Annotated in this window: 73 protein-coding genes and 2 tRNA genes (2 of these 75 cut by a window edge); 6 read left to right on the plus strand and 69 right to left on the minus strand. The window is 67.1% G+C overall.

What is annotated here, in order from left to right; genetic code table 11:
* The 7 genes in view from OXG79_12410 to OXG79_12440 are tightly spaced (at most 11 nt apart) and all read right to left on the minus strand, a layout consistent with a single transcriptional unit that may run on beyond the window.
* Positions 1-144, minus strand: partial view of a phage tail tape measure protein gene (locus OXG79_12410; protein ID MCY3784568.1) — the start only. Its footprint begins 2,085 nt before the window's first position; only the first 144 of its 2,229 coding nucleotides appear in the window; the start codon lies at positions 142-144; the stop codon falls past the left edge of the window.
* A complete protein-coding gene (locus tag OXG79_12415) occupies positions 144-305 on the minus strand; it encodes a hypothetical protein (protein ID MCY3784569.1) in 162 nt (53 codons plus the stop codon). The genes OXG79_12410 and OXG79_12415 overlap by 1 nt, the downstream gene beginning before the upstream one ends.
* Positions 306-316: 11 nt before the next feature.
* Positions 317-808 carry a hypothetical protein gene (locus tag OXG79_12420; protein MCY3784570.1) on the minus strand — a complete coding sequence of 164 codons (492 nt, stop codon included), beginning with the start codon at positions 806-808 and terminating at the stop codon, positions 317-319.
* Positions 805-1,269, minus strand: a complete 465-nt coding sequence (locus OXG79_12425; GenBank protein ID MCY3784571.1) for a hypothetical protein — start codon at positions 1,267-1,269, stop codon at positions 805-807. The genes OXG79_12420 and OXG79_12425 overlap by 4 nt, the downstream gene beginning before the upstream one ends.
* 9 nt (positions 1,270-1,278) lie before the next feature.
* Entirely contained in the window at positions 1,279-2,796 is a 1,518-nt protein-coding gene (locus OXG79_12430; GenBank protein MCY3784572.1) for a DUF3383 family protein, read from the minus strand.
* A complete protein-coding gene (locus OXG79_12435; protein MCY3784573.1) occupies positions 2,793-3,347 on the minus strand; it encodes a hypothetical protein in 555 nt (184 codons plus the stop codon). The genes OXG79_12430 and OXG79_12435 overlap by 4 nt, the downstream gene beginning before the upstream one ends.
* The gene (locus OXG79_12440) at positions 3,344-3,691 is read right to left on the minus strand and encodes a hypothetical protein (GenBank protein ID MCY3784574.1); all 348 of its coding nucleotides are present in this window, start codon (positions 3,689-3,691) and stop codon (positions 3,344-3,346) included. The genes OXG79_12435 and OXG79_12440 overlap by 4 nt, the downstream gene beginning before the upstream one ends.
* A 62-nt stretch (positions 3,692-3,753) precedes the next feature.
* Here OXG79_12440 and OXG79_12445 point away from each other — a divergent pair, with 62 nt between their 5' ends.
* Positions 3,754-4,296, plus strand: coding sequence for an HNH endonuclease (locus OXG79_12445; GenBank protein MCY3784575.1), 543 nt, complete (start codon positions 3,754-3,756; stop codon positions 4,294-4,296).
* On the opposite strand, the gene OXG79_12450 is transcribed toward OXG79_12445, so the two are convergent.
* From OXG79_12450 to OXG79_12565, 24 genes are all read right to left on the minus strand, one after another.
* Complete coding sequence (locus OXG79_12450) at positions 4,277-4,753, minus strand: hypothetical protein (protein MCY3784576.1); 477 nt, start codon at positions 4,751-4,753, stop codon at positions 4,277-4,279. The two genes, OXG79_12445 and OXG79_12450, sit on opposite strands and share 20 nt — an antisense overlap.
* 4 nt (positions 4,754-4,757) lie before the next feature.
* Positions 4,758-4,880, minus strand: coding sequence for a hypothetical protein (locus OXG79_12455; protein ID MCY3784577.1), 123 nt, complete (start codon positions 4,878-4,880; stop codon positions 4,758-4,760).
* On the minus strand, positions 4,880-5,638 hold the full coding sequence (locus OXG79_12460) for a hypothetical protein (GenBank protein MCY3784578.1): 759 nt from the start codon (positions 5,636-5,638) through the stop codon (positions 4,880-4,882). The genes OXG79_12455 and OXG79_12460 overlap by 1 nt, the downstream gene beginning before the upstream one ends.
* A 38-nt stretch (positions 5,639-5,676) precedes the next feature.
* The gene (locus OXG79_12465; GenBank protein ID MCY3784579.1) at positions 5,677-6,099 is read right to left on the minus strand and encodes a hypothetical protein; all 423 of its coding nucleotides are present in this window, start codon (positions 6,097-6,099) and stop codon (positions 5,677-5,679) included.
* A 109-nt stretch (positions 6,100-6,208) separates the two neighbouring features.
* Positions 6,209-6,505 (minus strand): hypothetical protein, encoded by a 297-nt coding sequence (locus OXG79_12470; protein MCY3784580.1) that lies wholly within the window; start codon positions 6,503-6,505, stop codon positions 6,209-6,211.
* A 16-nt stretch (positions 6,506-6,521) separates the two neighbouring features.
* Positions 6,522-7,349, minus strand: a complete 828-nt coding sequence (locus OXG79_12475) for a hypothetical protein (GenBank protein MCY3784581.1) — start codon at positions 7,347-7,349, stop codon at positions 6,522-6,524.
* 14 nt (positions 7,350-7,363) lie between these two features.
* Positions 7,364-8,206, minus strand: a complete 843-nt coding sequence (locus tag OXG79_12480; GenBank protein MCY3784582.1) for a hypothetical protein — start codon at positions 8,204-8,206, stop codon at positions 7,364-7,366.
* Positions 8,207-8,298: 92 nt separating this feature from the next.
* Positions 8,299-11,877: a hypothetical protein gene (locus OXG79_12485; GenBank protein ID MCY3784583.1), complete on the minus strand. Its 3,579-nt coding sequence runs from the start codon at positions 11,875-11,877 to the stop codon at positions 8,299-8,301.
* Positions 11,878-11,938: 61 nt separating this feature from the next.
* Positions 11,939-15,268, minus strand: coding sequence for a hypothetical protein (locus OXG79_12490; GenBank protein MCY3784584.1), 3,330 nt, complete (start codon positions 15,266-15,268; stop codon positions 11,939-11,941).
* Entirely contained in the window at positions 15,268-15,582 is a 315-nt protein-coding gene (locus OXG79_12495; protein ID MCY3784585.1) for a hypothetical protein, read from the minus strand. The genes OXG79_12490 and OXG79_12495 overlap by 1 nt, the downstream gene beginning before the upstream one ends.
* Entirely contained in the window at positions 15,582-15,965 is a 384-nt protein-coding gene (locus OXG79_12500) for a hypothetical protein (protein MCY3784586.1), read from the minus strand. The genes OXG79_12495 and OXG79_12500 overlap by 1 nt, the downstream gene beginning before the upstream one ends.
* A gap of 50 nt (positions 15,966-16,015) precedes the next feature.
* The gene (locus OXG79_12505; protein MCY3784587.1) at positions 16,016-17,044 is read right to left on the minus strand and encodes a hypothetical protein; all 1,029 of its coding nucleotides are present in this window, start codon (positions 17,042-17,044) and stop codon (positions 16,016-16,018) included.
* A 12-nt stretch (positions 17,045-17,056) separates the two neighbouring features.
* Complete coding sequence (locus OXG79_12510; GenBank protein ID MCY3784588.1) at positions 17,057-17,521, minus strand: hypothetical protein; 465 nt, start codon at positions 17,519-17,521, stop codon at positions 17,057-17,059.
* Positions 17,522-18,625, minus strand: coding sequence for a hypothetical protein (locus OXG79_12515; GenBank protein ID MCY3784589.1), 1,104 nt, complete (start codon positions 18,623-18,625; stop codon positions 17,522-17,524).
* Positions 18,618-19,040: an XkdF-like putative serine protease domain-containing protein gene (locus OXG79_12520; GenBank protein ID MCY3784590.1), complete on the minus strand. Its 423-nt coding sequence runs from the start codon at positions 19,038-19,040 to the stop codon at positions 18,618-18,620. The genes OXG79_12515 and OXG79_12520 overlap by 8 nt, the downstream gene beginning before the upstream one ends.
* Positions 19,041-19,265: 225 nt before the next feature.
* Positions 19,266-20,219, minus strand: coding sequence for a minor capsid protein (locus tag OXG79_12525; protein MCY3784591.1), 954 nt, complete (start codon positions 20,217-20,219; stop codon positions 19,266-19,268).
* Entirely contained in the window at positions 20,216-20,578 is a 363-nt protein-coding gene (locus OXG79_12530) for a DUF6527 family protein (GenBank protein MCY3784592.1), read from the minus strand. The genes OXG79_12525 and OXG79_12530 overlap by 4 nt, the downstream gene beginning before the upstream one ends.
* A 3-nt stretch (positions 20,579-20,581) precedes the next feature.
* Positions 20,582-20,920 carry a hypothetical protein gene (locus tag OXG79_12535; GenBank protein MCY3784593.1) on the minus strand — a complete coding sequence of 113 codons (339 nt, stop codon included), beginning with the start codon at positions 20,918-20,920 and terminating at the stop codon, positions 20,582-20,584.
* The gene (locus OXG79_12540; GenBank protein ID MCY3784594.1) at positions 20,917-21,204 is read right to left on the minus strand and encodes a DUF5662 family protein; all 288 of its coding nucleotides are present in this window, start codon (positions 21,202-21,204) and stop codon (positions 20,917-20,919) included. Before OXG79_12540 ends, OXG79_12535 begins: the two co-directional genes overlap by 4 nt.
* Complete coding sequence (locus OXG79_12545; protein ID MCY3784595.1) at positions 21,201-21,776, minus strand: hypothetical protein; 576 nt, start codon at positions 21,774-21,776, stop codon at positions 21,201-21,203. The genes OXG79_12540 and OXG79_12545 overlap by 4 nt, the downstream gene beginning before the upstream one ends.
* The gene (locus OXG79_12550) at positions 21,773-23,143 is read right to left on the minus strand and encodes a hypothetical protein (GenBank protein MCY3784596.1); all 1,371 of its coding nucleotides are present in this window, start codon (positions 23,141-23,143) and stop codon (positions 21,773-21,775) included. Before OXG79_12550 ends, OXG79_12545 begins: the two co-directional genes overlap by 4 nt.
* Positions 23,144-23,321: 178 nt before the next feature.
* On the minus strand, positions 23,322-24,866 hold the full coding sequence (gene terL / locus OXG79_12555) for a phage terminase large subunit (GenBank protein MCY3784597.1): 1,545 nt from the start codon (positions 24,864-24,866) through the stop codon (positions 23,322-23,324).
* Positions 24,867-25,915: 1,049 nt separating this feature from the next.
* A complete protein-coding gene (locus OXG79_12560; protein ID MCY3784598.1) occupies positions 25,916-26,467 on the minus strand; it encodes an HNH endonuclease in 552 nt (183 codons plus the stop codon).
* A gap of 65 nt (positions 26,468-26,532) precedes the next feature.
* A complete protein-coding gene (locus OXG79_12565; protein MCY3784599.1) occupies positions 26,533-27,078 on the minus strand; it encodes a terminase small subunit in 546 nt (181 codons plus the stop codon).
* Between the two features lie 234 nt (positions 27,079-27,312).
* Here OXG79_12565 and OXG79_12570 point away from each other — a divergent pair, with 234 nt between their 5' ends.
* Positions 27,313-27,567 (plus strand): hypothetical protein, encoded by a 255-nt coding sequence (locus OXG79_12570; GenBank protein ID MCY3784600.1) that lies wholly within the window; start codon positions 27,313-27,315, stop codon positions 27,565-27,567.
* Here the strand turns inward: OXG79_12570 and OXG79_12575 are convergent.
* The 13 genes from OXG79_12575 to OXG79_12635 all read right to left on the minus strand — a co-directional run bounded on the left by OXG79_12575 (position 27,553) and on the right by OXG79_12635 (position 33,191).
* Positions 27,553-28,155 (minus strand): hypothetical protein, encoded by a 603-nt coding sequence (locus tag OXG79_12575; protein MCY3784601.1) that lies wholly within the window; start codon positions 28,153-28,155, stop codon positions 27,553-27,555. The two genes, OXG79_12570 and OXG79_12575, sit on opposite strands and share 15 nt — an antisense overlap.
* Positions 28,155-28,376 (minus strand): hypothetical protein, encoded by a 222-nt coding sequence (locus OXG79_12580; GenBank protein MCY3784602.1) that lies wholly within the window; start codon positions 28,374-28,376, stop codon positions 28,155-28,157. The genes OXG79_12575 and OXG79_12580 overlap by 1 nt, the downstream gene beginning before the upstream one ends.
* Positions 28,377-28,390: 14 nt before the next feature.
* Positions 28,391-29,137 (minus strand): N-6 DNA methylase, encoded by a 747-nt coding sequence (locus tag OXG79_12585; protein MCY3784603.1) that lies wholly within the window; start codon positions 29,135-29,137, stop codon positions 28,391-28,393.
* Entirely contained in the window at positions 29,134-29,427 is a 294-nt protein-coding gene (locus OXG79_12590; protein MCY3784604.1) for a hypothetical protein, read from the minus strand. The genes OXG79_12585 and OXG79_12590 overlap by 4 nt, the downstream gene beginning before the upstream one ends.
* A 193-nt stretch (positions 29,428-29,620) precedes the next feature.
* A complete protein-coding gene (locus tag OXG79_12595; protein ID MCY3784605.1) occupies positions 29,621-29,872 on the minus strand; it encodes a hypothetical protein in 252 nt (83 codons plus the stop codon).
* Between the two features lie 220 nt (positions 29,873-30,092).
* Complete coding sequence (locus OXG79_12600; protein ID MCY3784606.1) at positions 30,093-30,869, minus strand: hypothetical protein; 777 nt, start codon at positions 30,867-30,869, stop codon at positions 30,093-30,095.
* 76 nt (positions 30,870-30,945) lie between these two features.
* Positions 30,946-31,251 (minus strand): hypothetical protein, encoded by a 306-nt coding sequence (locus OXG79_12605; GenBank protein MCY3784607.1) that lies wholly within the window; start codon positions 31,249-31,251, stop codon positions 30,946-30,948.
* The gene (locus OXG79_12610; GenBank protein ID MCY3784608.1) at positions 31,251-31,502 is read right to left on the minus strand and encodes a hypothetical protein; all 252 of its coding nucleotides are present in this window, start codon (positions 31,500-31,502) and stop codon (positions 31,251-31,253) included. Before OXG79_12610 ends, OXG79_12605 begins: the two co-directional genes overlap by 1 nt.
* Complete coding sequence (locus tag OXG79_12615; GenBank protein MCY3784609.1) at positions 31,502-31,714, minus strand: hypothetical protein; 213 nt, start codon at positions 31,712-31,714, stop codon at positions 31,502-31,504. The genes OXG79_12610 and OXG79_12615 overlap by 1 nt, the downstream gene beginning before the upstream one ends.
* Positions 31,714-32,073 carry a hypothetical protein gene (locus tag OXG79_12620; GenBank protein MCY3784610.1) on the minus strand — a complete coding sequence of 120 codons (360 nt, stop codon included), beginning with the start codon at positions 32,071-32,073 and terminating at the stop codon, positions 31,714-31,716. Before OXG79_12620 ends, OXG79_12615 begins: the two co-directional genes overlap by 1 nt.
* The gene (locus OXG79_12625; GenBank protein ID MCY3784611.1) at positions 32,046-32,453 is read right to left on the minus strand and encodes a hypothetical protein; all 408 of its coding nucleotides are present in this window, start codon (positions 32,451-32,453) and stop codon (positions 32,046-32,048) included. Before OXG79_12625 ends, OXG79_12620 begins: the two co-directional genes overlap by 28 nt.
* On the minus strand, positions 32,453-32,614 hold the full coding sequence (locus tag OXG79_12630; GenBank protein ID MCY3784612.1) for a hypothetical protein: 162 nt from the start codon (positions 32,612-32,614) through the stop codon (positions 32,453-32,455). Before OXG79_12630 ends, OXG79_12625 begins: the two co-directional genes overlap by 1 nt.
* 106 nt (positions 32,615-32,720) lie before the next feature.
* Positions 32,721-33,191, minus strand: coding sequence for a hypothetical protein (locus OXG79_12635; GenBank protein ID MCY3784613.1), 471 nt, complete (start codon positions 33,189-33,191; stop codon positions 32,721-32,723).
* A gap of 110 nt (positions 33,192-33,301) precedes the next feature.
* Between OXG79_12635 and OXG79_12640 the strand changes: the two genes are divergently transcribed.
* Positions 33,302-33,619: a helix-turn-helix domain-containing protein gene (locus OXG79_12640; protein MCY3784614.1), complete on the plus strand. Its 318-nt coding sequence runs from the start codon at positions 33,302-33,304 to the stop codon at positions 33,617-33,619.
* A 4-nt stretch (positions 33,620-33,623) separates the two neighbouring features.
* On the opposite strand, the gene OXG79_12645 is transcribed toward OXG79_12640, so the two are convergent.
* Positions 33,624-34,019 (minus strand): hypothetical protein, encoded by a 396-nt coding sequence (locus OXG79_12645; GenBank protein ID MCY3784615.1) that lies wholly within the window; start codon positions 34,017-34,019, stop codon positions 33,624-33,626.
* A gap of 53 nt (positions 34,020-34,072) precedes the next feature.
* Positions 34,073-34,708, minus strand: coding sequence for a site-specific DNA-methyltransferase (locus tag OXG79_12650; protein MCY3784616.1), 636 nt, complete (start codon positions 34,706-34,708; stop codon positions 34,073-34,075).
* A gap of 578 nt (positions 34,709-35,286) precedes the next feature.
* On the opposite strand from OXG79_12650, the gene OXG79_12655 reads away from it, so the two are divergent.
* A complete protein-coding gene (locus tag OXG79_12655; protein ID MCY3784617.1) occupies positions 35,287-35,736 on the plus strand; it encodes a hypothetical protein in 450 nt (149 codons plus the stop codon).
* 31 nt (positions 35,737-35,767) lie between these two features.
* Here OXG79_12655 and OXG79_12660 read toward each other — a convergent pair whose 3' ends face one another.
* The 4 genes from OXG79_12660 to OXG79_12675 all read right to left on the minus strand — a co-directional run bounded on the left by OXG79_12660 (position 35,768) and on the right by OXG79_12675 (position 36,998).
* Entirely contained in the window at positions 35,768-35,992 is a 225-nt protein-coding gene (locus OXG79_12660; protein MCY3784618.1) for a hypothetical protein, read from the minus strand.
* Between the two features lie 223 nt (positions 35,993-36,215).
* Positions 36,216-36,289 (minus strand) — tRNA-Gln (locus OXG79_12665).
* The gene (locus OXG79_12670) at positions 36,280-36,870 is read right to left on the minus strand and encodes a hypothetical protein (protein MCY3784619.1); all 591 of its coding nucleotides are present in this window, start codon (positions 36,868-36,870) and stop codon (positions 36,280-36,282) included. The genes OXG79_12665 and OXG79_12670 overlap by 10 nt, the downstream gene beginning before the upstream one ends.
* Positions 36,870-36,998, minus strand: a complete 129-nt coding sequence (locus OXG79_12675) for an HNH endonuclease (protein MCY3784620.1) — start codon at positions 36,996-36,998, stop codon at positions 36,870-36,872. The genes OXG79_12670 and OXG79_12675 overlap by 1 nt, the downstream gene beginning before the upstream one ends.
* Here OXG79_12675 and OXG79_12680 point away from each other — a divergent pair.
* Positions 36,945-37,388 (plus strand): hypothetical protein, encoded by a 444-nt coding sequence (locus OXG79_12680; GenBank protein ID MCY3784621.1) that lies wholly within the window; start codon positions 36,945-36,947, stop codon positions 37,386-37,388. The genes OXG79_12675 and OXG79_12680 overlap by 54 nt on opposite strands.
* 8 nt (positions 37,389-37,396) lie before the next feature.
* Here the strand turns inward: OXG79_12680 and dnaB are convergent, their stop codons facing one another.
* The 14 genes from dnaB to OXG79_12750 form a co-directional block, all read right to left on the minus strand.
* Complete coding sequence (dnaB, locus tag OXG79_12685; protein ID MCY3784622.1) at positions 37,397-38,740, minus strand: replicative DNA helicase; 1,344 nt, start codon at positions 38,738-38,740, stop codon at positions 37,397-37,399.
* The gene (locus tag OXG79_12690; protein ID MCY3784623.1) at positions 38,737-38,991 is read right to left on the minus strand and encodes a hypothetical protein; all 255 of its coding nucleotides are present in this window, start codon (positions 38,989-38,991) and stop codon (positions 38,737-38,739) included. The genes dnaB and OXG79_12690 overlap by 4 nt, the downstream gene beginning before the upstream one ends.
* Positions 38,991-39,644 carry a hypothetical protein gene (locus tag OXG79_12695; protein ID MCY3784624.1) on the minus strand — a complete coding sequence of 218 codons (654 nt, stop codon included), beginning with the start codon at positions 39,642-39,644 and terminating at the stop codon, positions 38,991-38,993. The genes OXG79_12690 and OXG79_12695 overlap by 1 nt, the downstream gene beginning before the upstream one ends.
* On the minus strand, positions 39,607-40,041 hold the full coding sequence (locus OXG79_12700) for a RusA family crossover junction endodeoxyribonuclease (protein MCY3784625.1): 435 nt from the start codon (positions 40,039-40,041) through the stop codon (positions 39,607-39,609). Before OXG79_12700 ends, OXG79_12695 begins: the two co-directional genes overlap by 38 nt.
* The gene (locus OXG79_12705; GenBank protein ID MCY3784626.1) at positions 40,034-41,830 is read right to left on the minus strand and encodes a DUF87 domain-containing protein; all 1,797 of its coding nucleotides are present in this window, start codon (positions 41,828-41,830) and stop codon (positions 40,034-40,036) included. The genes OXG79_12700 and OXG79_12705 overlap by 8 nt, the downstream gene beginning before the upstream one ends.
* Entirely contained in the window at positions 41,827-42,060 is a 234-nt protein-coding gene (locus OXG79_12710; protein MCY3784627.1) for a hypothetical protein, read from the minus strand. Before OXG79_12710 ends, OXG79_12705 begins: the two co-directional genes overlap by 4 nt.
* Positions 42,057-42,935, minus strand: a complete 879-nt coding sequence (locus OXG79_12715; protein MCY3784628.1) for a phage Gp37/Gp68 family protein — start codon at positions 42,933-42,935, stop codon at positions 42,057-42,059. Before OXG79_12715 ends, OXG79_12710 begins: the two co-directional genes overlap by 4 nt.
* Complete coding sequence (locus OXG79_12720; protein MCY3784629.1) at positions 42,935-43,225, minus strand: hypothetical protein; 291 nt, start codon at positions 43,223-43,225, stop codon at positions 42,935-42,937. The genes OXG79_12715 and OXG79_12720 overlap by 1 nt, the downstream gene beginning before the upstream one ends.
* A gap of 1 nt (position 43,226) precedes the next feature.
* A complete protein-coding gene (locus tag OXG79_12725) occupies positions 43,227-43,688 on the minus strand; it encodes a hypothetical protein (GenBank protein ID MCY3784630.1) in 462 nt (153 codons plus the stop codon).
* Positions 43,689-43,797: 109 nt separating this feature from the next.
* A complete protein-coding gene (locus tag OXG79_12730; protein MCY3784631.1) occupies positions 43,798-44,124 on the minus strand; it encodes a hypothetical protein in 327 nt (108 codons plus the stop codon).
* Positions 44,125-44,153: 29 nt separating this feature from the next.
* Positions 44,154-44,807, minus strand: a complete 654-nt coding sequence (locus OXG79_12735; protein MCY3784632.1) for a hypothetical protein — start codon at positions 44,805-44,807, stop codon at positions 44,154-44,156.
* Entirely contained in the window at positions 44,804-45,058 is a 255-nt protein-coding gene (locus tag OXG79_12740; GenBank protein ID MCY3784633.1) for a hypothetical protein, read from the minus strand. Before OXG79_12740 ends, OXG79_12735 begins: the two co-directional genes overlap by 4 nt.
* A complete protein-coding gene (locus tag OXG79_12745; protein ID MCY3784634.1) occupies positions 45,055-45,345 on the minus strand; it encodes a hypothetical protein in 291 nt (96 codons plus the stop codon). The genes OXG79_12740 and OXG79_12745 overlap by 4 nt, the downstream gene beginning before the upstream one ends.
* A 114-nt stretch (positions 45,346-45,459) precedes the next feature.
* Positions 45,460-45,533, minus strand: a tRNA-Glu gene (locus tag OXG79_12750).
* Positions 45,534-45,712: 179 nt separating this feature from the next.
* Here OXG79_12750 and ffh point away from each other — a divergent pair.
* Positions 45,713-47,050: a signal recognition particle protein gene (ffh, locus tag OXG79_12755; protein MCY3784635.1), complete on the plus strand. Its 1,338-nt coding sequence runs from the start codon at positions 45,713-45,715 to the stop codon at positions 47,048-47,050.
* Positions 47,051-47,135: 85 nt separating this feature from the next.
* On the opposite strand, the gene OXG79_12760 is transcribed toward ffh, so the two are convergent.
* The 5 genes from OXG79_12760 to OXG79_12780 all read right to left on the minus strand — a co-directional run.
* Positions 47,136-47,948, minus strand: coding sequence for a putative hydro-lyase (locus tag OXG79_12760; protein ID MCY3784636.1), 813 nt, complete (start codon positions 47,946-47,948; stop codon positions 47,136-47,138).
* Between the two features lie 265 nt (positions 47,949-48,213).
* Positions 48,214-49,101 (minus strand): DUF4392 domain-containing protein, encoded by an 888-nt coding sequence (locus OXG79_12765; GenBank protein ID MCY3784637.1) that lies wholly within the window; start codon positions 49,099-49,101, stop codon positions 48,214-48,216.
* A gap of 70 nt (positions 49,102-49,171) precedes the next feature.
* Entirely contained in the window at positions 49,172-49,873 is a 702-nt protein-coding gene (locus OXG79_12770; GenBank protein ID MCY3784638.1) for a hypothetical protein, read from the minus strand.
* Positions 49,874-49,930: 57 nt separating this feature from the next.
* Positions 49,931-50,965: a Gfo/Idh/MocA family oxidoreductase gene (locus OXG79_12775; protein ID MCY3784639.1), complete on the minus strand. Its 1,035-nt coding sequence runs from the start codon at positions 50,963-50,965 to the stop codon at positions 49,931-49,933.
* Positions 50,966-51,185: 220 nt separating this feature from the next.
* Positions 51,186-52,463, minus strand: partial view of an SLC13 family permease gene (locus tag OXG79_12780; protein ID MCY3784640.1) — the 3' portion only. Its footprint extends 540 nt past the window's final position; the window shows 1,278 of its 1,818 coding nt (coding positions 541-1,818); its start codon lies off the right edge, out of view — the gene reads right to left on this strand; its stop codon occupies positions 51,186-51,188.

Consider the following 52,463-nt stretch of genomic DNA (forward strand, 5'->3'; position numbering starts at 1 on the left):
GACTCCGAATCCCCGAGCGACGCCTGCGACGGCGGTATTCACGCGGCGGCTAAATCGGTCGACCCTGCTTTCGGCGTGACGCAGCCCCCGCGTGTCGATCTTGAAGCCGAACTGATAGACGAGCGTGTCGATGACGGTGGCCATCAGCGACGCCCCGCATTCTTCGACGCCGCCTCGTACGCCTGCCGCTGGTTCTCCCGCATCACGGCAAGCGATTCCAGGGCGTCATAGACATCATCGAGCGTCCACGTTGACCGCAGGTCGACCGGTGTCGCCAGCCCTTCGGCCAGCAGCGGGGCGAACAACGCCTCGATGCCTAGGGGGTCGGCCCCACGCCCAGCCTGTCGAGCCACTGGAGCACGGTAACGACGCGTTGCAATGATTTCGAAAAATTTACGGCGAACGCTCGCATCGTGAGTTCGTCGATGTCGACGGCCTCGAGGTCCTGGAATGCCGTGTCCTCCGCACCGGCGACCTGCTGCGGCGACCGAGCGTTTTGGTTGGTGAACTTGACGCCACCAAACAGCTCGGCCTGAATGGCCTCCAGGTGTTCGTCGTCCATGGCGACGACCGCGCGCAGGACCTCGGGCCCGACGCCGGTTTCGATGTCGAGCCCGATCGCGCGAATCGTCTTGCGCCAGACGCGATACGCCTTCCGAGCCGGCAGCTTGGAGATGTTGAACGTCGTCTCGCCGAACGTGATCGTCGTACGCGACCCGAGATCCCGCAGGATGTCCTCGGGCGACAGATCCTCGCTCGGCGCGCCGTCCTGCAGGCCAGCGTCCGCGCCATCGGTGGCGTCGCTCATGACGTCGCCGCTCCGACAAGCTCAAACGCGCCCGGCGTCGGTGTGCTGAAGTCCGGGATGATGTGCGCGAAATAGAACGGGTACTCCATGTTCGACACGTTTTCGAATCCGTAATCGGGAAATGGCTTGTAGAAGCGGAGCGCGCCAGCCCGCAACTGTGCGCTGATGCCCCGTTGCGTGTCCCGAATGCTCCCGTTCCAGACCACGGACCCGCCACGGTGGACGATGCCCGCCTGCTGCTGAAAGAAGGGGATCGACGGGGCGTTTGGCAAGAACTTGAGCGTGAACGGCCCACCGCGGTTCGACTTGCGAAAGTAGGCCGCCTGACCGCTCGCGCCAATGCGCGGTTCAGCCACCAGCTCGATCGGCTCGAACATGATGGCGTCGGCGTCATCGGAGTAGCCGCCCTCAACGGTGTGACCGTTCAGGACGAGAAGGACGTTGTCAATGCCGAAGATCATGAACCCCTCCTACTGATTAAATCTGATAGCGATATCCGTCTCGTGAACAGCGCCTGCGTCCTTGAGCCAGACGGTAAAGGGCGGTGCCTTGCGGGCCTGGCGGTCGGCCAGCGGCTGCTCGCTCAGCTGGTCGAACCACACGAGATAGCCGCGGCTGAGCGTGCCATCGAAATCGGTGCCAGTGACACGTCGAATCTCTCCCGCGACCTCCTCGTCGACCGTGCCCGGCGCGATCCCACCGTTGTCCACGCCGTCCTCACACACGGCCTCGGCCTCGGCCTGCAGCTCTCCAATGCCATGGTCGGTGAGAGGGACGCGGGGTTTGGATCGGATGATCCGCCAGAGGCGGGTCTGCATGGTGACGATGAACCAGTCGAGAAACAGCCGCGTGTCGATGAACCACGGTTTCCTGGTCGTGACGCCCGGTCGCACGACGTTGTCGCCAGCGATGGTCTGGTACCAGTTGATCCGCTTGCGGTTCAGCTCGTTGCGTTGGCCGGCGGTGAGGACCTGCCCGACGCGACGACCCGCCAACGTCTTGCCGAACAGCGTCGGCAACGAATTGCGCCGGTTGAAGTTCGTCCCGGCAAACACCCCAGCCGACGAAATGCCCTTGTAGTCGGCGATTGCGTCCCAGATGATGGAGTTCCGCTCGGAGTCCAGCGCGACGATCTGGGCCGCGCGGCTCGCCGACTCGTTGGGCGTCAACACGCCGAGATCGGTGAACTCGTAGATCGCTTGCTTGCGCTCGGTACGTATCCAGGTTGCGATGGCCACCGAACTGGCGACCAAATCGGGCGTGATTTCGAGCCAATACCAATCATCGTCCATGTTTTGGATGATCTCCATGGTCTCGGCCACGGTGGACGCTGGGCGGCCCGGGTAGTACGTCCCGGTCGATCCAAGGCCCACGACCTCGGCCCCGGCACCGCTCAGGAGGCCTCCCAGGCTCTCGCCAATCGTCGGCACGGCCAGCGTGAAGGCGTCCGCAGCCGCGTCGTAGGCCACGGTGGCGGTGCCCAGGTTCGGGTCGCTGCTGATCGTGCGGAGAGCCGTCTGGATTGCTGTGGCGGTGGCTTCGAGTCCAGTGTCTCCGGATCCCGACACGCTGGCGAGGTCCACGTTGACCGACTTCCCGTTCGGCAGCCGAAACTCGGCGGATGCGCCAGCGCCCTTGATGACTGTGAGGGAGTCGTCACCCGTGAATCCCGTCGCCCCCAGGATGTAGTCACCAGCGCCCGCCGCGACGAAGCTGGCGGTGAGCAGGTCGCGCGGATACGGCTTCTGCTGAAAGTAGGCCGCCGCCGCCTCGTACACGCGGTGGGTGGTCGGGTAGTCTTCGCCGACTTCGGCCAAGCTGGTGTAGCGATTCACCCGCAAGTCGCGGGCCCGGTCGCCGGCGACGTCGGCGCGGGTCGTGCGAGAGAAGTCGCCGGCGTAGAGCAGCAGCGTCCGGCCAAACGTGTCGCTAGACGCGGCGCTCGGCTCGATGGTGGCGTCGATTCGAATGATGCTGTCAAGGGTCACGCGGCAATCTCCTCTGTGGTTACGCCGTCAAGGACGATGTCGATCTCAGCCGATGCGACGGAATCAGCGGTCTGCTCAAGGGTCACGAGGTAGCCGAGATCCAGGTCCACGCCCGCCCGTTCCTCCCACTCCACCGCGTCCTGGGGGGAGATGACCTCCGATAGCAGGGGGATGTCCAACCGCCGGATGTCGGAGACGCGATTGAGCGTCACTCGGTGATCGCGCAGCCACTGCGCCCCCGTGGGGGAGCGCACCCAAATGGCGAAGCGGCGGGCAGCGTCCTGTGCGCCCGCGCGATACCACTGGAGCGAGTATCGCCCGCGCGCGGTGCGTGTGGTGGTCACGGTGAGACTGTCGTCGTCGTTGCGGGTCCGACGGCTGTAGGGCACGCCCGACTCGCCCTCGGTAATCAGAAGCACGGTCCCATACAGCCCTGGCGGGTCCCGCCAGCCACTCGGGTCATTGCCAGGCAGCACCTCGACGCCTCCGCCCTCGCGCGCGCACGCGATCACCACGTCCTCGATCGCCACGGCGGTCGCGCTCAGGGTCATGGGCCGCTCACCGCATTCGCCAGCACCTCAATCGGCCCGTGAGGCCGATAGTCCCGCACGGTGCGTACGCGATAGCGCCGCCCGCCGTACTCGATCTCGTCGGCTCCGGCAGTGAGATGCAGCAGGGCGACCCCCACATAGGCGTAGAACACACGCCAGTCCTGGAGCCTCGCGCCCTCCGGAGCCACGTCGCGGACCATGCCGGTCGGCGCCGGCGCCGTCTCAATCGTGATCGATGTGCGGCTCTCCGGCCCGGGGGCCGCGCGACCGCCGACGCGTTCGCCGGGCGCTTGACGGATCAGAACGGCGGGCTCCTGATAGCGGCTGCTCGGGCGCGTGAGCATCAGTGAGCCACGCGTGATATACTTGACAAGCCGCCCAACGACAGGCGGCCAGGAGCCGAGCGATGACTAACGCCTTGTGCACACTGGACGGCTGCGATAGCCCACGCCTGGCGAAGGGCCTGTGCGGGATGCACTACGCGCGTGCGAGGCGCGGGCGGCCACTGGACGCGCCGAAGCGCATGGGCGGCCGCCCATGCAAGATTGCGTCGTGTGATAAGCGTCACTTTGGAAAAGGATTTTGCAAAACGCACTACCATCGATGGTATCAAGGGCGTGATCTCGACCGGCCTGTCCAAGCCTACGATTTGCCCCTCGGAACTCGGAGAAATACTAGCGACGGTTATATCGCGATTAAGACCAATCCTGGTCGCAAGGGATGGATCAAAGAGCATCGTTACGTGATGGAAAAAAAGCTGGGACGCAGTCTGGAGTCTGACGAAACCGTGCATCACATCAATGGCGACCGAACGGATAACCGGATTGAGAATCTCGAATTGTGGAATCGCAGTCATCAGCCGGGGCAAAGAGTTGAAGATAAGATTGCTTATGCCCTCAAGATATTGGGACGGTACGCGCCAGAACATCTTAGGCCACCCGCCAAGTAACAGACAACCGCATAAAACCAGTATCGATTAGCGGGTTGCTGCTGCCCTTCGCCGCCACGGTCAATGGTCTGTTGGGCGGCTGGTAGAGATCCACGATGCGCTGCTGGACCTGACCTTGCAGATAGGCGCCCACGCGGCCGGCGAGCTGCGGGTCCACGACGCCGCGCTCGGGATCCATGCCAGCTCGCAGGATGTTGACCACGCCCTGCCGGACAGCTTCGTCGTTCATGACCTGGCGAAAGAATGGGCGCTCGGGAACGTGAATCTCGCCAGACGCCTTGCGGGTGCCGAACTCGTTCCACGCGGCAACGGTTGCGACTGGGGTGCCGTCGGGGTAGCGGGCCGTCGAAAAGAACCCGACCTCGAGTCCGATCACGCCACCCCGCCCCGCCTGCCGCAGCATGCGCTTGAAGCGCTTGCCGCCCGTGGTCGTGACAGGAGTGACTGCCGCCAGCATGCGGTCAGCCGCACGCTGCGCGCATGCACGACCCGATCACGAGCGACAGGATAGCGGCGGCCACGAGGGTCACCAGCAACCACTCCAAGACGAGGACGCACACGCGGGCCAGTTGGTCGCAGGCCATCAGGATCTCAGTCTCACGGAGTCTTCGAGCGCCTGAAAGTAGGCGTCGTACGCGGCCTCGGCCCGGCCCTTGCACTCGAGGTCGATGGGGTAGATGCCCGCCTCATTCGTGCAGGCTGCCTTCTCCTGCTCCCACCGCATCCGCAGACCCTCGATCGTGACGCCAGGCGCTGGCGTCGGCTCGACGTTCTTTGCTGCGCTGCCCGTGATGAGCTTCGGCGTGCCGCTCTCGTAGAACTCCAGCCGGTGCTGGTCCACGGAAGTTTCTCGTGGATCCGCGGGGTCGGTCGCCAGCGTGTCGTCGTCGCCGTCGTCGCTGGCCTTGACGCACTCCCACGGGATGTCCGCTTGCGCCCAAGCTTGCTGCGTGATCACGCCGACTTCGCCGTCGGCGCACGGAAACGGCGGGCGCCCCTGGCCGCTCGGATTCTGCGACGACTGATTGGCACTCTCGTCGGCTGCAGGTGTCGTCATCCGCTCGGGTTCGGAAGCCACGACCATGCAGAACAGCTCGTAGTGCCCGCTGGGATAGCCCCAGCGCCCCAGCGTCCCGTCGTTGCGCTCACATGGATCGCCGACGGCTGGCGGGTCCTTGGCCTGTGCCGGCGTGACCAGCGTGTCACGGACCGCTTCGCCGACTTCGGACGCGACCGCGCCCGCAACCGCAGGGGCCACGACGAGCGTTGAGACGGCCATCGAGGCGACCACGGACAGCATCGGCGCGAGCACGATCACGGCCGCTTGCTGACGCAGGGTCATGCGCCTCCCCTAGCGTCTATCGTGGTCGCGCCGATGCTTCATTCCGTTGCTCCGGCTACTCGGCCTTGCGGCCCCTGGCGGATCACGCTGAACGCCTCGCTCAGCGCCACCGACAGCGGGTTCGGGCCGGTGATCAGGCCGCCGAGGACACCCAGCAGGGCCGTCAGCACGGCGGTAAGCAGCGCCAGCGGCAGTGCGCTCTCAAGCGTCACCGTGAGGGCCAGCGTCCCGTCGACCGTCTCGACCGTGTGGAACTTCAACGACTTGGCCACCTCGACCGTCAGCCAGACGATGAACACGATGGCGCCGAGGGTGGACAGAAACCGCACGTATTCGATGGCCTGGGCGAACGCCTTGCGAATCGGGCCGGGGGCCGTCTCGTCGCGGAACCAACCGGCCACGGTTTCCAACGCGTAGGCGACGCCGATCACGATCAGCAAGGTGATAACAATCGAACCCATCAACACACCTTCTCGAAGCTACAGGCTGCACTGCGCAGCGCCCTCCGAGTGTACCTGACCGGTACCTACGGAGGATCAGTGCTTCCGCAGCCGCCGACGGCGGCGGGCGTCACGGACTCCCACCGCGCACGCTGATGTTCAGCTCGTCGCTGATGGCCATCATGTAGGTCTGGATCGACTCCAGCCGCGTCTCGATGCGCGCCAGGCGCTCACCGGTCGACTGCTCCAGATCGCGCAACCGGACCTCGTGCGACTCCAAGACACTGTCGAACCGGGCCTCGTCCGCCGCCAGGCGTTGCTCGAAGCTGTCGAATCCGGCGTCGCGGGCGCCCTCGTGGTAGACGAAGCCGCCGATGGCGATGAACAGCGTGAGCAGGAGTCCAGCCACAGTTGCCACCGCGGCCATCCGGTGCTCCATCAGCTCACGCCCATGGGGCGCCCGCGTAGGTCGCCCGCTCGACGTCCAGGTCGTAGTCCACGGACCGCTCGGCGTCGTTCGCCGCCCACACGTCGGCGACGGTCTGGCCCGCTTTGTTCTTGATGCGCACGTCGAGGCCGGCGCCCCGGAACTCGCCGCCGTCGCCCAGCAACCGTCCGAGCCACTGCGCGCGGTTGTAGCTGCGGTCGTCGACGAAGTTGCCGTGCTCGTCCACCTGCCCGTCGCCTCGCGCGCCCGCGATGATGTGGCCGATGGTGTTGCCGTCGGCGTCCACTTCGTTCACGCCGGGCAGACACCCGCCGCAGGTCAGGCCCCAGCCCTCGCGGTCGTTGGTCCGCCAGTAGTGCCAGTACGGATTCGACCGGCTCACCCGGCGCGGCTTCTCCTGCTGCCTGATCTTCGCCGTCGGCCCCCACTCGCCGCCCTCGTACCGGGCGCGCACGTAGACCGTGGCGAACCGCACGGGCACGTCCAGGACCGATTCGTGCCCGAAGGCGCCGCGCAGCAGGTGCGTCACCGGCCGCCAGCCCGACCGCCCGATCTTGGCCTCATGCTCCAGGCGATGCCCCTCGAACGGCGGCTCGTCGATGAGCACGTGGTGATTGCGCTGGGTGAGCGTGAGCGCCGGCGGGTCCGGCATCGCGGCTGCGCTGGACGCTGAATTGAGCTCGGCCATCCGCGCATTGAACGCCGCGTCGATCTCCGCCACCTGCTCAGGCGTCGGGTCGGTCGTCATGGCGTTGAAGATGGCGTTCGACGCCTCGATCAGCTCGTCCTGCGTGGCCGCGTTGCGGATGCTAGTCAGGTCCACGGTCAGCCTCCTCGTCAGCGCACCGAATTGACAACCACGCACCCGGACACGCGGCAGTCCACGAACATCCCGCGCTGCGCATCCTTGAGGTCCTGGTACTCGGTCCAAGGCTCCATCGCGGCGCGGTAGGCGTCGATGGCCGCGTCGTGGGCGGCGAGGGTCGCCTCCCAGGCGGCGAGCGCGGCAGCGTACGCGGCTCGCTTGGCGTCGTTGCGGGCTTTCGCGGCGGCGTACTCGCCGCCAGCGGCGGCGATGGCCTGATCGAGGAGGCGGGCGTTGTGCCATGCGACAGCCATGGCGTCGAGGCGATACTGCTCGTCCCACGAGACCGGGAAGCTGATTTTGCGCTTCAGGTGCTTGGGGGCGTCCTCCAAACTCACCTGGCACGCCCCGTCCGGTGTGCCGTCGCCGTCCCTGTCAGGACCGCACGGCCGCGTCGGCGGGACGACACCCTCGCGCCACACGACCCGCTGCTCGTAGAACCGCTTCAACACCGGCGCGCCAGCAGGCTCCGGCGTCGGCATCAGACGATTGGCGTAACGCGGATCGTCAATCGTGACACGCTTAACACGCGTGCGGTCGGCGTTGAACACGACCGTCACGGTCGTACGCTGATCTAGGGCGACCCCGGAGGCCCGGTTCCACGTCGAGCGCTTGATGACCTGGTCGGTGAGTGCTCGCAGATCCTCGAGCTCATACTCCGGCTCGGCTGGCGGCTCCGGCCTGACCGGCTCAGTCGGCCGCGTGCCGGTCGGCTCGTAGACGACGGGGACTGTGTCGGGGGGTGACGCGGCCCCAGCGACGGCCAGGGCCAGCAGAAACGCGAGGGCGGCCGCGGCGAATCCGATGCGACGCATGGACAAGCTCCGCAAGGCGATACGCCCCAGAGTGTACCTAATAGGCACCGTATACCTGATTCAGCGTTAGCGGCTGATGGCGACGATGGCCATCACAGGTAGTGCTCGACCCATGCCTCGATTACGTCGTTGATGGCGACGCTAACCGGGCCGCCGGACAGGATGACCTTGTTGTCGTCTGGGTCCCAACGCATCGTCTCGTCCTGGCCGCTGCCCCAATGGCCCGCGATCGCGTAGTTGTTGCTGTCGGCCAACGCTCGCGCGGACTGGAGCATGATCGTCCCGGCCAGTTTGCCGTTGCCGTCCGCACCCCTGATGGCGACGTAGATTGCGATCAGGCTGTCCTTGTGCGCCACGTCGAGCGGCTTCCGCTGCAAGGTAATTTCGCTGATGTTGCGGCTGGCGAGGATCGTTTCGGAATAGACGTTGGTATCGCGGATCAGGCCGGGGATCAGTACGGATGTCTGTGGAAACCGCTCGTCTATGTTGGTGTCGAGTTCGATTCTCGGGTTGCCCATCTGCGACCTGAGCGTAGGGATGTCCGTGCCCGTGGCGACAAGGGCGAAATGCTGCCCGGCCCTGATGGGCAGGAAATCGACCGAGATGTAGTATTGGCCGCGCCGCACATGATCGAACTGCCTGACGCGGTGCGGCGGGACCAATCCGTCGATCCATGTCCACAGTTCCAGGGTGTAATCGGTCTTGGTCGGTTCGGCGGTCGAATACAGGTTCATCAGGCAGTTGCGCAGGTCGTGCGTGAAGGTGATGACGCCGGGCACGTAGATGCCTATGCCGGCCCGGACCTGCATCTTTGCACCAGCGGCAATCGACTGTGCGGCCCCGTAGTAGAAGTAGTAGTAGTCGAAATTCGTGTCCGACCCGAGATGTGTCCAGTCGGCGCTCGACCCGACGATGCTGGCTTCGTGGTTGTCGGCGTAGGCCACTTGATATAGCGCCGGGTTCAGGTCCTTCTTTAGCCGGACCAACATCGCCCAAACGCGCGTGTGCGCGCCGCTGGTGGCCAATTCCCACTGGTTGTCATTCAGCCCCGTGGCATCGGCGAGCGTTGGAATGGCCGGCTCGTCGTTGTTGGACCGCACCACAATCAGCGCCGCCTCGGCCCTGTTCGTCTCGTCCGCGAACCCATGCGTCGCATCACCGAGAGTGGCGATCTTCAGGAAGTTCCGCGCGTCCGTTGTATCGGGCGGCACTAGCACCTTCCGCCCGCCGAACGCGAGGCTGTCCACGGGGGCACCTACGTCCTTAATGACCTTCGGCACATGGTCCACTTCCGGGAGCCGCCAAGTGATGTCGGAGTCGTAGACGTACTCGTTGCGCAGGCCGCGCTGGGAACTATTGAGCCGTATCTGGATCGAGATGTTCGAGCCGGCGGACGGCTGGGCGTTCGGCGCGAGCCGCTCGGTATGCACCCAGTCATAGGTGCCGCCGGTCTCATACCCCGCCGGCACTGTGAAGGTGATCCGCTTCTCCTTGCCGCTGCCGAACCACGAGTTATCGCTAGCTGTCAGAATGATGGACCAGGAATCTCCGGTCACGCCGCCGAGCGCAATCCGCATCACCATGTCGATGTAGCGCGTCGTCGTGCCCGCCGTGTCAATCGTCCAGGCCGCGCCGTTGTAGCTCAGGTGTTGGTGCCCGCTCTCCCAGGTGAAGCCGGGGCGCGAGCCGTCATAGCCGTCCAGCCCGCTGCTGTAGGGGAGCATCCGCACCTGGTCGCCGATGCTGAGCAGGCGGGCGTTCGGACTGGTCGCGCCGCGGTCTACGTCGTGGTCCGCGTGCCAGCCGCCGTCGAAGCGGAAGTGGTATCCCTGGACGCCGCCCGCCCGCTGGTCGTCCACGCGGACCTCCTTGGCCCGCATGGGGCGCAGCGTGTCCGTTACATCCTTGCCCCAGAACGACACCGGCACGTCGGGGTTGGCCATCTGGACGCGATTGCCGACCTGCTCCAGCCCCACGCCAGTCGAGAGCTCCAGATGCTCGGGGTGCACGAAGTACTTCGGCCAGTTGTGTTCCGACAGGACGGTGAGGGCGTAGAAGTTGCCGGGATTGCCCTGGTCGCCCGCCGACGGTGCGTAGAAGAGCAGCTCGTCGTCGTCCGCCCGCCCCACCCCCGTCTGCAGCGCGGAGCCGGGCGTGACCGGGTGCATGTCGATATGCCCGTGCCGGTTGTAGGCCTGCCCGGGCACCGCCGTGGGCGTCAGCGCCAGCAGGGCCGCCTTGGTGGTGAGGATGGACCTGGTCTCGCCGGTCGACCTGACCGAGCGCACCCAGACCTTGCCGTCCGGCAGGTTGGTGATGATGAGCCCGGTGCGCGCGAACCCCGATGACGGGCGCGTCGACGGGACCTGGATGCGCGTGTCGACCAGCACGTCGGTGTTATTGGCCCGGCTCTCGACATCGGGGACGACCGAAGCCTTGTCGCGGTCAAGCCCCACGACCTCGGCATCCAGCCGCGTCTCGTCCTCGAAGTGGTAAAGCACCCAGTGCTTCAGGTTGTCGGCGTGGACTAGCAACGGAGTGGTCGTGCCAGTGCCCTCGAACACCCGCATCGTCCATGCTGTGTTGTCCGGCTGCCTCCAGAAGTTCAGATCGCCGTCGTTGTCGGCATATTGAAAAACCACGTAATCCACTCCGTCATCGGAGTAGTCGTGACTGGCGAGGCGTGAGAGAGTGATCGTGTCGGTTCTGCTCGGCGATCCGGCTGAAATGAGCGCGGTGATTTGGTCTCCGCTTGCAATCGCCGACCCCTTGGCCGCCTCGTAGGATGATTTCTTGATCAGGATTTGCAGTTGTCCGATGGTGTGCGCTATCACCCCGGCGACGGCATTGTCCGGGTCGCTCGTGAATTGGCCGTAAATCGGCACCGCCCCTGCGTGGCTGTTGGTCGTTGCGCTCAGATGATCGTGCGCCCCCGCTTTCACCCCTGCGAACGTGTTGGTCCCGGCGGCGGCCCGAAGGATGTACGTCTCACCGTCGACATCGACGATATCGCTGAGATCGAAGTCGTCGATGTCCGGTAACGCCGACAACTCTCGAAGCTCGCCGTCGACGATCCCTGTGTACCTCGTTCGCTCGTGGGCTGTCGTGAGCTTCTGAACCTTGTATGTCGTCGTGTGGTCATCACCCCAGCCGTGCACGCGGAAGTAGCGGAACCCGGTCGTCGTCACGCCTGTGGGCGTCCAGACGTTGCCTTGCCAGTGCCCGCCCTCGTCCTCGTAGACGCGGTAATCGGCCAGGTCTTCGCCATCGGCGATTCGCGCGATGACCTCGAACGTGGTCGGGTTGGCGGTGGGGTCGGCCCGTCCCGTGATCTCAGCAGTGGCGGCATACGTCTCATTGCCCGTCGGCGCGGTATGGAGCCCCCGAACGACCGTCAGCGCGACTTTGCTCGTGTCCGTGAAGTCCGTCCACGCGTTCTCCGCGTCGACGATCTGGAGGTCGCGTGTGAGATGTTCGAGCGTGTCGACTTGGGCGAGTATCTCGTCGCTCACGCGCTTGTCACGGGCATTGACCGACCCCTGGTCGTTGTTCCCGTCGACGTCCTGATCCGTCTGGATCTGGTCGGCGAACGTCACGGGCACGTTCGGGGTCTGCCCCTTCAGGGCGGTGACCGGCGACGCGCCGTCCTTCGGCTGCTCGAACCTAGGCATCAGGTCCCCTTCAGGGCGGTGACCGGCGACGCGCCGTCCTTCGACTGCTCGAACCTAGGCATCAGGTCGTCACTCCATATGCTTGGCCATTATTGGCCGATGTGAGCCGGTTGATCGGCTTCAGGATGTAGAACTTGTACGCGACGCTATCAAGGGTCTTGTCCTGCGCCGCATAGAAGGCGTTGGTGGCGTTCAGTCCGCTCAGGGTGAACCCTGTCGGCTGTGTCTCACTGGCCTTAGCCGCCAGGTACATCTGGTACTCACCGCTGGTAGGAAGCTGGATTGCCATCGTGGACGGTATGCTCTGCGCTGTCGCCGTGTCGTTGCTGAAGTCCGTGATGCGGGCCAGCGTGTCGGCCACGCCTGAGTCGTCGCTATCGTAGGCCACATAGCCGACGTGGTAGTTGGCCGTCGCCGGAGCGTGGGCCGTGATACGGGCATCCTTGTAGCTCACGGGCTGGTCGGTAGCAGGAGTCTGGCCCGTTTCATAGACCTCAAGCCTCACCGTGTAGGACTCGTTCGCCGCTAGCGAGACACCGCCAGGAATAACAACGCTGCCCGTCCCCTTATGGAAGTCCGCCTCCGCTATGGTCGCCAACACCGAGACCGTATCGGGGTTCGCCTCTGTTCCCTTGAACCCCACGACGCGCATGGCCGAGGCATGGGACGACTGCGAAACCTCGTAATTGAATCCATACACCAGCGTCCCAATGGACCCTGCGGCGGGCGACAGGTTGCCCGACGTGAGGCCGAAGCCTGACACGTGTGGATGCGGCGTCGGCGACGGTGCGCCCGACGGCTCCGACCCGATCTGATACACGGTCAGCGACGGCGAGTCGAGTTCCACGTCGCTGATGACGATCTCGGCGCGCGCTTCGCTGCCGGCGGATGGCGTCAGGAAGCCGCGCGCCCGCACCAGGAGCTGGAACCCGATCGGCGAGTTGAAGTCCGTCTGCGCCAGGGTGACCAGCGTCGAGGTCAGGTCGTCGCTCTCCTGCGGATACTGGCCCGGCGCCAGGCGGCCGCGTGTTTGGAAGACCGAGAGCGGAACCCCAAACGTCAGCGTATCGCCCGCGCGCCACCACGGGATGCTGATGGAGCGATAGGACCAGAAGGTGACCTGCTTCGCAGTTCCCGGGAAGAGCCGATAGCCCAGACCGACCACGAGCCGCATCAAGCCGATCTGCCCTGCCACCTGAAACCGGATCGAGCCCCCGTAGTCGGTGAAGATCGGATCCTGCAGGTTGATCCCGGACGGCCCCGTCGCCGCGAGCAACCGGAACTCGAGCGTCTCGTCGGCGGCCACCGTCTTGTCGGCGGCGGTGAGGACGGGCAGGGTGATTTTGGGGTCGGACGTGGCGTCGTTATACGCGTTGTAGTAGCTCAGACCCGCCTCGCTGCCGCCCCAGCGCATGAACGTGACGCTCCACCCGGCGGCCAACGCCGAGTTCTGCACCGCGCGATGCACCTGCACGTTGATCGTCGCATCCGCCGCCAGGAAGAGGGCCGCCACCGCCGACACCGGCCGCGCAACGTTCCCGCCCGTCATGTTGGGCGAGGTGGTCTGGGCGAGGAAGCTGTCGTCCGATGCCTGGCGCAGCTCCCATGAGAGCGTGGCGTTATTGGCGGCGGGCGTGGCCTCGGCCTCGACCTTGACCAGGTAGAGGCCCGCCGCCACCGTAAAGTCGTTGCCGCTGACGCCGGTGATGATCAGCTCGCCGGGGTCGCCGAAGACCACCGACCGCGCGTTGCTGGCGAGCGGTTGCCCTTCGGGGTCCGACTGCCCGGTCGGGATCGCCTGGAAGCTGATGCGTTCCGCTCGGCTCGCGGACGAGACGCCCAGACCCTCCGGGAACGCAACCTCATGCGTGGTCCCGCCGCGCTCCGTGAACTCCATGACGCGGTTCGCCACGGTCGGCCCGCCCACCAGCGACGACGGCGCGCCGTTCTCCCAGCCCAGGCGATACCAGTACGTCGTCCAATCGGACGCGACGCCCGGCGTTTTGCCCGCCGGGACGTTGCCGCGCGCGATGTAGAACGCGGCGGCGGGCGCGGTATGCCGCACCACGTCGCGGGCCACGTAGTCGCTGGTCGTGGAACCGAAGTCGCCCCGGTCCCGGAACCGGAGGCCGATGGCGTCGGCGAGTTCCTTGAGCGTGTCCATGCTCGCGGGCGCGCCGCCCTTGAGCGCCTCGACGGCGGCGGTGACTTCGGTGTCGCGCGCGATCGCGCCGGGGATCACGCGGTCAGCGAGCGTGCCCCCGCTGTCGAGCACCGGGACGTCGCCGCTGCTCGTGCCGGTGTCGGCCGTCGCCGCCGTGCCGAGGCCCACGGCCGTCCGCACCGCCGCCTCTTCGTCGTCGGTCAGATCGGACGGCGGGGTCGAGAATGCCTTGTCGCCGATCTGGGCATCGGTGAGTGCGGGAGCACCTCCCGGAACATCCAACTCGTGGTTCGCGTCGTCGGCACTCACACCCGCATTCGTACTCGGGTGGAAGATGGACTTCACAGCTTGGTACAAGGCCGCCTTCGTCGGTCGAAACGCCGAGCCGGTCCCGGTCTTCGCGTCGATCCGTTCCATCTCGGTGAAAATGCCGAGTCCGTCCGCGTAGTGGACGAAATGCCAATCCCCGGCAGTGTCCACATCGCCCGCGGTGGGCTGGGCCGACCCATGGAACACCCCGAGCGGCGTCTCGTTGGGGACTCCGACGGTCCAGTTGCCGGTGCCGCGCACCGCATTCCAGTCCTCGCGGGCGTTCACCGCGACGATGCAGGCGTTGCCGGAACGTCGGGCGAACAGCACCTTCGCGTTTGCGGTCGAGCCGCCGGTCAGCCCGACGAACTGGACGTCACTCCCCGCGCCGAGCGCATCGAACTCCGAGAGCCGCGTGTCGGCAATGTAGAGCGTCCAGACGTCCACCTCGTAATCGGTGTCGTCCACCTTGCCCGAGATCAGACGCGCGATCAGGCGCTTGGCCGACGCGACGGTGAGCACCCGTGAGGTGTCGGTCTCGCTCGCGTCCACGTCCTCGTTGCGGGCCAGCCTGACGATGCCGGTGACCGTGGTTGATGCGCTCTTGACGGCGGCGGCGATCGCGGCCCGCAGCCGCGTCACGGACCAGCCCAGGACCGTCGTGCCAGACGTGGCCGAAGCCTGGGTCGAGGTCGCTCCCCGGACGCCGCCCCGAACGCTCTCGGTGGCCGCTGGCAGGCTGTAGGACTCGCCAGCGTTTACGTCGAGCTCGTTATTCGGATCGTCCGTCGATACCCCCGGGTTGGTGCTCGGATGGAAGATCGCCTTGACCGCGGCAAAGAGGTTCGTCTTCGACGGGCGGAACGAGATGCCGTTTCGAGTGCCGCCGCCGTGTCCCAGCGAGCCCGGGAACGGCATTATTCAGCCTCGGTGATCGAGATGAGTGCGGCTGGACCGTCGCGATCGTAGAGATCGACCCAGATCCCGTCGCTGCCGACGATGATGGGGAACAGAAACAGCACCGGCGGCCCGACGGAGCTCGAGTGCACACGCGTCGCGGGCACGCTGTGCCAGTGGTCTGGCAGCGAATCGACGTCGGCGGCTTCGGCAATACGGATCGCCTGCCCGGTGACCTGCAGCGTGTACGTCGTGCCCTCCGTGAGGCCGAGGTCGTCCTTGATGTCCAGCGGCAGCGTCTCGGTGGGCAGGACCGCGCGCGAGAGCGTGGGCATCAGGCCACCTGCGCGTTGAGATCCGCGAGCAGTGCGTCGAGCTTGGCCTTGCCGTGGGCCTTGTGCTCCGTGCCGTCCGCGAGCGTCACGATGAACCACGCCACGCCACGGCGCTCGACGGTCGCGCCCTCGGGCAGCAGGTCCGGGTTGACGAGCGGCGGGTCGGCGTCCGACGTGCCACTGTCCGTCGACGACTCCTGAGTGTCTGACGGCGGCGGGTCGGTGACGGCTTCGAGCACGTCGATGCGCCGGGCATACCACAGGCGTTTCAGCCTGTGGCGATTGGCCAAAAGCTCCGGTGCCACCGGAGCCCCGCGCTCAACGGGATGCTCCGGCGTTGACATGCCAACCCATTGGCCTGGATTGCGCCAGACAACCGTCATCGTCGGTCGCAAGCGACGCGGCCACCAGGGCAACCGCCGTTGCTGCGGCACTAGACGATGTCGTTGAAGTGGTAGCCCAGGACGTCCGAGGTCACCTTGAAGTCCCAGGCCATGTCGATGGCGACGAAGTCGGAGAGGCGGTCAGACTTGCGGTAGCGTCGAATGCGCATGCCCTCTTCCTCCATCCCGAGGAAGCCCTGCCACGCGAACGTATAGCCCGCCGACGCCTCTTCCATGCCGGGTGCCTCGGCCGAATACATCAGCAGGGCGTCGCTCTGGGGCCCGATGAAGGACCTCGACGAGTCCGTTACCCCTTCGTTGGTCGTCTCGCGAATGGCCTTCATGACCATGATGTTTGGAATCTCCAGCAGTTCTGCCAGCCGCTGGCGATTCGCCATCGCCGGACCTCCGGGCGTTTGGCCGGCATTGAGACGGCCGATCACCTCATCGTGATGGCGCAGCACACGGTAGGTCGTGCTGCCCAAGACCAAGGTGTTCGGCTCCTTGCCGGTCCACTCCCGCATCCGATCCTTCGCCTCGTCGATTCGGAGGATCGGGTCAACGCCAGTGGCATTCCACTTCTTCACCTGGTTGTTGCCGAAGTCGCGCGGGCTGAAGCTGCCAGCGGCTGTCTCGCCACTGTTCACGCCGTCCTCTCGAAACGCCCACGTGCCGTCCTTGAACGCCAGATCGGTCCAGCGCTTCTCGAACCTGATCATGCCGCTGGCGGTGAGGCGGCGGGTAGCCGCGCGATCCAGACGGATGACCCTGTCGACGTTCGCGCGCTCCTCGTCCGTGACCGGCGTGGCCTCGGCCCAGACGCGGCAGTCGTACGTGTCGTGCGACAGCTTGTGCGTGCTGATCACGGGCGGGTCGCCAGGGGCGCGCTCTTCCATTTCCGAGCGGAAGAACGTCTCGATCGGGTAGACGTAGTACGAGTTCGACTGATTCATCACGGGGATCCTCGGGAACGCCCGTGAGGCGACGAACCCATCGGCGCCCTGCATGAACGCAATGGACATGTTGGTCAATGGGCGATTGACATGGACATCGCCCGGCGACGGTTGCGTGTAGGCCATCGATCAGACCTCCTAGGCCGTGTGCGGCGCCGCGATGTAGCCCGCGGCAAAGCGGAAGATGTCTCCTGCGGACGCGCTCTCGATTGCAATCCCGATGCCCATTTGGTCCTGTCCGAGCGAGCCCAGATCGGCTACTCCCGCGACGGATCCCGCCGCGTCGGTGCCCGACGCATGCGGAATGACGATCTGGCCGGCGGTGATCGAGGCACCAGCTCGCACCTTGAGGATGCCGCCGCCGCCGATGTGCGCGATGGAAACCGCGCTGCCAACCGGCGGGGTGCGCGTACCGACGTCCGATGGCGACTCTGAGGTGCCTTCGGCGATGACGCCGAGGACGACGTCCGTTGACCGAGCCGCGGCACCGCCAGCGAGGACGACCTGGCCGGACGAATTGACCTTGACGATCTTTGCAAAGTCGCCGACGAAGCTCGCTCCTCGCGGCATCGAGATCGTGACATCAGCTTGGGTGGTTGCCATCTAGCTCTCCTTCTGCTCCACCGTCTGGGTCAACGTCTGGTCGTAGAGCTTGCTGCCTTCGGGGCTCTCGACGGCCTTGGCGTAGGCCCCGTGGTAGGTCCCGCCATCGCGCTCCTGGATCCCCTTCGCCATCTTGTCGAGCTTGTCCTCGGGCGATCCCGGGCTGGCGTCGCTGCCGACGCCGCGCGTCTCGAACGCTTTCGCCATTTCGGCGTTGCTGGACTTGAGAGCCTCCAGCGCGGTATTGCGCTGGTCCTTGTCCTCAATGGACTCGACAGACCTCAGCAAGGCCGCGCGGGACTTGACGTCGCCGGTCAGGTGCGACAACTCGGTCTCAGCGCGCTTTTCGAAGGCGGCCTGCTCGCGCTCGGCCTCGTACTTGGCGAGCTTGCTGGCCTGCTCGTCGATCTCCCGGGCCTGGCTGATCGCCAGTTCGCCCGCCGACTTCCGCAACTGCACGCCCTTGGCGGTCGTGTAGACCACCGGATCGGCGTCCTCGGCTGCCTTCTGGACTTCCTTGATTTCGGCCTGGCGGTCGTCCGCCGACTTCTCGAGAAACGCGTCCTGGGCGTCCGTGTCGTCTTCGAGCTTGTCGAAGTGCGCCCGCTCGTCGGCGTTGAGCCCGAGAATCTTGGTGAGCCGGTCGACCTGCTTTTGCAGCTTGTCGTCCCCGCCGTCGCCGCCGCCCTGTGTGCCGTCGTCCGCCATTGGGTCTTGTCCTTTCGTGAGCGCAAGCATGGCCTGCGTCAGGGCTGCCTGGTCAATGGTGTGCGTGTGGCCGGCGACCATCGCCAGCTTGAATTTGCCATCGATGTCTCGGCCGATGGCGTGGGAGTGAGTCGTGTCGTCGTCGGTGCCCATCGCGTGGGTGACCCAGATGTTCATCTTCCCGTTGCCGTACTTCGACACGATTACGCCATGCTGGTGGCCGTCGGTTTCGCCGGTCAGCAGGTCCGCCAGCTCCTTCTGAATCGGCTCGCCGGCCTTGGGCGTGGGCTGCTTGTCCCGCCGCTTCATGATCGCGGCCTTGGCCGGCTTGTGCGCCGGGGCGCCGACGCCGCTCCACTCGCGGATTTCGAGGTCGTACAGCTCGCGCTTAGCCATCGTCGTCAACCTCGCGACGGCGGGCTACGCCACCCATCGAGAACCCCGTCAGCTCGCCGCTCTCGAACTTCGCCATCATCTCGGCGTCCGGTTTGAGAGCGACGAGGATGCCGTGCGTCTCGGATTCGATGCCGAGCGCCTTGGCGACGTCGGTCAAAATCGGGAATACGAACGGCACACCGCCGCGCTTTTCGACCTCGCCATCCGCGCCTTCGCGGTGCTCCTCGCCAGCGATCTGCCAGTTTTCGACGAAGTTCAGCGCACCCTTGAGCAGCTCGGCCTCGGACACGTGCTCGTCGTGGGCGTCGAAGTAGCGGGCGCCCTTCTCCATGCTGACGGCCCCGAAGCCAAAGACCAAGCCGAGCTTGGAATCGACCTTGGCTACTTTGCCCCGGATCTCGAAGGTGTCGGACAAGCGGTGCGGTGCTCCGTGCGTGCGCTGCGAGGGCCGCAACGGAGCACGGAGCGCGGGGCTACTGGCTCACGGAGTGCGCAGACTCTGCCGGAAGCGTACCACGAGTATTTTCGGCCTTACAACGGCACACGATGCGCCAGGGGCGGGTGACCGACTCGGCGAGCACTCTGCGGCAGGCGTAGCACCGGGGTCGACGGTCAATGATCGGACGTCGCGTGTCGACGGTCACGACGCCACGCCGGCCTCGGGGATCACGGGCCGAGCCCGGCACCGGCAGAGGATCGCTTCTCCTGGGTGACCTTCCCCGGGCGGCTCGTCCCAGCGATGCTTCGTGCCCTCCAGCGCGGCGTGCGCGCGACGCACGCGCTCATCGCCCACCGTGCTCCAGATGTACTCCTCGATGCCGAGCTGTTGATGTCGCGCCTGGGTCAGATTGCCGATGGCCTTATTCGTTTGGTCACGGGTGATCCGGCGTAAATTCCACCCCGCGCTCTTGCCCTTCTCACGCACCACGCGCGCGAGCTCCTGCTGGTCGAAGGGCTTGTCCGCGAACGCCTGATTGATGCCTGCTCGCAGGTCGTCGCGCAGGCGCGTCGGCACCGTGCGGATCAGGCTGATGTTCTCCTGCCGCCAAGCGGTCATGAGCGGGCGGATAGCCGCATCGTCAAGTACGGGCCGGATGTCCACGCCCAGGGCGTCGCGAAACGTTTGGATCAAGCGGCGCCGCTGGTAGCCGCTGAGCCGGCGGGCTTGCTTGGCGATCTCACGCGCAACGAGTCCGTCCCGCCGCGTCGTGCGGAGCGGCACTTCGTCGAGCCGCTCGATGGCCTCGGCGGCCGCTACGGCGGTGCTGAGGCCAAGTCGGATGTTGCGCATGAGCGGACCAAGCAAGCCGCGGCGGATAGCCCGCTCGTAGGCCTGGGCATCACGCGGACGCGCACCAACGGGATCTGGTGCGCCAGCGGCCTTGGTGAGTCGACGTGCCCGGCGGGCGAGTCCATCCGCATACCGCTCGACCATGAAGTCGATCTGGGCGCCGGTCAGCACGACGCCCCGCGGCGTCTCGGCTCCGCGGCGTTCGGCCTGCCCCTTGCGAGCGAGCAGGTCGGCGTTGCCCGACTCAAGGATGCGACGGTAGCGGTCAACCGCCGCGGCGTGGACGACGATCTCGACGCTCATGCGTGGTGTCCGGAGCCGTAGCCCTCGGGGTACGGAACCATGGGCACAGTCTGGCCCGCGAGGTCGTGCGTGCTGTCGTCCAGGAACCGCCACTGGCCGTTCTCCACAAAGCTATGGCAGAGCGGTCGGCCTGGGTGTTGGCGCGCGTTGGCCAGCATGGACCCGACAAACGTCGGGGTCTGTTCGTTGCCGTCCCACGTCCAGACGGCCAACCCTTGGTCCTCCCAGTAGACCGCATCGACGCGGAACCCGTGTTCGCACTTGCACGCCGGGCAGAACGCACCGAGCATCACGACCGTATCGGGCGCCCGCTCACCGCCGTAATACGCACGGAGCCACGGGCCGACGGCGTTGCTCATCCCCTAGCCTCTGACTGGCGTATACACGACGTTGCGGGTGATGCGCTCGGCACCTTCGCCGATCTGTTGCCATGTCACGCGGTAGCGGACGCCGTCGTCGAGCGTCGCGAAGCTCGAATGCGAACGCCACGCCTGCGGCGAGAATTTCGGATATCCGGGGGACCCGAGCTTCGTGCCGCCTATCCGAAAGAGCGACACTCGCCGGATCAGTCGCGACCATGCCAATCCGGTTTTAGGGGCTTGCTGGACACCAGCCGCAATGACGGGCGATGCCAGCGCGAGCGCAACCGAACCACGGATCATTCCGCCGAGCATGGTGCGCCGGTCGAATCGTCTGCTCATCGGTCCGGCCTGTGATCATCCGCAGTCCTATCGTTCACTGGCGGCTCCAGCCAGCCCACGACCTGCTCGATCAACCACCACTGGGCGTCGCTGAACGCGAACCGGAGGCGATGTACGCTCAGCCCCTCGCGCAACGACGTGCGCCCGTACGTCCGCGACGCCGCATCCCAGTCTGCCACCATTTCGATGATGTCGAGGAACGACATGCGGATCGGCGCAGCGTGGTACTCGGGGTGATGCGGACTCACGGCGTAGTGGGCATAGCGCGGCGCGGTGAAGGTCACGCCACGCCCTTGTTGCGTCCGTAGCGGTCCAGCGGGACGAACGAACTCTTGTCGCCAGTTCCCGTCACCACGGGAGCGGCCGGCGTGGCACCGGCCAACCACTGCCGAATCAGCTCTAGCGCCCGGGCATTCCCGACGCGGCGCACCAAGCGATCGGTCTTCCGGTGGAAGTAGGTGACGGCCTTTGGGCCGATGCGCTCGCTCTGCACATCGCCGTCGCTGGCGTCCCGCTCAAACAGGTACGGGTCGCGGGCAACGGCGGCTGCCAGCAGGGCGGTGGCTTGCTCTAGCTGCACGGGGATCGAATTCGACCTGACTGTGTCGCCGTCACGCTCTACCAGCCCAGATCGCGGCCATTCGTTGACCTGCGCTGTCGATGTCTTCGTGCCCGCCCATAGCAGCGTGTCGAGGTGCCGCGTAGCAGCGATCAGGTCGCGGCCCTTGGCATCGTCGTCCAGTGCGTTCCAGGTGGCCATGTACGCCGGATCCACCGCGAGATAGTTGTCGGCCTCGGCGACCGACGCATAGCTCACGTACTGCCGCTCGCCGATGGTGAGCATCGTGAGACTCATTCGTCGTCGTCCTCCGGGTCCACGTCCGCGTCGTCGTCGGGATCTGTGTCGTCGTCGGCGGCTTCGCTGGCCTTGCGTCTGGCGAGTGCCGCTTCGTCAGGACGGGTGAGTCCCAGCAGGTCGAGCATCTCGCCGTAGGCGGGGTCCTCGGGAAACAGCGGCGCGCCGGCCGTCGCCAAGTCGCGCAGCGCGCCGGCCGCCTGCTCGACGTCGGTATAGCCGACGGCCTCGGTCTTGATCTGGGGCATCATCTCGACCGGCCAGCCGTTAAGTCGCCAGATCGCCGCAAGCACGTCCTTTTGGACAGCCTTGCGGATTTCGACGAGCGCCCCCGTGACCATCAGATAGAAGGCGTGCGTCTTGTCCTTGCTCAATGCGAAGCTGCCCTGGGAGTCGCTTCCGAGCAGCAGCTGATCGACGCCGATGATGCGGGCGATTTCGCGGTTGAGGCGTTCAATGGCGGCAGCGTTCTCGGCGAAGCTGGTGGACGATCCCTGGAGCAACTCGACGTCCCACATGCGCGTCGTTGACGGTCGTTCGGTGTCGTCGGTGCCGCGATAGACCTCACTGTCCAGGAGCATGCCGAGTTCCGGGTTGCGGACGTGCTCCTTCACGAAGTCTGCCAGCGGTTTCTCAAGGCGCTTGCGGTCCGCCTCGGTGATGTCACCCGACTGGACTTTCTCGGCCAATTCGGTGAGCGGACCGCGGGCGATGGGGATTCCGCGCAAGTCGGTTTCGTGGCCGAATCCCTCGAGCTGCTCGTAGCGCGCGAGCCGCTTGGCTGGGGCGACCATCTGGCGAAACAGCCCGTATCCCTCGGGGCTGTCATCAAGTGAGTCATCGACGATGTAGAGCAGCTTCGCGCGCGGCAGGTAAATATCTTGGTAGGTCTGCGGGCTCGTCTGCCACACGCCGTGCACGACGCCCTTATTGTCGGTGTCCCACTTCTCGATAGTCACCTGCGCGCGGGGCGCGATATCGCGAATCGTGATCAGGCCATCGGGACGACGGCCGGCCGTCCACTCCTGGATGCTGAACCCGTAGAAGGGATGCATGGCGGCCCGGCGCACGATGCGCGGCCACGTTCTCTCGGGATCCTCGGTCAGCATTGCCTCGGCAAGCTCAGCGTGGCGCCTGGCCTCTCCCTTCATGGCCTTGGTTTCGACCTCCACCGGCGCAAACGACCACTCGGCGCCGCCGACTAGGTTGACGTAGTAGCGCACTCCGGCGGCCACGATTGCGGTGTTGGCCAGGATGTCCGAATAGGTGCGGTAGCGAGCATCGTGGGATGCAAGCTCAGGGCTCTTCTCGCGCGATTCGATATAGCCGCCGTAGAGCGCGGTGCCCGCGACGCCGAGGGTCTGCATCGGACTGGATCGGCGCGGACGTGGCGACAGCGGCCGTTGGCTGCCGAATCCCGAGCCTGACCTGCTCTGCTTTCGCGCGGGCCTGCGGGCGGTTCGGCGCGTCGTCGGTCGTCGCTGCCGCCGGGGCCTGCGACGGTTCGCCCGCCGTTTGTTCGCCATACCCAAAGGGTACAGGACGCTATGCGTTCAGGAGCACCGGCGCCGTCATTCCACGGCTGCCTCGGCGTCGCGTGAGGCGGTGGAACGAACGGCTGGCGCCGTCTACTTGGTCCTTGTAGTCGGAATTGGGGAACAGGGCGGCCTCTTCGATGAAGGCACGATTCCAAGCGCCTCGAACTAGGTAGACGTTGCGGGCCTCGGCCTGCGCCGAAAGCCCCTTGGCGCGCTCGGTCTTGTCACCCGATTCCGGCGAGTAGCGGGCCTCGTAGGGCGCGAGCATGCGGACTAGGTGCTGGACTTGCGACTTGCCCGCCTGGCCGGGGTCTTGCGGCAGGTCCTGCGTTATGCCGTGCCCATCCGTCTCTGCAGTCGTGCGCAGCGTCCGTTCGATTGTCCGCGGGGTGCCACGAACTCGCACGATGTCCTCGATGAAGTAGTCTCCCCCCACTCGCCGCATAAGCACGCCAACCGTCCACGGCGACTTTTTGCGCGTCGTGCTCGCCAAGTCCCAGCCCCGCACCGCTTGCCCACCGCTGGGAGCGGCATCCACGAACTGATCGGCCCACCAGGCCCGGTCGAACATGCCGCCCGAGCGCGGTGACGGACGCTGCTGCAGCTGGCCGGCAGCCCCGTAGCTTCCAAGGTTGGACTCGAGTCGTCGGATGGCCTGCTCGGAGAAACGGTCAGGCCAGAGCAACTCCCCGTCTTGGGTACGGATATCGCCGTGCCAGTGATGCGGGTGGTCATGCTCATATCGAGCTGGCAGGCACAGGTGCGTCCAGTCGTCGGCATCCGCGGCTTGGTCCTTGTCAAGGACGTGCCCCGTGAGGTCCTGGTGGTGCAGGCGCTGCATGATGATCACGTAGGCCCCGGCGTCGGGGTCGTTGAGGCGCGTGCTCATGGACTCGTCCCACCAGTCGAGCGTTGCCTCTCGAGTGATCTCGCTGTCGGCGTCCACGGCGTTGATCGGGTCGTCGACGATGATGATGTCGCCGCCCTCGCCGGTCAGCGCGCCGCCGACCGAGGTCGCGACGCGATATCCGCCCTTGTTGTTCTCGAAGCGGATCTTGGTGTTCTGGTCACTGGTGAGATGGAAGCGATGGCCCCAACGATTTTGGTAGGTCGCGCTGTCGATCAGGCGCCGGCACTTCACGGAGTCGCGCACGCTCAGCGTCTGGGCATAGCTCGCCGACATGAACTTCACTTCGGGCCCCGCGAGCAGCCCGTAGTCGCTTCGGCGCTGGATCCAGGTCCACGCCGGCCACATGACGGCCACGATCAGGCTCTTGGTGTGACGCGGCGGGATGTTGATCAAGAGGCGCTGAATCTCACCGCGCGTAACGGCTTCGAGGTGCTCGCAGATCACGCCCAGGTGCCAGTTGTCACGGAACGGCGCGGGGTCCACGTAGCGCCACATCTGGCGGACGAACTCGTGCAGGCTGCGCTCGGCTAGGTCGTGATCTTCCCACGGTTCAGGATTAAGCGTCACGTCCTGCAACTCGGGCGGCAGGATCGCGATCTCGGCTTGCAGGTCGGGCTGCAGGCTCGCCAAGTCGAGGGTCATGCGACTGCCGAGATATCCAAGCGCGGCCTAGAGTCGTGAGCGATTGCGGGGTGTACGTCCTTCACAACCAAGACCGCCCCGCGTGCGCTCACGACTAGCAGGCCCAGGCCGCCCCGCCAGACTAGCAGGCTTCACGCGAGCGCCGTCAATTCGGCGATAAGGGCTCGGGGTCGTGATGCACGATTCCCGAAGCGCGCCGGGCATAACTGGTGTTCATGGCCCTGCAATCGCGGCACCTAATGCGCCACTGGGGAGTGACCGATTCGGCGAGCACTCTGCGGCAGGCGTGGCACCGGGGGCGACGGTCAATGAACGCGCGTGGCGTCTCACCGGTCATGCGGCGGCCTTGGCTCGCGCCCATATCCTGTTACGGCACCGGCTTGAGCAGTAGCGCGCGCTTGATTGTTTGCCAATGACTCGTGCGTCGCAATCGGGGGCGTGGCATATGCGCTTGTCGAGCACGGCTTGGCACCGCTTGGCATCCCGACGCCGCGCGGTCGTCCGCTTGCGCTCATATCGTCGGCTGTTAGCGGCTAGGCGCGCCCTGCCTTCGGGGTGACTGCGGTACTCCCGCATCCTTGCTCTTTGCTTTGCCCTCCGCTGCTCCAGTTTTTCGGGAGAATGACGCTTCCGCCGCGCCCTCTTATATCGACGCACTTTCGCCGCACAGTCAGAACACCGGGCCTTCCCTGGGCGCGGCCTCTGCTCCCCACAGTCAACGCATCGGCTGCACGCGAGGCACATCGAGTAGTTCTTTCGCGCTAGCCGTTCAAGACAGCGGTCACAGCGAATGGTCGGCGCGTTGTTCGGGCGGCGGAAACCGACTCTATCTTCCCTGACGCCGTTTTTCATCGCCCGTGCTCTCTGCGCTACAGGGGAATTGGCACGCCGGTGCGCCTTCTGCCTTTCCTTGCTATACCCCGGAGCTCTAGACGGCCAGCATCCCGGCGAGCAATACACTTGGCCTCTCTGCTTCTTGACGAACCGTCGCGAACACCCCTCAGCGCGACACGTGTAGCGGTTGCCGATTTTGCGGCGAGCCTGCGCACTCACGCGGCGACCTTCGCCCCTTTCGCCGCATTGCACGACAGGCACAGCGCCTGCGTATTCTCTGGCGCGTGCGGACCGCCCTTGGATATCGGGTGCACGTGGTCTAGCGTCGGCGGCATCGTCTCGCCGAACGGCTGGCGGCACCCGTTGCAGAGGCCGCCTTGCTGAAAGACGAGCGTGGCGATCCACTGCCGTGGGAATGGGCGGACTTCGACGCCTCGGATACGTGCGCGGCGCTTCGCCACGTGCGCCCGCACCGTGTCACGGTTCGCATCATCCCATCGCCTACGCGCGGCCCGTGTTTTCTCGCCATGCTTGGCGCGATAGCGCCGCTTCGCAAGCCGCTCACGCTCACGCGCGGCCTCGGGATTGGCCGCGCGATTTCGCCGGTACGCCGCCCGCACGCTCTCGCGGTTGCCCGCGTTGTAGCGGTTCTTGTACTCGCGCCACGCGGCGCGGCATTCGTCGCAGCGGCAGTGATGGTGGGTGTATGCGTTGACGGTGCCGTGCGGCACGTTGTCCGCGCTGATTCGGGTACCCTGATCGGGCATCGGAGCTTATCCCTCCGGTGAGAGGCGTCGGGGCTGCAATCCCCGGCGCTTCGCCATTATACCAGTTACGGGTCACTCACTGGCGGCGGCAGCCGCCGCCGTAGGTCGCGCACCTGCCGCAACTGATCGTCGCTAAACGCCGACAAGTCGGGGCGCACCGTCACCGTCGCATCCACGCGCAGCGAGTCGTCAAATAGGCCCAGATGCCGCATGAGCATCTCAATGGCCTGCGTCTTCGAGTGGAACTTGATGCGGATGCCGTCCTTGGTCTTCGACACTTCGGAGATGGCCGCCGTCACGTCGGGCGGCAGTTCGTCCAGCGCCTTCACTGTGACGCTGGTGCCGCTGGCGCTCACAACGCTGGTGATGTCGGCGAACGCGAGCCGCGCCAACTCTCGGATCACGTTGTCGGCGGTGACTTCGGTGCGCTCGGAGCGGGCTGCCAGGGCCGCGCGAATGCCGTTCCCAATGCTTACGTTTGCTAACAACTGTGCGCCGCGCGAATTGGCCCCGCGACGGCTGTATCCCGCGCGGATCGCAGCCTGTGTCGCATTGAGGTCCACGAGGTATTCCTCGCAGAATCGCCGTTGCTTCGCCGTGAGCTTGGGCATGGCCGATTCTAATGCGTACCCATTGGGTCCTGTCGAGCGGTGGCGACGGCGCACCGTGTATTTCAGCCGCTGATAGACTGGCCGCGCTACAGCCGCTGGTTCGGCGCGAGCGCCGTCAGCAGTCGGACGGGGCGCCCTACGCCCCCTTGTCGGCTCGCGTGGATTGCGGCGGCTGTAGCAAGCGTCACGTCCGACTGCCGCAAGGGGGCACCTCATATGGCGAGGCACAAGCTCGTGATCGCGCCGACGGGCTACGGCGGATATGCCCTGGTCGATGTGTCGGCGGAACCCCTAGACGACCAAGGCCGCTGGCACGGACCCGTCGATAGCCGTGACGAGGCCGACCACGTCGCTCAGAAGCTGTCCCGGGAGCATCGCCTGCCGGTGGACGTGGAACACGTCGGGGACAACGCCAGCGACGTGTACGACGGGGTGGCCGGGGATTCCGCGCCGAATCCGGCTAGCGCCGGGACCTCACGCCCCGTCTGAGCCCTCGCGCTCGTCCTGGCCGCGGCAATCGGGGCACTGGCAGTCGTGCCCGTCGCACAGGTGGCAGCCGCATTCCTCGAGGACGACGAACCCGCACTCGCGGTCGGCGTCCCGCCCGTCGTCCGTCGCGTAGGTGACGAAGTAGACCGTCCCGCGATTCGGCTGGGTGCACGCCAGCATCTCCGAGTCGTCGCCGAACAGCGCGACCTGGCCGGTGCGCACGCGCTTGCGCTTGTCCCGGCATGCACGGCACTTCCCGCAGTCGTGCTGTCGCACCAGCGACTCGACACGCACGTCGGTCTCGCCGCGGCGCTCCGCCGCGCGTGCCCATTCGTCCGCCGCCGACTTGTGCTCGGTCGTCACGGGCACGTGGCCGCATCGGTTCGTGTGGACGGCCGGCTCGTATCCGCAGTCGGGGCCGTGGGGCGGCGGCGCGGTGCAGATCAGGCGGCCATAGGTGTCGTAGCGGTGCTCGACGTACTTCACCCAGGCAAAGCCGAGGGCGCCGCACTCGTCCTCGGTCAGGCAGGCGGTTTCGAAGTAGTACACATCCTCGGCGAGGTCTGGACGTCCCGACTCGCCGACCATCAGTCGAGCCAGCGCACGTCGTAGCGGGCGCGGCCGCCCCGAAAGCGGCCTATGACGACCCCGCCGTGATCCTGGCGGATGGTCACCTGCTGCAGCTCGCCCGTGCGCCCGACGCGGTCGCGGGCAATCTCGGCCGCCTCACGCAGATGCCGCGCCTCGACCGTCACGATTTGGGCGGGGCCTGGCCTGTCGGTGACCGCCGCCTGCTTGACGATGGTCACGTGTGCTCGGCGGATCACAGCAACGCCAACTGGCCGACGACTTCGGGATCCCCGCTCGGCTCGGGATCGTCGCTCGGCTTCCCGGCGAGCCGGCCCCGCAGGTACTCGCTCGCCTCTCCCTCGCCGCCAAGCAGCTTCGCTCCGGCGGGGGTGATCGCATAGTCGTGCACCTCTGTCGTCAGGCTGTTGCCGTGCCGCACCACGCCGGCGATCCCGGCGCAGGCCATTTGAATGTAGGTGATGTGCTGGCACGTCTGGTCAAGGTCGGTCGCGTCGAACCACGCGATCCGGTCCTCAAGCTCCCTGGCGGCAGCGAGTAGCAGCCGCCCCGATCCGCAGCAAGGATCGGAAACAGTGATCACCGGCGGCGATTCCTCTGCGTCCTTCCCGTCGCCGATGATCATACGCGCCATCATGTCTGCGACGTTCTCCGGGGTGAAGAACTGGCCGCCGTATTTCTGATCGCAGAACCCCTCCTCTTCGTAGATCGTGCCGAGGAAGTCCGCGGGGTTCGCGTCAAGGGCCAGCGCGGCCGTCCCCAGCATCGCTGAGAAGCGGTCGAGCTGCTCCCGCTTGTACCGTTTGGCGTTCGCCATGTAACGGTCCTCGAACGCTTGCCGTCGCTCCGGAGCCTGGCACGGCTTTGCCAGCGCGCAATAGCCCATGTCGGCCATATCCCTGAATGCTTCCCACTGGCGCAGCTTGCCGCCGTCCGTGGCGGCATCCAGGTGTTCGCGGAACTGCTTGGCGTAGTCGCTCACGCGAACGGGTCGATGGGCGCCGGGCGCCGCCAGTTGGGCGGGATCTCACGAATCTTGCGCTCGCCCTTGCGCGGGTGAAGGATCTGGACGCGGTGCCGCCGGCCGCCCTCGAGGCGCGCCAGCAGGAGACACCGCCGGCCCCGCTTGCGCCCAGGCGTGCGGTCGAAGTAGATCGTGATGGGTTTGGGCGGGTCGATGGGATCTACCAACCACCGTTCACCCTCAGGGGTGCGAGTACCCCCGGGAATCCGCGCTCGATTGAGCACGCGTCGCTTGCGCTTGACGGCCATCACACGCTCCTTTCGCATGCGGCGCAGCCCTTCGCGTGCGCCGCGCTGTGCCTCCAGATGACTTGCTCCCCGTCGAGCGACTCCCAATCGCGCCTTGGGCTGTGGCGACGACGGGCGACGAGACCACAGCGGGCGACGGCGCGGCCGATGTCGGGCCAGATGTCCCGAAGCCGGTGGGCTGCGCCCGGGGTCGTCATGACGCCCGATACGTCCCACGCGGGCGCAGCTCGGCCATGAGCGCAGATGCTGTGTTCCGCGCCGCCGCGGGGTCGCGGCGGGCGATGATCGTCGCCAGGTACGTCCGCGCCCGCGCCGTCAGCGGCACGGGCAGCCCGTCGCGTTGGCTCTCGGTCAAGGGGCCTACCGCGCGCTCGATGTGCCCGTTGGGCAGCATCTCGACGGCGTACACCTCGCCGCGATGCCGGACGAAGTCGTAGACCATCATCGCGGCTGGTCCGCGGCCCAGCCCGACATCGCGGGCTCATTGAGATACCAGCTCGAGGCGTGGCGTCGGGGCTTCGTCGGGTGGGTCGTCTCACGGTGACCGCAAGGCTTCCCGCCGTCCTCGGGATGGCACCGGTAGCAGATCCGTGTGCTGAAGCTCCCCGCCGTGTACACGGGGGAATAGACGTGCCGCGAGCGGCGGGGCTTCGCGCCGGCGGCGCTCACTTCGAAGCTCCGGCGTCGCCGTTCGGCGCCAGTGACGTCGGCGCGGGCATCAGCGCATCTGCGTGCATCGGCATGACGGCCATTCGCGCGAGGGCGGTGGGCCCCCAGGCTCTGAACAGCCAGGGGCCGGTGGCGCTCACCGATTGCAGACGCAGGGGCGCGTGGGTAGAGCGCCGCGCCCACCCCTGCGGGCCACCGTCAATCGCCAGCGCGACCGCGCTCACGCGCTGCATGAACAGCGGGTTGATCGCGCCGCTCGCCACCGTCGCCGCGTCCGGCTCGGGCATCAGCTGCTCGATGTCCGGGAATCTCCAGTCCGCCTCGGTGCGGCCTTGGGCCACGGTCTCCTGCCGTTGGCCCTTGTGCTGGGTCGTCGCGGTGACGTCCACGCCGTGGTCCGTAGGCGTAGCTCGCAGCGTCGCGTCGCCCTTCGTCTTGGGATGGCGGACGAGCGCCCTGCCCAGGTGCACGGCTTCCTTGCGATGCAGGTAGACCATCGGGCCGTCGCTGCTGTTGCCGGAGTCGGGCATCGCCTGATCGACGATCATGGCCGTGAATCCGTCGGCGGATTCCATGCGCACGCGGTCGCTGGCGAAGGTGAGTCGTACGTGCTCGAGGATGGGACGGGAGCTATCGGTCGCCGCGCCGCCGGCGACGGCTTGTAGCAGCTTCCCGATCTGCCACGCGGCGTCTGGCGGGATATCCGCCGTCCATTCGCTGGTGACGGCGGCGCTCGTGGCGCGGTCGCCGGGGGTACAGGTATCGTTCGGCATGGGGCCTCCTCCGGTGGTCCCTAGCGCCCCGTTGGCCGTCGCATGGCCGCGGGGCGCGCTTCATCGCGCGGGCGGATCAGGCTATAGGCACGCCCCCTTCACGTCGGCGCCGGGACGCCCACGGCGGCACCGGCAACCTCACGTCGAGCTCCGGATGCTTCGCGAGCGTGACGCGGCTCGCCGTCAGCGCGGCGATGTAGTTGTCGCGCGTGGGCTGCTCGTGCGCGTGGTCCCAGCAGGCGGCGACCGCATCGGCCATGCCCGAGAGTCGGGCGTCGGTCGTGCGGCTGGAGGCCTCGCGCCAGAGCGCGGCCACGTCGGCGAGCGCCGCGACGGCCTCGGGTGACGGGGCGAACGGCGCGCGTGCGCTGTCGACGGCCATCAGGCCGTGAATCCCGTGAGGAAGAGGCGCAGGACGCGAGCGGCGTGGGACTGAGCGCGGACATCGGTGTTGAAGGCCGCGTGCTGCGTAGCCGAGTCCGCCATCGTGAGGTAGACCCTTCGCCGGATGGCGTGAGCTTCTCGGGTGCGACAGGTCGGGCACGTCGCTTCGGCGGGCGTCGGCGCGACAGGCCCCCAGCTCAGTCCGCAGATCGGCGGCCAGGGGTGGCCGACGTGGGTCGCCTCGGCCATCACGCCACCTCTCGCAGGTCAAACACCGGCAGGCGGTCGCTCCACGGCCCGAAGCTGTCGTCGACCAGCGGCTCGGGGCCCAGGTCGATCTCGACGATCAGCTTCGAGCCCCAGACTCGCATGGCGCTCACGGCGGCGCGGTCGTCTTCGCCGCGCTCGATGCTGGGGTGGCTCACTCGGACGGTGCTGCCGGGCTGGATTATCTCGGCCATCACTTGACCTCCACGCCGTAGACGGCGCCGACCAGCCCGCGGACCAGCTCGTCGTCGCGCCGGTCGAAGCGCCAAGCCTCGCCGCCGACGATGGCGGGATGCCGCCCGTGGATCCGGCGGCCGCCGATCTGCCGTGCTTGGGCGGCGAATTCGGGGTCGTACGGTCCGGTTACGGTCAGGCCGCCTCTGCCGGGGGCCACGATCACGTCCATCTCCTGCTCCCTTCGCACGCTGGCCTTTCCAGCGACGTGGGGGTCCAAGTGGGGAGAGTCTTGGGCCCCCACGTCGCCGCCCATGCCCACCGGCATGGGGAGCGGCAGCGGCTGCTTCATCACGCCGCCGCCTGGCGCGTCGAGCATTTGGCGGTCTGGGCGATGTAGACCAGCCCCAAGCGGACCGCTTCGTTGACCGCCAGGTGTTCCGCAAACTCCGGGCTGCTGGCGTAGACCTTGGTCCGGATCGGGTGCAGATCCACGTACGTCGCGGGGCGGTTGATCGTGACCTCGAACAGCGGCCAGCCCTGCTCGCGGCCGCTCCAGGTGTCCGGCGTCTTGAACGTGCCGATCAGGACGTCGTTCCCGTCCGCGTCCGTCTCGCGTAGCTGCTCGGCGTCGCAGTGAACGTGGTCGTACTCGGCGCCGGCGAGGATGCAGGTCCGCCGGTGTCCGGCGTCGGTCGGCTCCCAATCGCCCCAGAGGTGGCTGGTGCACTTCCGCGTCGGGTGTCGCTTGCTGGCCATTACCCCAGCACCTCGACGTCGGCGATGTAGCGGCCGGCGCGGTTGTGGCGGTGGTTCTCGCGGATGCCGACCTTCGGGCGGTTGCCCTTGAGTGCAACCCTGGCGCTGCGGCGGATCCGCTTGTTCACCCGCCGCCGCTGCTGTCGCTTCGTCTTGGCCATCCCGTTCTCCCCTCGGTCCGCCGGCTCTTTCGGCGGTCTCGGGGTCGAAGCCTGGGCTTGGGCCCCGAGAGCGCCGCCGGTGCCGAAGCACCGGAGGCGTTGGCGGTTAGCAACCGAGAGCCTTGGCGACCATGCGGCGGGTCGGGGTTGAACCCCAGCCGTGGTCGTCGAACCAGACGGTCGCGACTTCGGCTCGGGCCAGGGCTGTGATGTTGCTCATCCCGCTCGTGCTCGCGTTCACGCGTGCGCCCTCGCGGACTTGCCGGAGCATCCAGTCGTCCAGCAGGGCCAGCGCCTTCTCGGGCTTGATGGGCTTGTCCTGGTTCTCATCGACCACCCGCTGCACCATGTGCTCGACGTTCTCGATGACGTCCAGGCGGGCTGCTGATAGGAGCGCGTCGCCGCCCCATGAGAAGGCGTGGGCTGCGTCGTACCCGCTCTTGGTCAGCTTCTCGGCGAAGCTCGCGAGCTCGTTCTGCGACTGCTTGCGCGTGCTGTCGATGGTCCACTGGAGGTTCTCCATCGCCATCTCTTGCTCGGTCGCCTGCTTGGTCTCGGTCGCCGTCTCTGTTGCCATCTCGTTCTCCCCTTGTGGGACTCAACTGATAGCTAAATATAGCGTGACTGCTAGCACCTGTAAAGCGTTTTCCGCGTGTTTTCGCGACAATTTTTTGATATTCTCAGAGCGTGAAGACTTATACGGCGGCCACAGCAGCTCGCGAGCTTGGCGTTCACCCGAGCCTGGTGACGCATTGGTGTCGCAACGGGCGCATCAAGGCGACCAAGCACGGCAAGGCGTGGCTGATCACCGAACGAAGCCTGCGCGCCTTCGAGCGCACGCGGCGCCCGCGGGGCCGGCCGTCGCCTTCGCCAGAGCGCAACGCCGCCATCGTGGCGGCCGTGGCGAGCGGTGAATCACAGCGGGTGGTGGCCGCTCGATTCGGAATCACGCAGCCGCACGTCTCTCACATCGTCCGCAGCGCCCGCGCCGACGCCGGCGACTGAGCGATCACGGCCGCTCCCAGACGTTCTTGTCGAGCAGCGGATGCTTATCGACGCGCGGGCGGCTGGGCGTATGCCACGACCGTCCCCTGACCTTCCCGACGAAGCGATAGCCAGCGGCGCGGAGGCTCGAACCGGGCTCCGTTACCAGCGTGTACGTGACGAGCTTGCGATAACCCATCGCGCGTGCGGCTCGCCACGCCGCCCCGTAGAGCATCGAGCACCCGTTCGGCACGCCCTCACGAACCGCCACGCGGGTGACTTCCGCCGTCCAGCCGTCTTGCAAGCCTTTTGCGACGGGGCGCCCGACGATGCACACTCCGCAGATTTCGTCGCGCTCGGCAATCGCGATGGCGAAGATTCCGCCAGGTGGCGCGGGGTGATGCCGGTGGTGGCGGTCCACCCACGCGCACGCGTCGCGCAGCGAGACTGGCGCCAGTTCGAGCCGGGGTCGCCTCAGAGCGCCATGACCTCCTGCGCCAACCGGTCGGCGGCCATCTCGCAGTAGCGTTCTTCGATCTCGATGCCGATAGCGCGACGCCCGCAATGCTTCGCCGCCACCAGCGTCGTGCCGCTGCCGGCGAAGGGATCCAGCACGGTGTCCGCGGGGTCCGTCCACTTGCCGACGATCCAGACGACGTGCCCGAGCTTGCGCGGCGTCGGATGGCCGGTCTGCTTGCCCTTGGGATCGGGGTCCATGCACTTGCCCGGAATGAGCACGCGCCCCGGCTCTACCGCCGGCGGCTCGCCGAACAGGTAGGCCACGTCGCTCGCGTGCAGGAGCCGCCCGATATACGAGGCGTTGGCATATTCGAGCCAGCACACGCGAAAGAACGGCAGCCGGTCCGGGATGGCCGTCAGCACTCGCGGGTCCGACGCGCATCCGAAGTGGACGGCTGCCCGTTTGCCCCGCCACAGGCGCGCCGACTCGGCCAGCAGCTCGCCGGGTCGATCTGCGCCTACGAGGTCCGGGCTGCTGTTCGGCCAGACGGGATCGGTCACGACGGTCTCGTAGCCGTCAATCTCGGGTAGTAGCTCGCGGCAGTCGCCGTGGTAGATCGTGACGCCGGCGTGCTCGTAGAAGGGCCTCACGCGACTAGCCGCTTATACAGCGTCAGCCATGCTCGCGCCGCCACTCGCGGTACGACGCCGTTTCCAAGGGCTCTAATCTGGTCCACCCGATAGGGAAACCCATGAACCAGCACGCCCACATCGGGTTGATCAGGCCAAGGACGGCATTCTTGCCGTGTGATTGCAGACCGGTGCGGCGAGAGGCCGTGAGCGTCGGCAACCGCCTCTGCAGCACCTCGCTCAAGGGCCGACTGTTGCGGGTGATATTGCTGGCGCCGCTGCGATGGTCGCGCGCCGTTAGCGTCGGGAGCATCTGCTGAAGCGCCGTTCGCAGATTGATCCCGCCGTCTCGCCCCTGACTTCCCGGGCCGCTCTCGGCGTCCGACTCCGTCAACGTTGGAAGCATCCGCATTAGCTGTTGGAGCGAGGGGCGTTCCCTGGCATTCGGTCCTAGAGACGTGTTCCGACCATATTCCTGTGCGGTCAACGTCGGAAGTAGCGCCCCCATCAACGTCGGGTTGCCCCTTGGATATCGCCGGCTCGCTCGGCTGGCGTCCGCCGCCACCAGCGTCGGCCAAGAGGTAGACCCGTCGCCGCCGATGGAAAGCTCCACTGGCTTCCGCGCTGAACACGCCCCACTCCGCAGCGAACCCGAGATCGGCCAGCGAGCCGAGTACGGCTCCAAGTCCGGTTGGAGCAAGGATGCCTGGCGGATTCTCCAAGAAGACGTGACGCGGTCCCACATCGCGAACGATTCGGGCGATATCTGGCCAGAGCCATCGCTCGTCCTCTTGCCCGCGCCGCTGGCCGGCGACGCTGAACGGCTGGCACGGGAACCCCGCAGTGACGATATCCACGACGCCACGCCACGGGCGGCCGTCGAACGTTCCGAGGTCACTCCAGATAGGCGCTTCGTCCAGGCAACCCTCCGCCATACGCGCGACCATGACCGCGGCGTTATAGGCTTCCCGTTCGACGTAGCAGATGGTTCGTGCCTCGGGAACGGCGAGTCGCACGCCGAGCTCAAGTCCGCCGACGCCGGCACATAGAGCCAGGACATTCACGCTGGCTCCGGTTGCGTCACCAGCCCAGATCCTCGGGCGACAAGGCGGGCTGGCGCCGGCGCCGCAGTCCGATACCGATATCCCGCTCGACGGACTCCCGGACGACGGCGATCACGACGTCTGGCGTCACGCCGAACACGTCCGCCACGCGAGCGGACGCATCGCCGTGGGGCGTCGCGTCGTATGCCGTGAGAATTCGGTCGACGATGCCCGGGCTCACTTCGTCCAGGCGCTCGCTCACCGACCGCCGCGGTTCCCTCACAGTGCGCACTGGTCGGGTGGGGGGGGTAGTGGTGGCGGGTCCGCGGGGACGTCGAAACCTCGCCAGCGCCGGTCGCATCGGCGAGAGCAGGCCCACTCCGAATCGCTCGTCGCAGCGAACACGCACCCGCACCAACGGCATAGCCTCTGGCGCTTGCGGGTCACCCGAGGGATCCCGCGCGGCGCGAACCGCCGCGGCGGTGTGGTTGGGGAGGCAGGGATCGAACCTGCGCTCCGGGAGTCAAAGTCCCGTGCCTTACCACTTGGCTACTCCCCATCGGCGGGCCCGGCCTTCGCTCCCAGCGCCTCTCGGACGGTCTCGGCGATCTGGCTGATCGGCACCGGCTCGCCGTCCGGGTCCGGGTCCGGCTCTTCGCGCGTATGCGCCTCCGGCCTTAAGGTTTCTTTGTTTTCCCTCTTATCTATTCCTTCAACCCTGGACACAATTGCGTCCGAGGTTGCGGACAGGGTGTCCGGGGTTGCGGACATCTGGGCCCCGCCGTCTTCGCCAACCTCGGACGATATGTCCGGGGTTGGGTTGGTGCTCAACCCGTTCGCGAGACGTACACGAACAAGCCGATAGAGCGTGCGCAGCCCGTGGTATTTGGGCTTGCGGAAGCCCGCCGGGAGTTCGTCCCAATCAGCCACCTCGAGTTCACCCGCCTCGACCATGGCGGACTGCGACCGCCGGACGCTGCGGTCGGTTACCCGGACGTCAGCCGCCAAGTCCGTCGGCGTGACCCAGCAGTACCCCAGGGGCGTCGTGTAGTTCGCCATAGCGCAGAGCACGTGATAGGCCGTGCCTGTGATTTCTGGCGGCGTCTGTCGGCGGATAACCGCCATCTCGTCGTAGCCCATCAGCCCGGCAACCAGTCAGGAGGTTCGGGAAGCTCCGACATCAACCGGGTTCCCTTCCAGAGGTTGCACGACGCATGGGCCGCCTGGAGGTTCTGAATCTCGTCGGTGCCGCCTCGCTGCATCGGCACCACATGATCGACGTGGATGCCTTCCCTCAACGCTGGCAAGCGCCCACCGCAGATTCCGCACGCGCCGTCCTGCCGAAGAATCAACACGTCGAGATGTCGCCGAATATTCCGGCCAGTGGCTGCCCGGCGCTCTGCTTCGAACGGCTTGACTACCGTCAGCCTGAGATGGCAATCATCCCACTGGCCGCGCTCGAGCTGGCCCCATCCGACCAGCCGCCGCACAGAGAGAACAACGTCCTGGAGGCTCAGCCGCGTGTCGCGCGCGATCTCGTCAAGCGACGCGATGACATGGCCGTCACCAAGTGCCTTGTCGGCCAACTCAAGGAGCACGAAGTAGTCCAGTCCAGCTATGGCGTCTGGTGTGTGACTGGCGACCAGTCCGCGCTCTAGGAGGCCCACTAGACGGCCAGCTCCTGAGCTTGCTCGACTTCCTTGAAGTGCCCGCGCCAGCCCGCGAACTGCATCTCGACCTTGCCGGTCGGCCCGTTGCGGTGCTTCGCAACGGTGAGCCGGACATCCCGGGGGCGATAGGCCGACGGATGCTCCTCTGACTTCGGCTCATGCAGGAACATCACGATGTCGGCGTCCTGCTCGATGGACCCGCTCTCACGTAGATCCGAGAGCCGTGGCGTGGGGTTGTCACGGGCCTCGGCCGCCCGTGAGAGCTGGGCGCAGGCGATCAGCGGCAGCCGCATCTCGCGCGCGATCTCCTTGAGCGTGCTGGTGATTTCGGTCACCTCCTGGACCCGGTTGTCCCGGCGCCCAGCGCCCTTGAGCAGCTGCAGGTAGTCCACGACGAGCAGGCCGACCTCGTGCTCCATGTAGAGCCGGCGGACCTTGCTGCGTAGCTGGACGATGGACATGCCCGGCGTGTCGTCGAGCAGGATCGGGTGCTCGCCCAGGGCAATCAGCGCCTTGACCACGCGATCCAGTTGGTCGTCGGTCAAGGTCCGGTCGCGGATGCGCAGGCTGTCGACTTCGGCCTGGTGCGCCAGAAGCCGGTACACGATCTGCTCCGACGACATTTCAAGCGAGAAGAATCCGACGGGGATCTGGTTCTGCGCGGCGGCTTGGAGCGCCACCTGCAGCGCGAATGCGGTCTTGCCCATGCCCGGGCGGGCGGCGATCACGATCAGGTCGGAGCGCTGGAACCCGCCGGTGAGCTTATCGAGGGTGGCGATCCCGCTGGGGATCCCCCGCAGCCCGCCGTCCTGGCCGGTCTCCATGAGGCTGTCGCTGACGGGCTTGATCGCCTCGACCAGCAGGCGCGGCTCGCTCTGGCTGGCTCGCCGCGCGATCTGGAACAGTAGCCGCTCGGCCTCCTCGATCACGGTGTCCGTCTCGGCGTCGGGCCGGTAGGCCAGGGACACCATCTGCCCAGCCGCCTGGATCACCCGGCGAAGCGTGCCGTGCCGGCGACAGATGTCGGCGTAGTGCTCGATGTGAAACGCCGTGGGGACGGCGTTGATCAGGTCGGCGATATAGGGCGGACCGCCGGCAAGGTCCAGGTTGCCCGCGCGCCGCAACTCGTCGGAAACAGTCACGGCGTCGGGCCGCACGTTGCGCTGGGCGAGAACCTGGACCGCCTGGTAGATCACCCGGTGCTGCTCGCGGTACAAGTCGTCCGGCGACACGATGTCGGCGGCGATCCAGTAGGCGTCCGCGTCGATCAGGAGCGCCCCGAGCAGGGAGCGCTCAGCGTTGAGGTCCTGGGGCGGCAGACGCTCGATTTCGGTGGTCACGCGTCCCATCCTGTTCGCGCCAGCTCGTCGAGCATTGCGTCGACGATTTCCAGCACCTCTTTAGCGATGGTGACCGGTGCGTTCGACGCGTCTACCATCCCGCCCGCTAGCACCTGGCCGGCCAGATAGGCTCGGAGGCTCATGCCCTCGATGCTTGGGGTGCTCGGTATGACGCGCCCATCAGACAACGTCCCTGGCGGAATTCCAGGCACCGGGAACGCTTGACCGCCGTTCTGCTGCCTGCCAGCCATCAGGCCGCCGCCCCTGGCGCCAGCGGCATCACCGCCTGCGTCGGCTCGGTATCCGTAACCGCCGACAGTTCGGCCATGTGGCTATTCCACGGGCCGTACTTCTCGAATTCGTCCAGGTAGCCCGCGCCGTAGTCGTACAGCGCGAGGGCCGGTTCCTCCGACTCGTCGTCGAACTCCATCCGCCGCAGCGCGTGGTAGCACATCGCCTCCAGATGCCGCTGCCCGATAGACCGCGGCAACAGGCCAGCGGCGAACGTGACGACGAAGCTCACGTCGGCAATCTCGGCGTCGTACTTCGCCAGCAGGGCGCGCTCTAGCGAATTCGAGCCGAGCGCCTTGACCTTCACCAACTCCTTCTGCGTCGCCTTCCAGAACCACGCGATGATCGGGCGGTTGTGCCGCAGCGTGGTGAGGTGCTCGTTCTCGAGGTCGGCCAGGAGCGCCTGGGCCAGCTCGCTGGCATCGGGGCATTCGATGAATGCGATGCCCTCGAACGCGGTCTTGGGGGGAACGTCGATGCTGGTCCACAGGTTCTCACCCATACGGAGAATCTCGCCGTGGGTGGTGCGGACGGTTTCCCCGCCCGAACTGATCTCAACGGTCGTGTCGTCGAAGTCAGGCTCGGACTCTGGCCGGGGCTCCGGCTTCTCCATCGTCTCCCCCTTGGAGTGTGAGCGTCAGTTCGACGCGCGGGTTCCGGGCGTCGTAGGCCCGGCGGGTCGTCCACTCGAAGTGCTCGTCGTCAATGTCGAGGGCGGTTGCGATCCCGTCCTCGAGGACTTTGATCACGTTGCTGGAGTCGCGGCGCTCGGTATCCGGCCGGTACCAGGTCATCGTGATGGCGATCACGGCGCCGGCGCTGCAGGCGGCCTTCCATCGAAACCGCAGGCCCTTGTGGTGAACCGCCTTGTTCCGGACGAGCCGAATAACGTCGTTCAGCCATGAGTCGGTCGATGCCGTCCGCCACGCGCGCCCGCGCCCAAATCCGTGGGAGTGGTTCACGCTTTCCGGGACTCCGGGGATCGTCGCCTGCAGCGTCGGCTCAGGCACCGGCCCCGGCCTCCGAGTTGAACAGGTCGTCCGCAGCCCGCACCTGGCGCTCGCCGTCGCCGGCGTTGATGTAGGTGATCAAGCCGAGCGACCGCAGCCGCCCCAGGTTGTTCGCGTAGGCGCTCGATCGCGGCGACGCCCCGACCTCGGCGGCCAGGTCGTAGCGCGGTGCCGCCTGTGGCCACCGCTCGAATAGGGCGCGCAGTAGCCGAGCCTGCGGCTCGGTCACCAGCTCTAGCCATCGGTCGCGCAATACGTCCAGCGTCGGCACGGCCAGAGGCGTTGCCGCCGCCGCATGCCCGGCCTCTCGCGTCAGGCAGACCATCCCGCTGGCGGGGTAGTCGATCAGCCCGCGCGTGCGCAGGCGTCCGAGATTGTTCGTGAACGCACTGGACCGCGGGCTGGCGCCCGCGAAGGCGGCCACGTGGGTTCGCTTCGCCGGATGGACGCCCATGACGTGTAGAACCGCCAGGCCGTCGAGGATGGCTTGCTGCGGGCGCGTCAGGTCGGTGAGCGGGTTGATCTCACAGTCGGACCCGCTCGCTGGGTCGTCGTGGGGCGATTTTCCTTGAGCGGGCGTAGTGTCTACTCGCGCCGGTGAAGTCTCGCGCCTCCGGTCGTCTAGCGACTGCGGCGCGGCCGGCCGCTGGGATTGCACGGACCTGAGCGCCTCGCTGGCGCGATCTAGATCGTCGGCGTACTGCTCCCAGCCGACGACGATCTCCTGCAGGCCGGCGCTATGCGCCCGCTCCGAATCCAGTTCCGCTCGCAGTGGTGCGGTGGCGGTGTCAACCTGCCGCGCGACCTCGGCGTCGTCGGGGCCCGACGTGCGCTCCAGTTGTCGCACTCGGCGCCGAAGCCCCGCGTTGTCGCGCCGCAGGCTTTCGATGTCCTGGGCCTCCTTCGCGGCGGCTTCCGGCAGGGTCGCCAGTTCCGCCAGCACCGCGCGGATCTCGTCGCTCGGTGGCGGCGGCTCGGTTGCCAGTCGGCTGCCGGTGGTCGGGTGCGACGTCTGGACGTCGCCGACGCGCAGCCGGTAGATGCCCTTGCCGTTCGCGATGGCCGGTCCGAACGCGAAGAATTCGCCGGGATCCAGCCCCCGCAGGTTCATCCGGTCCGCGCGTGTCGAGAGGCCGAGCACGTCGCCGGCGCGCGCCATGTCGACGTCCAGGCCGGTGCGCCCGATCAGCACGTTGTTGAGTTCAGCGGCGGCGTCCTTGCGCAGCTTGCTGAGCCGCTGTGTCGCCAGCACCGCGCACATGCCGCGCTTGCGCCCGCGCGTCGCGAGATCCACGACGGCGCTGCCCGACTCGGCCTTGCCGCGCTCGGGGCAGAACACGTGCGCTTCGTCGACGACCACCAGCACGGGATGCCAGAGCCGCTTCGGGAGATTCACCAGCGCGGTAAGGAAGCGGTCCACGAACGCGATGCGCTCGTGCTGCTTCAGCTCGTAGATGTCGAGGATGGCGGACACGCGCAGTTCCATGAGCTTGCGCGCCAGCAGGTGCGCCGAGCGCGGTTCGACGGGGCAATCGCCGCCGTCGCCGGCGGCCGCCAGCACGTAGTCGTGCCGCTCGCGCAGCGTCGCGAACTCCCCCTCGGGGTCGATCACGAGATGCTGAACCGCACCGTGGCTCTGTTCGAGCAGGCGCCGCAGCAGCCAGCTCTTACCGCCGCCGCTGTTCGCCTGGACGAGCAGGCGCGTCGAAATGAGGTGCGGAACGTCGAGGCGCAGCGTGCGTCCGCCAGCGCCCAGGCCGAGTTCAATGTGATCGGTCGCGCCCATCATCGCCGTGCCCGGCCAATCGACATGCCATCGACGCGGTAGGTGCTTGTCGATCCGCAGAGGCACTCGACCTCCACCTTGGCCTCATACCGGCCATCCATGCCCGGGCGTTGGATCGTGTGCAAGGTCCCGCAGTCGTGGCAGCGGACCACCTGCAGGCGGAGGGTGCGGCCCCATCGCGGCTCGCTCGGGTCGTAGACGATCTGTGTCTCACCACTCGCTTGATCGGTCATGCCGGGTACTCGTCCCAGGTCCGCCCGTCGAGTTCGCGGTCGCGGCCCGAGTAGAAGGCCGAGCCTTGCTTGTAGAAGAACGCCACGCCCGCCTCGATGCACTGGTCGCGCACCGCGCGCACCCAGTCCTTGTCCAGCGGGCGCCGCTTGTGGCCGCTCTCGCCGCCGACGATCACCCAATCGATGACGGGATGCCAGCGCACCTCGTCGTAGCCGCAGCTGGCGCACTGGCCGTCGATGGTCACCGCCGACACGTAGGCGTCACAGGCGTCGCACCACCAATCCCCCTCGTCGATCCACGCCGAGAGATCGACGGGGCCGAGCATCGGCTCGATGCTCAAGAATCGGACGGCCGCCGGCGTCTTGAGCAGCCACGGGATCCGCGCGTCCGCCCACTGCTGGTTCTCGATGCTCACACCCAGCCAGATGTGAGGCGCGGGTTCTCGCGAGTGCCAGTACAGGGAATCCTCTCGATGGCGCACCGCAGAGGTCAGGACGTCGTGCATTCGGCGATGTCTCTTGGTCAATACCTGGAACACGTGCTGCGACGCGATCCACATTTCCGCGAACACCAGATCGATGAACTCCGCGGGTACGCTCTCGTGGAACAGATCCGACATGCTGTTCACGAATACCCGCCGGGGCTTGCGCCACCCCGAGGGCTTCCACAGCACGTCGCGATGCAGCGTCACGCCGAACCCAGGACCCGACCGCGGCGGCTTGCCGTCCCGCTGGTAGCGCCGGTTGCCCATCCGCTGGAGCCGAGCAGCCTGGGTCAGCGCATAGCAGTTGTCGCAGCCCGGGCTGATTCGGTCGCACCCCGTGACGGGATTCCACGTGGCGTCCGTCCATTCGATGCGCGACTTGTCGCCCATCAGCCCGTGCTGCTGGCGATCCGCGCAGCGACGCTCGCCACGGTGACTAGGCGGTGGTCGCGCTCGGCCACCCACCCCTGCCGGGCATCCGGGTCGGTGGCGATCCTGAGTTTATTCACGGCCCGCGACAGCTTGCCCACTTCTTCGACCAGCACCACGACCTGCTCTTCTGGCGTCACGTCCTCAAGGTCAGCGACGCCGACAGACGAGAACCGATGGCGAACGTCGTGGGTGTGCTTACGCACCTTCTTGTGAAAGCGAATGAGGGCGCTTCGCTGCTGACTGGTCATGCTAGAAGTCCCCCGGCGCGACCTGGTAGCAGGTGATGCCCTGCGAGCGCCAGAGGTCGACCATGCGGGTGCGATCCTCAAACACGAGGTCGGGCTTCCAGGGCGACTCCTCCAGCCACTGCGCCTTGAGCACCGTGTCGTGGCGGCGGTCGTCGTCGGGCCGCATGCGCAGAACATCTTCCTCTGGGATACGGCCATACATATCTGGCAGCCATAGGTCGTGCCGACGAAGCCAGCACACCGTGTCGGCGCGGCAGCGTTCGGGGCGGGCCGTCCAGATCGCCAGATTGCCGAAGCCCTTTACCTGCATCAGCGTGCGAAAGAGACGACGGGTCGCCTGAATTGGGATGTCATACGTGGCCTGCGCGAAGAACGCGTCCCAATCCTTGGGGTCTTGCTCCAGGAAGTGGATGCGGTGCGCGGTGTCGGCCAGCGTCCCGTCTAAGTCGAAAACGATATTCACTCGACCTCTCCTTCCATCCACGCGGCGATCCGCCGCTGCCAGCGGCGCACACTGATTGCTGCCGCCAGGCCGATCAGTACGACCGCGTAGCCCACGGCCGCCAGGCACGTCATTCCTCCTCCTCGCCGTCGAACTTGCGCTCGAAGGCCTCGCGCTGTTCGTCGGACATCGGCCCCACGACCCAGTGATCGGTGAGGCGCTCGACCTCCTGCTTGAGGGCCTGGACAGACTCATCGGAGAACGGCTGATTCAGGAACCGCTGGATGTCGTCCGCGATCCCCATGCGGGAGAAGATGCCGGGGCCGCCGGCTTCCATTCGGTCTTCCTCCGTCTCCCGCATCCACGACGGCTTGCCGTACAGCTCCGCCCACTGCGGATACACCGCCAGCACGCCGTTGACGTGGCTCTTGACCACGTAGGGGCCGGCTTGTCTCATGAGCGCCGTCCGGCGCACGCGCTTGCCCATCAGCCACCCACCACGGCTTGAACGCCGGTGAGCGTGCGCGGGTCGGCAAAGACTTCCGACTCGCCGCGACCGAAGAACCGCGCCATCACGTGCTCGGGCGCCACCGTCGCCTTGTGAATCGGCTCGGGCGCGCCCGTCGCGAAGCGCCGCGCGAAGAACCGAGCGACCTCGATGTCCGTGGACCACGCCACGCCGTCGGGCATGCCGCCGCGCCAGATCGTCAAGTCGGTGGACGGGCGCGGCGTGTCGGGCCTGTCGGTGCAGAACCCAAGCTCGTGCAGCAGCGCCAGCACGTCGTGCACCAGGGGGTTGGCCAACGTGTCGTCCAGCTCGGCGTCCGGCCAGACCCACGCCAATGCCTCGGACAGCGCCGCCTGATCGGCCTCCCCGTCCCGCCAGATCTCGATCAGGCGGCTCAGGCGATAGGGGCGCTCGTACAGCGTGAGGGCGTCGGTTGGCGAACGCTCGGCTACCAGCTGCGCCTTGTGCTGGAGCTTCGCGTTGTAGTGGGCGTTCAGCTCCGGCGAGTAGATGTCAACGACGAAGGGGTGATGCACGAAGCGCATCCCGGCGCCGACGTCCCGCAGGCAGTGCTCAAGCGCGGGATCCAGGTCGGCGGGGGGCGGTGGCCAGGCCAGCTCGGCTCGGCTCACGGCGCGTCGCTCCGTTGTCGCACTTCGTGGTGGCAGCGGTACGTCTCGCCCTCACGCTCCCAGCGCAACACGAGTTCGTACCCCTCGACCAACGGGAACGCGTCGTCAACGTCGCCGACCGATCGGCACGTCGCGTAACCGAGCAGGCTTCGAATGTGCTTAGCCCATATGACGCAGCCGATGGCGAACGCCGCCACGCGGCGTTCCTCGGCTGTCGCTTTGCCTGTCCCGTTGGTGCTCGCGCCGCTCACAGGAGCCGTCCACTGGCGCGCGCCATGCGGCGTCGGCTCGCGCGTGTGCGCAAATGCTCGGGCCGGTCCCCGCAGTGGGGTTCGTCACAGTGCGGGCTTTCCCAGCCGTGGCCGCGAGGGTGATTGGAGAGCCAGCGTTCGTGCGCCAGGAGTCCCGGCGTCAGACGCTTCGGCGAGATCGGCCAGCGGCTCCCCCACGGATCCCGCTCCATGAGCGCGATGCCGCTGCCGACTGGACCGAACACGCTGCTCAGCTTCTCGGCCCGCTCGGAGCTACCCCCGTGCATGAGTTTGCTCATAGATAGAGGCGCACGGGCAGCTACGGAGAGCCACCGGCGACCGCTCCCAGGGCGTCAAAACAGAAGGGAGCGTACCCGATAGGTACCGAGGGGAATCGGCAGTAGGGCATGCGGGATTCGAACCCGCGATCTCCGCCTTGAGAGGGCGGTGTCCTAGGCCGCTAGACGAATGCCCCATGCGGCTTTCGGCCGCCCGCCATGCTACCGAAACGGCATTGCGCGGTGTAGCTGCGTAGAATCGAGGGCCGAGGGCAACGCTGCTTGCCGTGGCCCTCACCCTGACCCTCTCCCAGAGGGAGAGGGTATCGAACCGGAATTCGAAGGAGAGCCACCACGCCTAGCCAGATCAGCGCCGATGTTTGACACCCTGACCGAACGGCTGGGGGGCGTGTTTGAGCGCCTCGGGCGCCGTGGGCGGCTGTCCGAGAAGGACGTCACAGCCGCGCTGCGCGAGGTGCGCATGGCGCTGCTCGAGGCCGACGTCAACTTCAAGGTGGCGCGGGATCTCGTGGCGGGCATCCGTGAGCGCGCCGTGGGCGCCGAGGTGCTCGAAAGCGTCACGCCGGCGCAGCAGGTCATCAAGATCGTCAACGATCAGCTCGTCGAGCTGTTGGGCACCGAGGCGGTGCCGCTGGCGACCGCTTCGTCGCCGCCCACCATCGTGATGCTGGTGGGCTTGCAGGGATCGGGCAAGACCACGACGGCGGCCAAGCTGGCGCTGGGCGCCAAGGGCCGCGGCGGCACGCCGCTGCTGGTGGCCGCCGACACGCAGCGTCCCGCCGCGATCGACCAGCTGGTCACGCTGGCAGGGCAGGTTGACCTGCCGGTCCACGAAGAAGGCACGAGGCCCAAACCGCTGGATATCGCCGTCAACGGCGTGGCGCGCGCCCGCGCCGAGGGCCACAGTCACGTGATCCTCGACACCGCCGGCCGGCTGCAGGTGGACGACGCTTTGATGGACGAAATCGGGCGCATCTCGAAGCGCGTCAAGCCCGATGAGACGCTGCTGGTCGCCGACGCGACCACCGGCCAGGAGGCGGTGGCCGTGGCGGAGGCCTTCCATGCCCGCAGCCCGCTCACGGGGCTGATCCTGACGAAGCTCGACGGCGACGCCCGGGGCGGTGCGGCACTGTCGGTGCGGGCGGTGACCGGGGTACCGATCAAGTTCGTCGGCACGGGCGAGGCCGTCGAGCCGCTGGAGACGTTTCACCCCGATCGCATGGCCTCACGAATCCTGGGGATGGGCGACGTGCTCTCGCTGGTCGAGCGGGCCGAGCAGGTCATCGACGAGCGTCAGGCCAAGGAGATGCAGCGCAAGATGCGCGAGGCGTCCTTTGGGCTCGACGATTTCCTCGATCAGCTGGAGCAGGTGAAGAAGATGGGGTCGCTGAGCCAGGTGATGAGCATGCTGCCGGGCATGAGCGGCGCGCTCAATGACCCCGAGGTGCGGCAGGCGGTCGAGGGCGAGGGACTGCGCCGGTTCGAGGCGATCATTCTCTCCATGACGCCCCAGGAACGCGCGTCGCCGGACATCATCACGGGCCGTCGTCGGCGGCGCATCGCCGCCGGCAGCGGAACGTCGGTGCAGGACGTGAACCAGCTGCTCAAGCAGTTCAAGCAAGCCCGCCAGATGATGCAGATGATGAGCAGCGGCAAGATGCCGGCGGGACTCAAGGGGCTATTCGGGGGCTAGGCGCCCCAATCCGTTCGGCAGCCCCTTCGACAAGCTCAGGGCGAACGGATTCGGAGAGCGCCCGTCGTCATCTTTCAAACCATCCCTAGCCGAGCGCCGGCGCGTCGCCGACCAGCTCGTGGTCGCGCCTATCGGTCAGGAACATGTGGCCGGGGGCGTGGGTGATCATCAGCGGCGGGCGCGAGGCCTGCGCCACGGCCTGGGGCGTGACCCCGCAAGCCCAAAAGACCGGAACTTCGTCCTCACGCATTTCGACGGGATCGCCCCAGTTAGGCGCCGCGATATCGGCAATGCCCAACGCTTCCGGATCGCCGGCGTGCACGGGCGCTCCATGGACGCGCGGATAGCGGGCCGTGATTTCGTGGGCCTCGTCCACCCGATCGGCCGGGATGGGCCGCATGCTGACGACCATGGGACCGGCGAACGGGCCCACGGGCGTGCATTCGACCGAGGTGCGATACATCGGCACGATCACCTCTTGCTCGAGGTGACGCAGCGGAAATCCGGCGTCCTGCAAGGCATTCTCGAAGGTGAAGCTGCAACCGAGCAGGAATCCCACCATGTCGGCTCGCCAATGCGCCAGGGCTTCGGTGGGCTCCCCGCCGCGCGCTTCCCCGTCAACGTATACGCGGTAGCGCGGCGCGTCGCGACGTATGTCGGCGCCGGGAGCGAATCGTGCCGGCTCGGCGTCGCCAACCGCGGTGCGCTCCAACAGCGGGCACGGCTGGGGATTGGCGATGCAGAAGGCCTCGAAGTCGTCGGCCAGAGCGGCCGGCAGCATGACGAGGTTCGCCTGGACGTAGCCCGGGGCCAGGCCGGCGGTGGTCGCGGCCCACGAGCCTTCGCGGCACGCCGCGCGCACGGCCGCGCCCGTTTCGAGTCGTTCCGTGTTGGCCATGCCGGGCGCTCGTGATCCGAATCCCCTCATCCTAGCCTTCTCCCCAAGGGAGAAGGAACCGGACGCTCCAGGCCGCCAGTCAATCATGGGAGAAGGGGGCGGACAGCGCCTGCCCGCCGGTGATGAAGGTCATGGGAATAGTTCTGAGAATCCGCCCGATGCCAGGCCTCCAGCGCGCCAATGGGTTCGTCCGGACTGGATTCCGGCTTCCGCCGGAATGACGGAGGAGTTTCGTGAGGGTCTCGCGACGTGAGACGGGACTGGGTTATGCCGCGCCTGGGGCTCCTCGGCAGCGGTCGACGATGGAGCGCAGGCTGGCGAGCATCCGCGCGTTGACCTCGAGCGAGTGGCCGTCGACCATGGCGGTGTTCGAGCGGGTCATGCCGTCCACGGCGCCGGCCGCCACCAGGCGCTCGATCCACTCCTGCTCGGTGTCGCCGTCCGGCAGCGTGTCGCGCCCGGTCACGAAGTCCAGCATGGCGACGAGGCCGTAGGCGCCCCAGTTGCTGACTTCGGCCAGCAGCAGGTGCGACGCGCGGGTCACGCTGACGCCGGGGATGAGACCCTTGGCCTGGAGGGAGGGCGCGATGACGCCCATGCCGATCTCGTTGCCGCCGTCGCCGACCGCGACCGAGAGGGGCGCGCGCATGAGCGGGTCCAGCGCCGCGGCAATGCCGGTGATGTCCTCGCCGCGCATGGTCAATCGACGCCCGTCCGCCGTGGCGCCCGGTCGCTCGATCGCCACCACCAGGTCCGGAGAGTATTCACGGCGCAGCGCCTCGCAGGCCGCCTGGGTGTCGCGCTCGGTGATGGGCGCCGCAATGACCGGGCCAATATCGGCGAGCAGCGCATCAACGACGGGAAACGTCGTATCGCAGGCCACGGTCACCACGCCCCACCCGAGCGCCGCGAGCGTTTGGCCCACCGCCATCGCTCCCGGCGGACCGTCGGTTTCCCCAATCCCGCCGACGGGAAATCCCGTGAGGAGCATGGCCTGGGCGGGCGGGCGATCCGCGATGGCCGTTGCCGCGCGGGCAAAGGCGTCGCCGGGCAGCAGCCTGCGGCAGGCTCCTAGGCCTCGGCTGTCCGTGGGAAAGACAACCTCAGCAATCTCGACCGCCGCGGCGGCGTTGCGGTGCCGGCTAGTTGTCATCCAGTTGGACTCTTAAACGTCGGTCCGGGGAGCATACGCGACGCGGGTTGGCGTTCGGCGACGCACTTTCTCAGGTTCCGCCAATGACGCCGAATGCGGCGAGGCCGCCGATAAAGAGCACGCTCCCCGAAACCGCCACCAGCGCCTCGGTGCGGGCGATGCCCCGCGGCAGCAGCGCCATGACTCCCATGTTCACGGCCGCATGGACGGGTATGAGGGCGATCACCAGCAGCGGCCAAGCCGCGACGAGCAGCGTGAACCCAATGTGCGCGGCGCCGGCGAACAGCCGCTCGACGACGCCCCAGGCCGGCGAGATGTCGCGGTCCAAGCCCATCTTCGCAAGCTCTTGCCGAGCCTCCAGCGCCTTGGGGTCAGCGCGCCGCAGGAGCGCGAGCCTGACGAATCCGACCTGCATCCCGTAGACGGCCTCAATTGCCGCCCAGCCCGCGCCGATGGCGTAGACCGTCGCGAAATCCTGGCCGGCGATGAGCACGACGCCCAGCCGCACCAGCTCCTCGGCCGGCCCGGCCAGCGCGGGCGTCCAGCGACGCATGACGTCCGGTCCCGCGCCCAGTCGCCGCAAGCCCAGGATGACCGGCAGCCGCAGCGCCAGCGCCAGCACCCATCCGAGCGCCCCCGCCCCGAACCAGCCCCAGGGCACCTCATGGCCCAACCCGACCGGGAGGAAGACCAGGGCCGCAGTTGCGGCGAGCGCACCGACACCGCCCGCCGCCTGCCCGAGCACTCCCCGTAACGGCGTCCGGCGCTTCATGCGTGCGTCCCGCGAGCAGAGACGCCGTCTGCCGACAGATTCAGTCGGGCCGCCGCGCTACAGATCGAGGTTCACCGGCTCCCACTGGCGCGACTTGGCGCTGCGGTAGGCCGCGTCGATCACCATGTTGGCGATATAGCCGTCGACGAAGTCCTCATCGGACGGCTTGCCCTGGCTCAGGGCCTCGACGAAGTGGAACATCTGGCCGTGGTAGCCGTACTGCCAGGCCTCGTCGGCTTGCGGAAAGGTCCAGCCGGTGTCGGAGTCGGCCTTTTCCTGCACGTAGCCGATGGAGTTGAGGCTGAAGGCCCGTATCGGCGTGCCGTGGGTCGAGTTGATGTGGATCAGACCGTCGGTGCCGTAGACCTCGGTGCGCACGTCCATGCCGCCGTGATTGCTCCAGCCGGCTTCGACCTGGCCCAGGCTGTCGTTCTCGAAGCGGATCAGCGCAATGGCGTTGTCCTCGAACGGCACATCGTGCTCCAGGGTGTCGGCCCAGCAAAAGACCTCCTTCGGCATCACGTCCTTGCCGACGAAGATGCGGCAGGCGGCCACGGCGTGAATGCCCATTCCCAGCAGCGGGCCGCCACCGCTCTTTTCCACGTCCCAGGCGTAGCTGGCGTGTGAACCGGTGTGCGCCTCGCGCGCGCGAACGATGAGCACCTTGCCAATGGCGCCGTCCTCCACCGCCTGCCGCGCCCGCAGCACGTCCGGCATGAACGCTTCGGTCTCGGCGTAGCCGTGCCACACGCCGTGCTCGCGCACCGCGTCAAGGATGGTCTTGGCCTCGGGGCCGTTGCGACCCAACGGCTTGGTGCAGACCACGGCTTTTCCTGCCTCGGCGGCCGCGATGCAGGCCGGCGCGTGAGCGTCGTTCGGCAAGCCGACGGCGACCAGATCGACGTCATCACGCGCGACCGCCGCCTGCATGTCGGTGGTCCACTCGGGAACGCCCCACTCGGACGCGAACTTCGCGGCCCGAGCCTCGGTCCTCGAAAAGTTCACCACGACCTCTTGGCCCGGCACGTAGCGCAGCGCGCGCATGAAGAAGTCACACACGAAGCCGCTGCCGAGCATGGCGATGCGAATCATTTGGACGCTCCCCCTTTTGGAGACCTTTGCATACGTGGTCGACATCCCGCGCCGAAGCCCCGAATCCCCCTCACCCTAACCCTCTCCCTCAGGGAGAGGGGACCGGACCCGCTCCCCGGTCCCTGCTCGTGGGGATTCGCCAAGATCTCGGCAAGGAGTAGGGAACCGAACCTGCTTTCCAATCTCCGCTGGGCGAATCGTGCAAGAGCTCCCTTTGGCTCTACGAGCCTCCGGCGCCGAAAACCAGCGCCAGCATGCCGAAGTCGACGAGCAATACCAGTAGGGCGATGGGAATGCCGGCGCGCGCATAGTCGCGCGGACGGAAGTTCCCCGGTCCCATCACGAGCAGATTGACCGGATGCGCGTAGGCGGTGATGAATCCGGTCGAGGCCGCCAGAGCGACACCCATGGCGAACATGCGCGGGTCGGCTCCCACGAGGGCGGCGGCGCTGAGCGCCACGGGCGCCATGAGCACCGCGGTGACGTGGTTCCCGAGGACGTGGGTGAACATCGCAGTGAGCAGGAGCATGCTGGCCAGGACGATCCCCGGCCCACCGGCGCCGAGCGACTCGGCCAGCGACTCGCCCACCAGCGACGCCGCGCCGCTCCGACGCATGGCCTCGGCCAAGGTCAGCATGCCGCCGATGACCACGATGGCGCGCCAGTCGACGGCGGCCAGCGTCTCGCGGCCGCGAACGCAGCCGGTGGCGACCATGGCCGCTGCGGCCGCCAGCGCCACGATGGCCACCGGCGCCGCCTGGAGCATGAGCGCGATGACGAATCCGGCCACGATCGCAATCGCCAACGGCGCCTGCCGCGGGCGCAGCGTCAGGCCCACGCGCTCGGTCACGATCACAAAGTCAGGGTCGTCGCGCAGCTCGGCGATTCGCGGCAGCGGTCCCAGCACGAGCAGCGCATCGCCAACGCGCAGCGGCATGTCGTGGAGGTGGGTGCGCCGCGGCGCCCCGTCACGCCAGATTCCCAGCACGCTCAGCCCATACCGGTCGCGGAAGCTGAGCGAGGGCACCGTCTCACCCACCAGCGTGCTGCGCGGGGCCAGCGATGCCTCGGCGAACTCCACATTCTCGGTTTGCAGCGCGGCGGCGCCCAGGGTCGACGGCCGCGGCTCCGGCAGCGCGAATCGCTCCCGGAGCCGGACGATGTCACGGTTGCGGGCGCTCATGACCAATACGTCGCGCGCGTGCAACCTCACTTCGGGCGCGGGGGCGATGTCCGTCCCGCCCTGCCGCTGAATGGCCACGATCGAGATGCCGAAGTCGGTGCGGATGCCGCTTTCGCGCAGGGTGAGGCCCACGAGCGGGCTCGCGGGTGGAACGGCGACTTCGTACAGGCGTTCCTCGAGCCGATAGGGCACGTGGTCTTCGCGGGCGCGCGGCAGCAACGCGTCACCGGCGGCGCCGGACGCATGCCGCGGGAGCAGGCGACGCCGCCCGAGCACCAGCGCCAGGATTCCGGCGACCAGGATCGCCGCTCCGAA

The sequence above is a fragment of the Chloroflexota bacterium genome (assembly GCA_026706485.1).
GTDB lineage: Bacteria > Chloroflexota > UBA11872 > UBA11872 > UBA11872 > JAJECS01.

Excerpts from the sequence above, each read along its gene's own strand:
- OXG79_12420 (MCY3784570.1), bottom strand. The coding sequence starts at position 808 with ATGAGCGACGCCACCGATGGCGCGGACGCTGGCCTGCAGGACGGCGCG.
- OXG79_12425 (MCY3784571.1), bottom strand. The coding sequence starts at position 1,269 with ATGATCTTCGGCATTGACAACGTCCTTCTCGTCCTGAACGGTCACACC.
- OXG79_12435 (MCY3784573.1), bottom strand. The coding sequence starts at position 3,347 with ATGACCCTGAGCGCGACCGCCGTGGCGATCGAGGACGTGGTGATCGCG.
- OXG79_12440 (MCY3784574.1), bottom strand. The coding sequence starts at position 3,691 with ATGCTCACGCGCCCGAGCAGCCGCTATCAGGAGCCCGCCGTTCTGATC.
- OXG79_12445 (MCY3784575.1), top strand. The coding sequence starts at position 3,754 with ATGACTAACGCCTTGTGCACACTGGACGGCTGCGATAGCCCACGCCTG.
- OXG79_12450 (MCY3784576.1), bottom strand. The coding sequence starts at position 4,753 with ATGCTGGCGGCAGTCACTCCTGTCACGACCACGGGCGGCAAGCGCTTC.
- OXG79_12455 (MCY3784577.1), bottom strand. The coding sequence starts at position 4,880 with ATGGCCTGCGACCAACTGGCCCGCGTGTGCGTCCTCGTCTTGGAGTGG.
- OXG79_12460 (MCY3784578.1), bottom strand. The coding sequence starts at position 5,638 with ATGACCCTGCGTCAGCAAGCGGCCGTGATCGTGCTCGCGCCGATGCTG.
- OXG79_12465 (MCY3784579.1), bottom strand. The coding sequence starts at position 6,099 with ATGGGTTCGATTGTTATCACCTTGCTGATCGTGATCGGCGTCGCCTAC.
- OXG79_12470 (MCY3784580.1), bottom strand. The coding sequence starts at position 6,505 with ATGGCCGCGGTGGCAACTGTGGCTGGACTCCTGCTCACGCTGTTCATC.
- OXG79_12480 (MCY3784582.1), bottom strand. The coding sequence starts at position 8,206 with ATGCGTCGCATCGGATTCGCCGCGGCCGCCCTCGCGTTTCTGCTGGCC.
- OXG79_12485 (MCY3784583.1), bottom strand. The coding sequence starts at position 11,877 with ATGCCTAGGTTCGAGCAGCCGAAGGACGGCGCGTCGCCGGTCACCGCC.
- OXG79_12490 (MCY3784584.1), bottom strand. The coding sequence starts at position 15,268 with ATGCCGTTCCCGGGCTCGCTGGGACACGGCGGCGGCACTCGAAACGGC.
- OXG79_12495 (MCY3784585.1), bottom strand. The coding sequence starts at position 15,582 with ATGCCCACGCTCTCGCGCGCGGTCCTGCCCACCGAGACGCTGCCGCTG.
- OXG79_12500 (MCY3784586.1), bottom strand. The coding sequence starts at position 15,965 with ATGACGGTTGTCTGGCGCAATCCAGGCCAATGGGTTGGCATGTCAACG.
- OXG79_12505 (MCY3784587.1), bottom strand. The coding sequence starts at position 17,044 with ATGGCCTACACGCAACCGTCGCCGGGCGATGTCCATGTCAATCGCCCA.
- OXG79_12510 (MCY3784588.1), bottom strand. The coding sequence starts at position 17,521 with ATGGCAACCACCCAAGCTGATGTCACGATCTCGATGCCGCGAGGAGCG.
- OXG79_12515 (MCY3784589.1), bottom strand. The coding sequence starts at position 18,625 with ATGGCTAAGCGCGAGCTGTACGACCTCGAAATCCGCGAGTGGAGCGGC.
- OXG79_12525 (MCY3784591.1), bottom strand. The coding sequence starts at position 20,219 with ATGAGCGTCGAGATCGTCGTCCACGCCGCGGCGGTTGACCGCTACCGT.
- OXG79_12530 (MCY3784592.1), bottom strand. The coding sequence starts at position 20,578 with ATGAGCAACGCCGTCGGCCCGTGGCTCCGTGCGTATTACGGCGGTGAG.
- OXG79_12535 (MCY3784593.1), bottom strand. The coding sequence starts at position 20,920 with ATGAGCAGACGATTCGACCGGCGCACCATGCTCGGCGGAATGATCCGT.
- OXG79_12545 (MCY3784595.1), bottom strand. The coding sequence starts at position 21,776 with ATGAGTCTCACGATGCTCACCATCGGCGAGCGGCAGTACGTGAGCTAT.
- OXG79_12550 (MCY3784596.1), bottom strand. The coding sequence starts at position 23,143 with ATGCAGACCCTCGGCGTCGCGGGCACCGCGCTCTACGGCGGCTATATC.
- terL (MCY3784597.1), bottom strand. The coding sequence starts at position 24,866 with ATGACCCTCGACTTGGCGAGCCTGCAGCCCGACCTGCAAGCCGAGATC.
- OXG79_12560 (MCY3784598.1), bottom strand. The coding sequence starts at position 26,467 with ATGCCCGATCAGGGTACCCGAATCAGCGCGGACAACGTGCCGCACGGC.
- OXG79_12565 (MCY3784599.1), bottom strand. The coding sequence starts at position 27,078 with ATGCCCAAGCTCACGGCGAAGCAACGGCGATTCTGCGAGGAATACCTC.
- OXG79_12575 (MCY3784601.1), bottom strand. The coding sequence starts at position 28,155 with ATGGTCGGCGAGTCGGGACGTCCAGACCTCGCCGAGGATGTGTACTAC.
- OXG79_12590 (MCY3784604.1), bottom strand. The coding sequence starts at position 29,427 with ATGGCCGTCAAGCGCAAGCGACGCGTGCTCAATCGAGCGCGGATTCCC.
- OXG79_12595 (MCY3784605.1), bottom strand. The coding sequence starts at position 29,872 with ATGATGGTCTACGACTTCGTCCGGCATCGCGGCGAGGTGTACGCCGTC.
- OXG79_12600 (MCY3784606.1), bottom strand. The coding sequence starts at position 30,869 with ATGCCGAACGATACCTGTACCCCCGGCGACCGCGCCACGAGCGCCGCC.
- OXG79_12605 (MCY3784607.1), bottom strand. The coding sequence starts at position 31,251 with ATGGCCGTCGACAGCGCACGCGCGCCGTTCGCCCCGTCACCCGAGGCC.
- OXG79_12610 (MCY3784608.1), bottom strand. The coding sequence starts at position 31,502 with ATGGCCGAGGCGACCCACGTCGGCCACCCCTGGCCGCCGATCTGCGGA.
- OXG79_12615 (MCY3784609.1), bottom strand. The coding sequence starts at position 31,714 with ATGGCCGAGATAATCCAGCCCGGCAGCACCGTCCGAGTGAGCCACCCC.
- OXG79_12620 (MCY3784610.1), bottom strand. The coding sequence starts at position 32,073 with ATGCTCGACGCGCCAGGCGGCGGCGTGATGAAGCAGCCGCTGCCGCTC.
- OXG79_12625 (MCY3784611.1), bottom strand. The coding sequence starts at position 32,453 with ATGGCCAGCAAGCGACACCCGACGCGGAAGTGCACCAGCCACCTCTGG.
- OXG79_12630 (MCY3784612.1), bottom strand. The coding sequence starts at position 32,614 with ATGGCCAAGACGAAGCGACAGCAGCGGCGGCGGGTGAACAAGCGGATC.
- OXG79_12635 (MCY3784613.1), bottom strand. The coding sequence starts at position 33,191 with ATGGCAACAGAGACGGCGACCGAGACCAAGCAGGCGACCGAGCAAGAG.
- OXG79_12655 (MCY3784617.1), top strand. The coding sequence starts at position 35,287 with ATGGAAAGCTCCACTGGCTTCCGCGCTGAACACGCCCCACTCCGCAGC.
- OXG79_12670 (MCY3784619.1), bottom strand. The coding sequence starts at position 36,870 with ATGGGCTACGACGAGATGGCGGTTATCCGCCGACAGACGCCGCCAGAA.
- OXG79_12680 (MCY3784621.1), top strand. The coding sequence starts at position 36,945 with ATGGGCCGCCTGGAGGTTCTGAATCTCGTCGGTGCCGCCTCGCTGCAT.
- OXG79_12690 (MCY3784623.1), bottom strand. The coding sequence starts at position 38,991 with ATGGCTGGCAGGCAGCAGAACGGCGGTCAAGCGTTCCCGGTGCCTGGA.
- OXG79_12695 (MCY3784624.1), bottom strand. The coding sequence starts at position 39,644 with ATGGAGAAGCCGGAGCCCCGGCCAGAGTCCGAGCCTGACTTCGACGAC.
- OXG79_12705 (MCY3784626.1), bottom strand. The coding sequence starts at position 41,830 with ATGATGGGCGCGACCGATCACATTGAACTCGGCCTGGGCGCTGGCGGA.
- OXG79_12710 (MCY3784627.1), bottom strand. The coding sequence starts at position 42,060 with ATGACCGATCAAGCGAGTGGTGAGACACAGATCGTCTACGACCCGAGC.
- OXG79_12715 (MCY3784628.1), bottom strand. The coding sequence starts at position 42,935 with ATGGGCGACAAGTCGCGCATCGAATGGACGGACGCCACGTGGAATCCC.
- OXG79_12720 (MCY3784629.1), bottom strand. The coding sequence starts at position 43,225 with ATGACCAGTCAGCAGCGAAGCGCCCTCATTCGCTTTCACAAGAAGGTG.
- OXG79_12730 (MCY3784631.1), bottom strand. The coding sequence starts at position 44,124 with ATGAGACAAGCCGGCCCCTACGTGGTCAAGAGCCACGTCAACGGCGTG.
- OXG79_12745 (MCY3784634.1), bottom strand. The coding sequence starts at position 45,345 with ATGCACGGGGGTAGCTCCGAGCGGGCCGAGAAGCTGAGCAGCGTGTTC.
- ffh (MCY3784635.1), top strand. The coding sequence starts at position 45,713 with ATGTTTGACACCCTGACCGAACGGCTGGGGGGCGTGTTTGAGCGCCTC.
- OXG79_12760 (MCY3784636.1), bottom strand. The coding sequence starts at position 47,948 with ATGGCCAACACGGAACGACTCGAAACGGGCGCGGCCGTGCGCGCGGCG.
- OXG79_12765 (MCY3784637.1), bottom strand. The coding sequence starts at position 49,101 with ATGACAACTAGCCGGCACCGCAACGCCGCCGCGGCGGTCGAGATTGCT.
- OXG79_12770 (MCY3784638.1), bottom strand. The coding sequence starts at position 49,873 with ATGAAGCGCCGGACGCCGTTACGGGGAGTGCTCGGGCAGGCGGCGGGC.
- OXG79_12775 (MCY3784639.1), bottom strand. The coding sequence starts at position 50,965 with ATGATTCGCATCGCCATGCTCGGCAGCGGCTTCGTGTGTGACTTCTTC.